Annotated in this window: 58 protein-coding genes, 1 tRNA gene and 1 pseudogene (2 of these 60 cut by a window edge); 35 read left to right on the forward strand and 25 right to left on the reverse strand. The window is 68.9% G+C overall.

Features of this window, described 5'->3' with window-relative positions; translation table 11 throughout:
• The 18 genes and pseudogenes from atpB to AQJ67_RS46665 all read right to left on the reverse strand — a co-directional run.
• A protein-coding gene (atpB, locus tag AQJ67_RS09680; protein ID WP_062717686.1) for a F0F1 ATP synthase subunit A crosses the window boundary here: on the reverse strand, positions 1-466 show its 5' portion. It extends 362 nt beyond the left edge of the window; 466 of the gene's 828 nt are visible here — the first part of the coding sequence; it begins with the start codon at positions 464-466; the stop codon falls past the left edge of the window.
• 225 nt (positions 467-691) lie between these two features.
• The gene (locus AQJ67_RS09685) at positions 692-1,138 is read right to left on the reverse strand and encodes a Cg1360 family ATP-synthase-associated protein (protein WP_062717687.1); all 447 of its coding nucleotides are present in this window, start codon (positions 1,136-1,138) and stop codon (positions 692-694) included.
• A 326-nt stretch (positions 1,139-1,464) separates the two neighbouring features.
• On the reverse strand, positions 1,465-2,820 hold the full coding sequence (locus AQJ67_RS09690) for an MraY family glycosyltransferase (protein ID WP_062717688.1): 1,356 nt from the start codon (positions 2,818-2,820) through the stop codon (positions 1,465-1,467).
• 140 nt (positions 2,821-2,960) lie between these two features.
• Entirely contained in the window at positions 2,961-4,199 is a 1,239-nt protein-coding gene (locus tag AQJ67_RS09695) for a serine hydroxymethyltransferase (protein ID WP_062717689.1), read from the reverse strand.
• Positions 4,200-4,302: 103 nt separating this feature from the next.
• Positions 4,303-4,983, reverse strand: coding sequence for an arsenate reductase/protein-tyrosine-phosphatase family protein (locus AQJ67_RS09700; RefSeq protein WP_062717690.1), 681 nt, complete (start codon positions 4,981-4,983; stop codon positions 4,303-4,305).
• A complete protein-coding gene (locus AQJ67_RS09705; protein WP_062717691.1) occupies positions 4,980-5,627 on the reverse strand; it encodes an L-threonylcarbamoyladenylate synthase in 648 nt (215 codons plus the stop codon). The genes AQJ67_RS09700 and AQJ67_RS09705 overlap by 4 nt, the downstream gene beginning before the upstream one ends.
• Positions 5,628-5,679: 52 nt before the next feature.
• On the reverse strand, positions 5,680-6,519 hold the full coding sequence (prmC, locus tag AQJ67_RS09710) for a peptide chain release factor N(5)-glutamine methyltransferase (RefSeq protein ID WP_062717692.1): 840 nt from the start codon (positions 6,517-6,519) through the stop codon (positions 5,680-5,682).
• 72 nt (positions 6,520-6,591) lie between these two features.
• Complete coding sequence (gene prfA, locus AQJ67_RS09715; protein WP_062717693.1) at positions 6,592-7,668, reverse strand: peptide chain release factor 1; 1,077 nt, start codon at positions 7,666-7,668, stop codon at positions 6,592-6,594.
• 109 nt (positions 7,669-7,777) lie between these two features.
• On the reverse strand, positions 7,778-8,002 hold the full coding sequence (gene rpmE, locus AQJ67_RS09720) for a 50S ribosomal protein L31 (protein ID WP_062709720.1): 225 nt from the start codon (positions 8,000-8,002) through the stop codon (positions 7,778-7,780).
• Between the two features lie 147 nt (positions 8,003-8,149).
• Positions 8,150-9,286, reverse strand: a complete 1,137-nt coding sequence (locus AQJ67_RS09725; protein WP_062717694.1) for an LCP family protein — start codon at positions 9,284-9,286, stop codon at positions 8,150-8,152.
• 207 nt (positions 9,287-9,493) lie between these two features.
• Complete coding sequence (locus AQJ67_RS09730) at positions 9,494-11,305, reverse strand: trypsin-like serine protease (RefSeq protein ID WP_062717695.1); 1,812 nt, start codon at positions 11,303-11,305, stop codon at positions 9,494-9,496.
• Positions 11,306-11,504: 199 nt separating this feature from the next.
• Entirely contained in the window at positions 11,505-13,532 is a 2,028-nt protein-coding gene (gene rho, locus AQJ67_RS09735) for a transcription termination factor Rho (protein WP_062717696.1), read from the reverse strand.
• A gap of 411 nt (positions 13,533-13,943) precedes the next feature.
• Positions 13,944-14,873 carry a homoserine kinase gene (thrB, locus tag AQJ67_RS09740; RefSeq protein WP_062717697.1) on the reverse strand — a complete coding sequence of 310 codons (930 nt, stop codon included), beginning with the start codon at positions 14,871-14,873 and terminating at the stop codon, positions 13,944-13,946.
• A 268-nt stretch (positions 14,874-15,141) separates the two neighbouring features.
• Positions 15,142-16,200 carry a threonine synthase gene (gene thrC, locus AQJ67_RS46655; protein WP_062717698.1) on the reverse strand — a complete coding sequence of 353 codons (1,059 nt, stop codon included), beginning with the start codon at positions 16,198-16,200 and terminating at the stop codon, positions 15,142-15,144.
• Positions 16,201-16,206: 6 nt separating this feature from the next.
• Positions 16,207-17,496, reverse strand: coding sequence for a homoserine dehydrogenase (locus AQJ67_RS46660; RefSeq protein ID WP_062718480.1), 1,290 nt, complete (start codon positions 17,494-17,496; stop codon positions 16,207-16,209).
• A gap of 162 nt (positions 17,497-17,658) precedes the next feature.
• Positions 17,659-19,050 (reverse strand): diaminopimelate decarboxylase, encoded by a 1,392-nt coding sequence (gene lysA, locus AQJ67_RS09755; protein WP_062717699.1) that lies wholly within the window; start codon positions 19,048-19,050, stop codon positions 17,659-17,661.
• 17 nt (positions 19,051-19,067) lie between these two features.
• A complete protein-coding gene (nrtL, locus tag AQJ67_RS09760) occupies positions 19,068-20,171 on the reverse strand; it encodes an ArgS-related anticodon-binding protein NrtL (protein ID WP_062717700.1) in 1,104 nt (367 codons plus the stop codon).
• A gap of 295 nt (positions 20,172-20,466) precedes the next feature.
• Positions 20,467-20,895: pseudogene (locus AQJ67_RS46665) on the reverse strand (response regulator); the annotation flags it as partial.
• A 126-nt stretch (positions 20,896-21,021) separates the two neighbouring features.
• Here AQJ67_RS46665 and AQJ67_RS09770 point away from each other — a divergent pair.
• Positions 21,022-21,093, forward strand: a tRNA-Arg gene (locus AQJ67_RS09770).
• 211 nt (positions 21,094-21,304) lie between these two features.
• Here the strand turns inward: AQJ67_RS09770 and AQJ67_RS09775 are convergent.
• From AQJ67_RS09775 to AQJ67_RS09790, 6 genes are all read right to left on the reverse strand, one after another.
• Positions 21,305-22,681, reverse strand: a complete 1,377-nt coding sequence (locus AQJ67_RS09775) for a tyrosine-type recombinase/integrase (RefSeq protein ID WP_062717702.1) — start codon at positions 22,679-22,681, stop codon at positions 21,305-21,307.
• Complete coding sequence (locus AQJ67_RS49120) at positions 22,678-22,851, reverse strand: helix-turn-helix transcriptional regulator (protein ID WP_079055910.1); 174 nt, start codon at positions 22,849-22,851, stop codon at positions 22,678-22,680. The genes AQJ67_RS09775 and AQJ67_RS49120 overlap by 4 nt, the downstream gene beginning before the upstream one ends.
• Positions 22,852-23,314: 463 nt before the next feature.
• Positions 23,315-23,671, reverse strand: a complete 357-nt coding sequence (locus AQJ67_RS50405) for a MarR family transcriptional regulator (RefSeq protein WP_079055858.1) — start codon at positions 23,669-23,671, stop codon at positions 23,315-23,317.
• A gap of 543 nt (positions 23,672-24,214) precedes the next feature.
• Positions 24,215-24,799, reverse strand: a complete 585-nt coding sequence (locus AQJ67_RS09780) for a hypothetical protein (protein WP_062717703.1) — start codon at positions 24,797-24,799, stop codon at positions 24,215-24,217.
• 155 nt (positions 24,800-24,954) lie between these two features.
• Positions 24,955-25,860, reverse strand: coding sequence for a phosphotransferase (locus AQJ67_RS09785; protein ID WP_062717704.1), 906 nt, complete (start codon positions 25,858-25,860; stop codon positions 24,955-24,957).
• Between the two features lie 33 nt (positions 25,861-25,893).
• Positions 25,894-27,288, reverse strand: coding sequence for an NsdA family TPR-like regulatory protein (locus AQJ67_RS09790; RefSeq protein WP_107122832.1), 1,395 nt, complete (start codon positions 27,286-27,288; stop codon positions 25,894-25,896).
• 308 nt (positions 27,289-27,596) lie between these two features.
• On the opposite strand from AQJ67_RS09790, the gene AQJ67_RS09795 reads away from it, so the two are divergent.
• From AQJ67_RS09795 to AQJ67_RS09860, 15 genes are all read left to right on the forward strand, one after another.
• Entirely contained in the window at positions 27,597-28,103 is a 507-nt protein-coding gene (locus AQJ67_RS09795; protein ID WP_063807317.1) for an ATP-binding protein, read from the forward strand.
• 40 nt (positions 28,104-28,143) lie between these two features.
• Positions 28,144-28,755, forward strand: coding sequence for a P-loop nucleotide/nucleoside kinase family protein (locus AQJ67_RS09800; RefSeq protein ID WP_062717706.1), 612 nt, complete (start codon positions 28,144-28,146; stop codon positions 28,753-28,755).
• Positions 28,752-29,201: a DUF6302 family protein gene (locus tag AQJ67_RS09805; RefSeq protein ID WP_062717707.1), complete on the forward strand. Its 450-nt coding sequence runs from the start codon at positions 28,752-28,754 to the stop codon at positions 29,199-29,201. Before AQJ67_RS09800 ends, AQJ67_RS09805 begins: the two co-directional genes overlap by 4 nt.
• Positions 29,202-29,254: 53 nt before the next feature.
• Positions 29,255-29,458: a DUF5999 family protein gene (locus AQJ67_RS49125; RefSeq protein ID WP_079055859.1), complete on the forward strand. Its 204-nt coding sequence runs from the start codon at positions 29,255-29,257 to the stop codon at positions 29,456-29,458.
• A gap of 296 nt (positions 29,459-29,754) precedes the next feature.
• A complete protein-coding gene (locus tag AQJ67_RS47525; RefSeq protein ID WP_159058737.1) occupies positions 29,755-30,075 on the forward strand; it encodes an ATP-binding protein in 321 nt (106 codons plus the stop codon).
• An 8-nt stretch (positions 30,076-30,083) separates the two neighbouring features.
• Positions 30,084-31,583, forward strand: a complete 1,500-nt coding sequence (locus AQJ67_RS09815; RefSeq protein ID WP_063807305.1) for a sensor histidine kinase — start codon at positions 30,084-30,086, stop codon at positions 31,581-31,583.
• A gap of 30 nt (positions 31,584-31,613) precedes the next feature.
• Positions 31,614-32,123 carry a roadblock/LC7 domain-containing protein gene (locus AQJ67_RS09820; RefSeq protein WP_062717710.1) on the forward strand — a complete coding sequence of 170 codons (510 nt, stop codon included), beginning with the start codon at positions 31,614-31,616 and terminating at the stop codon, positions 32,121-32,123.
• Positions 32,120-32,530, forward strand: coding sequence for a DUF742 domain-containing protein (locus AQJ67_RS09825; protein ID WP_062717711.1), 411 nt, complete (start codon positions 32,120-32,122; stop codon positions 32,528-32,530). The genes AQJ67_RS09820 and AQJ67_RS09825 overlap by 4 nt, the downstream gene beginning before the upstream one ends.
• A 5-nt stretch (positions 32,531-32,535) precedes the next feature.
• Positions 32,536-33,132: a GTP-binding protein gene (locus tag AQJ67_RS09830; protein WP_062717712.1), complete on the forward strand. Its 597-nt coding sequence runs from the start codon at positions 32,536-32,538 to the stop codon at positions 33,130-33,132.
• Entirely contained in the window at positions 33,129-33,731 is a 603-nt protein-coding gene (locus AQJ67_RS09835) for a GAF domain-containing protein (RefSeq protein WP_079055860.1), read from the forward strand. The genes AQJ67_RS09830 and AQJ67_RS09835 overlap by 4 nt, the downstream gene beginning before the upstream one ends.
• 81 nt (positions 33,732-33,812) lie before the next feature.
• The gene (locus AQJ67_RS09840; protein ID WP_062717714.1) at positions 33,813-35,069 is read left to right on the forward strand and encodes an acyl-CoA dehydrogenase family protein; all 1,257 of its coding nucleotides are present in this window, start codon (positions 33,813-33,815) and stop codon (positions 35,067-35,069) included.
• A 67-nt stretch (positions 35,070-35,136) separates the two neighbouring features.
• On the forward strand, positions 35,137-35,694 hold the full coding sequence (locus AQJ67_RS09845; protein WP_062717715.1) for a LexA family protein: 558 nt from the start codon (positions 35,137-35,139) through the stop codon (positions 35,692-35,694).
• Positions 35,695-35,714: 20 nt separating this feature from the next.
• Complete coding sequence (locus AQJ67_RS09850) at positions 35,715-36,428, forward strand: hypothetical protein (protein WP_062717716.1); 714 nt, start codon at positions 35,715-35,717, stop codon at positions 36,426-36,428.
• A 177-nt stretch (positions 36,429-36,605) separates the two neighbouring features.
• A complete protein-coding gene (locus AQJ67_RS09855; protein WP_063807307.1) occupies positions 36,606-37,550 on the forward strand; it encodes an SAM-dependent methyltransferase in 945 nt (314 codons plus the stop codon).
• 186 nt (positions 37,551-37,736) lie between these two features.
• A complete protein-coding gene (locus AQJ67_RS09860) occupies positions 37,737-38,642 on the forward strand; it encodes an endonuclease/exonuclease/phosphatase family protein (protein WP_062717717.1) in 906 nt (301 codons plus the stop codon).
• 260 nt (positions 38,643-38,902) lie between these two features.
• Here AQJ67_RS09860 and AQJ67_RS09865 read toward each other — a convergent pair whose 3' ends face one another.
• The gene (locus AQJ67_RS09865) at positions 38,903-40,372 is read right to left on the reverse strand and encodes a peptide deformylase (protein WP_079055861.1); all 1,470 of its coding nucleotides are present in this window, start codon (positions 40,370-40,372) and stop codon (positions 38,903-38,905) included.
• 245 nt (positions 40,373-40,617) lie between these two features.
• Here AQJ67_RS09865 and queC point away from each other — a divergent pair, with 245 nt between their 5' ends.
• From queC to fxlM, 19 genes are all read left to right on the forward strand, one after another.
• A complete protein-coding gene (gene queC, locus AQJ67_RS09870) occupies positions 40,618-41,325 on the forward strand; it encodes a 7-cyano-7-deazaguanine synthase QueC (RefSeq protein WP_062718484.1) in 708 nt (235 codons plus the stop codon).
• A complete protein-coding gene (locus AQJ67_RS09875) occupies positions 41,322-42,014 on the forward strand; it encodes a 6-carboxytetrahydropterin synthase (protein WP_062717719.1) in 693 nt (230 codons plus the stop codon). The genes queC and AQJ67_RS09875 overlap by 4 nt, the downstream gene beginning before the upstream one ends.
• Positions 42,011-42,733: a 7-carboxy-7-deazaguanine synthase QueE gene (locus AQJ67_RS09880; protein ID WP_062717720.1), complete on the forward strand. Its 723-nt coding sequence runs from the start codon at positions 42,011-42,013 to the stop codon at positions 42,731-42,733. The genes AQJ67_RS09875 and AQJ67_RS09880 overlap by 4 nt, the downstream gene beginning before the upstream one ends.
• Positions 42,717-43,391, forward strand: coding sequence for a GTP cyclohydrolase I (gene folE / locus AQJ67_RS09885; RefSeq protein WP_079055862.1), 675 nt, complete (start codon positions 42,717-42,719; stop codon positions 43,389-43,391). Before AQJ67_RS09880 ends, folE begins: the two co-directional genes overlap by 17 nt.
• Positions 43,392-43,682: 291 nt before the next feature.
• Positions 43,683-44,483 carry a reverse transcriptase domain-containing protein gene (locus AQJ67_RS09890; RefSeq protein WP_208614933.1) on the forward strand — a complete coding sequence of 267 codons (801 nt, stop codon included), beginning with the start codon at positions 43,683-43,685 and terminating at the stop codon, positions 44,481-44,483.
• 5 nt (positions 44,484-44,488) lie between these two features.
• Entirely contained in the window at positions 44,489-45,073 is a 585-nt protein-coding gene (locus AQJ67_RS09895) for a formylglycine-generating enzyme family protein (protein WP_062718488.1), read from the forward strand.
• Positions 45,070-45,525, forward strand: a complete 456-nt coding sequence (locus AQJ67_RS09900) for a DUF6884 domain-containing protein (RefSeq protein WP_062717722.1) — start codon at positions 45,070-45,072, stop codon at positions 45,523-45,525. Before AQJ67_RS09895 ends, AQJ67_RS09900 begins: the two co-directional genes overlap by 4 nt.
• A complete protein-coding gene (locus AQJ67_RS09905) occupies positions 45,522-46,556 on the forward strand; it encodes a glycosyltransferase family 2 protein (protein ID WP_208614934.1) in 1,035 nt (344 codons plus the stop codon). Before AQJ67_RS09900 ends, AQJ67_RS09905 begins: the two co-directional genes overlap by 4 nt.
• Positions 46,553-47,503, forward strand: a complete 951-nt coding sequence (locus AQJ67_RS09910; RefSeq protein ID WP_062717723.1) for a radical SAM protein — start codon at positions 46,553-46,555, stop codon at positions 47,501-47,503. The genes AQJ67_RS09905 and AQJ67_RS09910 overlap by 4 nt, the downstream gene beginning before the upstream one ends.
• The gene (locus AQJ67_RS09915) at positions 47,500-48,051 is read left to right on the forward strand and encodes a phosphoribosyltransferase (RefSeq protein WP_062717724.1); all 552 of its coding nucleotides are present in this window, start codon (positions 47,500-47,502) and stop codon (positions 48,049-48,051) included. Before AQJ67_RS09910 ends, AQJ67_RS09915 begins: the two co-directional genes overlap by 4 nt.
• Positions 48,048-49,184: a glycosyltransferase family 4 protein gene (locus AQJ67_RS09920; protein ID WP_208614935.1), complete on the forward strand. Its 1,137-nt coding sequence runs from the start codon at positions 48,048-48,050 to the stop codon at positions 49,182-49,184. The genes AQJ67_RS09915 and AQJ67_RS09920 overlap by 4 nt, the downstream gene beginning before the upstream one ends.
• Positions 49,184-50,056 (forward strand): 5'-3' exonuclease, encoded by an 873-nt coding sequence (locus tag AQJ67_RS09925; RefSeq protein WP_208614936.1) that lies wholly within the window; start codon positions 49,184-49,186, stop codon positions 50,054-50,056. Before AQJ67_RS09920 ends, AQJ67_RS09925 begins: the two co-directional genes overlap by 1 nt.
• Positions 50,057-50,082: 26 nt before the next feature.
• The gene (locus AQJ67_RS09930; protein ID WP_062717725.1) at positions 50,083-50,664 is read left to right on the forward strand and encodes a PIG-L deacetylase family protein; all 582 of its coding nucleotides are present in this window, start codon (positions 50,083-50,085) and stop codon (positions 50,662-50,664) included.
• A gap of 87 nt (positions 50,665-50,751) precedes the next feature.
• Positions 50,752-51,381, forward strand: coding sequence for an HAD family hydrolase (locus AQJ67_RS09935; RefSeq protein WP_062717726.1), 630 nt, complete (start codon positions 50,752-50,754; stop codon positions 51,379-51,381).
• Between the two features lie 424 nt (positions 51,382-51,805).
• Entirely contained in the window at positions 51,806-53,695 is a 1,890-nt protein-coding gene (locus AQJ67_RS09940) for an ATP-binding cassette domain-containing protein (RefSeq protein WP_062717727.1), read from the forward strand.
• A gap of 140 nt (positions 53,696-53,835) precedes the next feature.
• Positions 53,836-55,128 carry an MFS transporter gene (locus AQJ67_RS09945; protein ID WP_062717728.1) on the forward strand — a complete coding sequence of 431 codons (1,293 nt, stop codon included), beginning with the start codon at positions 53,836-53,838 and terminating at the stop codon, positions 55,126-55,128.
• Positions 55,125-55,709: a class I SAM-dependent methyltransferase gene (locus tag AQJ67_RS09950; protein ID WP_062717729.1), complete on the forward strand. Its 585-nt coding sequence runs from the start codon at positions 55,125-55,127 to the stop codon at positions 55,707-55,709. The genes AQJ67_RS09945 and AQJ67_RS09950 overlap by 4 nt, the downstream gene beginning before the upstream one ends.
• 25 nt (positions 55,710-55,734) lie before the next feature.
• Positions 55,735-56,433 carry a class I SAM-dependent methyltransferase gene (locus AQJ67_RS09955; protein ID WP_062717730.1) on the forward strand — a complete coding sequence of 233 codons (699 nt, stop codon included), beginning with the start codon at positions 55,735-55,737 and terminating at the stop codon, positions 56,431-56,433.
• 56 nt (positions 56,434-56,489) lie between these two features.
• A protein-coding gene (fxlM, locus tag AQJ67_RS09960; RefSeq protein ID WP_062717731.1) for a methyltransferase, FxLD system crosses the window boundary here: on the forward strand, positions 56,490-56,717 show its 5' portion. The gene runs 1,002 nt beyond the window's last position; the window shows 228 of its 1,230 coding nt (coding positions 1-228); the start codon lies at positions 56,490-56,492; its stop codon lies beyond the right edge, outside the window.

A 56,717-nucleotide genomic window follows, 5' to 3' on the forward strand; every position in this document is an offset into this window, starting at 1 on the left:
GGGACACCCACAGGATGTAGACGATCAGCGCCAGGACCAGCGGGTACGAGATGATCGAGGTGACCGGGAACTGGGCGATCGGAATGATCGACCACAGGTTCAGCATCCAGACGAAGAAGAACAGCGAGACGACGAGCGGTACGTACTTCTCGCCTTCCTTCTTGCCGATGGTCTCGTAGACGACACCGCGGCGGATGAAGTCGTAGCCGGCCTCGGCGACCATCTGGAGCTTGCCCGGCACGACCTGCGGCCTGCGGAAGGCGGCCCAGAAGAAGCCCACGATGATGATCGAGCCGAGCAGCGCCAGCAGCATCGTCTTGTTGAAGTACACGTTGCTGTCGCCGTCACCCCACAGGGGCTGGAACATGAACGAGTGCAGGCCCGGGGACACATCGGCGAAGCCACACCCGTCGAAGAGGTGGCAGTTGGTGTCGAAGGCGAGCACCTGCGTCGGGTCAGCACTCACCGCGGGCTCCTTCAGCGTGGCGCATAGGTACGGCAACCTCGTTGTGTCGGCGCGGCGCGCAGCCGCGGTTCGGCACGGGACTGGTGTTACGGATGTGGGGGCGGCTGGGGGGCATCTCGCCTCGCGATTGAGCAGGCGTCAGCTCAGATGCCCGCGCCCGCGATGCCGCAGTTGGCACCGGACGATAGCAGGACTTCTCGAGCGCCCTTATCCCGCCCCTACCTCTCACGACGAGTGCCCCGTCTTTTCGGGCTTGTCACCCTTCGAGGGAGTGCCCGAATCGGGTTCAACGTAGAGGATCTTGGCCTTCATGTGGGCGCGCGTCTGCATGGCGATCCACACGAGTGTGCCGACGAGCAACGTGACCGCGAAGGCTCGCGGGTTGAACAGCGTCGTGTTCTTGAACGCGGCCATGAAGATGAACAGCAGCAGGATCTGCGCCGCGTACAACATCAGGCCCATCGCCTGGAACAGGTGCGGAAGCGATTTGGCAGTGCGCTGCAGAACGTAGAGGCCGATTCCCATGAAGAGGATCACGACCACCGTCGCGACGACAGCCCCGATCGCTCCCTTGCCACCGGCGACCACACCACTGACGACGGCTGCGACAGCGCCGACGGCGGCTGTGGGCACAGCGGCCTGGAGCAGGATCCGGGCGTCATTGGACGGCATGGCGGCAACTCCGCTTTCACGGTGGGGGCAGGGTGTCGTCATGGACGAGCGTAGTCCCGGGTTGAGAGAGAACCTCACGCCGGTGGACCGTCGCACTGCGGTCCTTCGGCTCTATCCGGGGGTTCTCGTGAACCGTATCACAAACTATTTGATGAGGTCTTTACCTGGGGCGTGTGCTCGGTGTCACACATGAGAGTGACTCTGCGCGTCTGTGCAGAAACGGCGCCCACTTGTCTGGTATTGGGGCGCTTCGTTCCCCCATGGTTTGGCAATGCTCTAGTCAGATTCTTACCTTGACCGCGCTCTTACCCGGACCCCCTTGACCGTCAGCGGGAGGTCCCGGCCTTCCGTCGGTCCAGGAAGCGCGAACGGGCGCCGATGGCGGTCGCGCCGTTGACCCCGGCCACACCCGCGGCGACCGGAGTGCGCGGCTCGTCCTCGGCCAGGGGTTCGTCGGCCGGGGCCTCGGCGGCAGCGGTCTGCGGTGTGGCGGCCGCGGGCTCGGCGACCGCCCCGCGCCGGCGATAGCGCGGCGGTACGAACGCCTCCGCCCAGCGCGGGGCGCGCGGTGTGAAGCGCGGGAGCAGGAGCAGGGCCAGGCCGATGGCGCTGAGGAAGACCACGCCGAGCACGATCCACATGGACGCCGAGTTCACGGAGTAGGCCAGGGCGCCGAAGGCGATCAGCGCGGACCAGAAGTACATGATCAGCACCGCGCGGCTGTGGGAGTGACCGATCTCCAGGAGGCGGTGGTGCAGGTGGCCCCGGTCGGCGGCGAACGGCGACTGGCCGCGCCAGGTGCGGCGGACGATCGCCAGCACCAGGTCGGCGGCCGGGATCGCGATGATCGTCAGGGGGAGCAGGAGCGGGATGTAGACCGGGACCGTCTGGTGCACGGCCTCCTTCTCGGAGCCGGCGAACAGCTTCAGCGCGTCCGGGTCGACCTGTCCCGTGATCGAGATCGCGCCCGCGGCCAGCACCAGGCCGATCAGCATCGAGCCGGAGTCGCCCATGAAGATCCGCGCCGGGTGCATGTTGTGCGGCAGGAAGCCCAGGCACATGCCCATCAGGATCGCCGAGAAGAGCGTGGCGGGGGCGGCGGCCTCGATGCCGTACGACACCCAGACGCGGTAGGCGTAGAGGAAGAACGCGGCCGACGCGATGCACACCATGCCCGCCGCGAGGCCGTCCAGGCCGTCGACGAAGTTGACCGCGTTGATGGTGATGACGACCAGGGCGACCGTGAGCAGGGTGCCCTGCCACTGGGTCAGGGCGACCGAGCCGAAGCCGGGGATGGGCAGCCACAGGATCGTCAGACCCTGCATGACCATGACGCCGGCGGCGATCATCTGGCCGCCCAGCTTGATCAGGGCGTCGATCTCGAACTTGTCGTCCAGGACGCCGATCAGCCAGATGAGCGCCGCTCCGGAGAGCAGGGCGCGCGGTTCGTTGGACTTCTCGAAGACCGCGCTGAGGTTCGTGAGGTGGTCGGCGACCAGCAGGCCCGCGCACAGGCCGAAGAACATCGCGATCCCGCCGAGCCGCGGAGTGGGTTCCCGGTGCACGTCACGTGCCCGGATCTCCGGCATCGCTCCGGCCACGATCGCGAACTTACGTACCGGCCCTGTCAGCAGATACGTCACCGCGGCCGTGATGCAGAGCGTCAGCAGGTATTCACGCACGGGCTTCCCCACAGGTCTCGCTGGCCATCTCAGCCCCACACCCTAGCGACGTACTCATGGGCGACGCATATGTGTAGGGACTTCCGGGTAGCGACGATGGTTGCACGTGTGGCTGTGCACGCAGGTGCGTCTACCCCCGCTCAGCCGGGATACGGCGGAAATCTACCGGTCAGCTCCCGCACTTCTTCACGTGCCTTCAGGCTCTCGGTCTCCCCGCGCAGCACACCCGCCAGCAGCGCCGCGAGCCACGCCATCTCCTCCTCCCCCATGCCCTGGGTGGTCACGGCCGCCGTGCCGAGGCGCAGGCCGCGGGCGTCGCCGTGCGGCAGCGCGCAGCAGTCCAGCACGATGCCGGCGGCGGCGAGCCGGCCGCGGGCGTCACGGCCGTCGACGCCGAGGGGTGCCGGGTCGGCGGTGATGAGGTGGGTGTCGGTGCCGCCCGTGGTGACGACGAGCCCCTCCGCGGCCAGCCCCGCCGCCAGCGTCCGCGCGTTGGCGACCACCTGATGGGCGTACACGGCGAAGGCCGGGGTTGCCGCCTCGCCGAACGCGACGGCCTTGGCGGCGATGGTGTGCATCTGCGCGCCGCCCTGGGTGAACGGGAAGACGGCCCGGTCGATCCGCTCGGCGAGGTCCGCGCCGCACAGGATCATCCCGCCGCGCGGTCCGCGCAGCACCTTGTGCGTGGTGGCGCACACGGCATCGGCGTACGGCACCGGACTCGGCGCCGCTCCCCCGGCGACCAGCCCCATCGGGTGGGCGGCGTCGGCGATGAGATACGCGCCCACCTCGTCGGCGACGTCACGGAAGAAGGCGTAGTCGATGTGGCGCGGGTAGGCGATGGACCCGCACACGATCGCCTTGGGCCGGTGGGTGCGGGCGAGCGTGCGCACCTGGTCGTAGTCGATGAGCCCGGTCTCGGCGTCCACGCCGTATCCGACGAAGTCGAACCAGCGCCCGGAGAAGTTGGCCGGCGACCCGTGCGTGAGGTGTCCGCCGTACGGCAGCCCGAGGGCGAGGACGGTGTCGCCGGGGCGCAGCAGGGCGGCGTACGCGGCGAGGACGGCCGACGAGCCGGAGTGCGACTGCACATTGGCGTGCTCGGCCCCGAACAGCGCCTTCGCCCGCTCCACGGCGAGCCGCTCGGCGACGTCGACCATCTCGCAACCGCCGTGGTACCGGGCGCCCGGATACCCCTCCGCGTACTTGTTGGCCAGCGGCGACCCGAGCGCCGCCAGTACGGCCGGCGAGGTGAAGTTCTCGGCCGCGACGAGCTGAAGCGTCGTCGACTGCCGATCGAGCTCCCCGAGCAGGATGTCGGCGAGCTGAGGGTCCTGACGGCGCAGGACATCGGCCTCGAGGGTATGGGTGACCGACATGGTGGGCTCCGGGCGTGCGTCGACGGTGACGTACGTCCAATGTAGGCCGGGGACGTCAGGGCCGCCCGGCGTTGTCACGCCTTCGCCGGCACCCGCGCCCGCGTCACGCCCGCGCCGGAACCCCCGTCAACGCCGTCACCACCGGATCCAGCGCCTCATGTATCTCGTCCCCCACCGACCGGAAGAACGTGAGCGGCGCCCCGTACGGGTCATACACCTCGTCCGCCTCCGCCGTCGGCGCCAGCAGCCACCCGCGTAGAGCCGCCGCCGCACGGACCAGGGCGCGTGCGCGGAAGACCACGCCCTCCTCCAGGGGAGGGAGCGTCGCGGGGTCTATCGCCTTCACCAGGCGGGTGAACTCCTTCAGGGTGAAGGTGCGCAGGCCCGCCGAGTGGCCCATGGAGATGACCTGGGCACGGTGGTCGCGGGTGGCGGTCAGGACCAGGTCGGCCCGGATGACGTGTTCGTCGAGGAGCTCGCGGCCGACGAAGCCGGAGGCGTCCGCGCCGAAGTCGCCGAGGACCGTCTCCGCGTTGGACTCCATGGGCGCGCCCTCGTGGCCCCAGGTGCCCGCGCTCTCCACGATCAGCCCGCCGCCGAGCACCCCGAGGCGCTGCGCCACGAAATGACGGGTCAGCCGCTCGGTGATCGGCGAGCGGCACACGTTTCCGGTGCTGACGTGGAGGATGCGGAAGCTGTCGCGCGGGAGTCCCACGAAGGTCGTCGTGATCTCCGCCGCGCTTTCCCCGTTGCCTATGCCACGCCCCACGTCAGGGGCTGTCAATTGGCCACCTCGAGGTCGGGTACGACCTTCCGCAGCTCGTCGGCGGAGATCGCGCCCGCACGCAGCAGGAGGGGCACCTCTCCCGTGACGTCGACGATCGACGACGGGACGTTGCCGGGGGTCGGGCCGCCGTCCAGGTAGACGGAGACCGAGTCGCCGAGCATCTCCTGCGCGGCGTCGCAGTCCTCGGGCGCGGGGTGGCCCGTCAGGTTCGCCGAGGACACGGCCATCGGGCCGACCTCGGTCAGCAGCTCGATGGCGACGGGGTGCAGCGGCATGCGCACGGCGACCGTGCCCCGGGTGTCGCCCAGGTCCCACTGCAGCGACGGCTGGTGCTTGGCGACCAGCGTCAGCGCGCCCGGCCAGAACGCGTCGACCAGCTCCCAGGCCAGCTCGGAGAAGTCGGTGACGAGACCGTGGAGCGTGTTCGGGGAGCCGATCAGCACGGGGGTGGGCATGTTGCGGCCCCGCCCCTTGGCCTCCAGCAGGTCGCCGACGGCCTCCTTGGTGAACGCGTCGGCGCCGATGCCGTACACCGTGTCGGTCGGGAGGACCACGAGCTCGCCACGGCGGACGGCGGACGCGGCCTCACGCAGACCCGTCGTGCGGTCGGTCGCGTCGTTGGTGTCGTATCGCCGTGCCATATCTAGCGGGCCTCCTCGTACACGTACTGCGGAATCGAAGTCGGGGCGGTGGTCACGGCAGTGCCTTGCGGGCCGTCGCGAACCGGGGGCGGTTGTTGAGGTCCGGGTGGTCGGCCGCGTCGGCCCAGCCCCGCTCCTCGGTGAAGATCCACGGCACCTGGCCGCCCTGGGTGTCGGCGTGCTCGATGACGACGACGCCGCCGGGGCGCAGGAGCCGGTGTGCGGTCCGTTCCAGACCGCGGATGAGGTCGAGGCCGTCCTCGCCGGAGAACAGGGCGAGTTCGGGATCGTAGTCCCGTGCCTCGGGAGCGACGTACTCCCACTCGGTGAGCGGGATGTACGGCGGGTTGGAGATGACCAGGTCGACCTGGCCGTCAAGGTCGCGGAAGGCGTCCAGGGCGTTGCCCTGCCGCAGGTCGACCCTGGACCCCTCGACGTTCTTGCGGGTCCACCGCAGGGCGTCCTCGGACAGCTCCACGGCGTGCACGCGGGAGCGCGGGACCTCCTGGGCGAGGGCGAGCGCGATGGCGCCGGAGCCGGTGCACAGGTCGACGATGCAGGGCTCGACGACGTCCATCGCGCGCACGGCGTCTATGGCCCAGCCGACCACCGACTCCGTCTCGGGGCGGGGCACGAACACCCCGGGCCCGACTTGGAGTTCGAGATAGCGGAAGTACGCCCGCCCGGTGATGTGCTGCAGCGGCTCGCGCTGCTCGCGCCGGGCGATGACCTCCCAGTAGCGGGCGTCGAAGTCCGAGTCCTTCACGGAGTGCAGCTCGCCCCGCTTCACGCCGTGCACGAACGCGGCGAGCTCCTCCGCGTCGTTGCGCGGCGAGGGCACGCCGGCGTCGGCCAGCCGCTGGGTGGCCTGGGCCACCTCCGCGAGCAGCACGCTGCGGGGGCTCGGGGTTCGCCCCCCGATGAATTGCTGCACGCAAGTCCTCCGTGTCGTACTCGTACGTCCTTACGCGGCCGCGAGCTTGGCGGCCGAGTCCGCGTCGACGCAGGCCTGGATCACCGAGTCGAGGTCGCCGTCCAACACCTGGTCCAGGTTGTACGCCTTGAAGCCGACGCGGTGGTCCGAGATGCGATTCTCCGGGAAGTTGTAGGTACGGATCTTCTCGGAGCGGTCGACGGTGCGGACCTGGCTGCGGCGGGCGTCGGCGGCCTCCTTCTCGGCCTCCTCCTGCGCCGCCGCGAGCAGCCTGGAGCGCAGGATACGCATCGCCTGCTCCTTGTTCTGCAGCTGGCTCTTCTCGTTCTGGCAGGAGGCGACGACTCCGGTGGGAATGTGCGTGATGCGCACCGCGGAGTCGGTCGTGTTGACGGACTGGCCACCCGGGCCGGACGACCGGTACACGTCGATACGGAGGTCGTTCGGGTTGATCTCGACATCGATCTCCTCGGCCTCGGGCGTGACGAGCACACCGGCCGCGGAGGTGTGGATACGGCCCTGGGACTCGGTCGCCGGCACGCGCTGCACGCGGTGCACACCGCCCTCGTACTTCAGTCGGGCCCAGACGCCCTGCCCGGGCTCGGTGGCGCCCTGGCCGCCCTTGGTCTTCACCGCGACCTGGACGTCCTTGTAACCGCCGAGCTCGGACTCGGTGGAGTCGATGATCTCGGTCTTCCAGCCGACCCGCTCGGCGTACCGCAGGTACATGCGCAGCAGGTCGCCGGCGAACAGCGCCGACTCGTCGCCGCCCGCGCCCGCCTTGATCTCGAGGATGACGTCCTTGTCGTCGCTGGGGTCGCGCGGGACGAGCAGCAGCCGCAGCTTCTCGGTCAGCTCCTCGCGCTGCTTCTCCAGCTCCTTGACCTCGGCCGCGAAGTCCGGGTCGTCGGCGGCGAACTCCTTCGCCGTCTCGATGTCGTCGCCGGTCTGCTTCCAGGAGCGGTACGTACCGACGATCGGGGTGAGCTCGGCGTAGCGCTTGTTGAGCTTGCGCGCGTTGGCCTGGTCGGCGTGGACCGACGGGTCGGCGAGCTTCGTCTCCAGGTCGGCGTGCTCAACGACCAGGTCCTCGACGGCCTCGAACATCTTGGGCTCCTGAACTGCGTAAGAAAGAAGGGGGAAGGCGGGCGACCAAAAACGCCGGTCCCGGCGCGCCTGTGAGGGGCGCGACCGTGGACCGGCGAATTGGAGCTCGCTACTTCTTGGAGCCGGCAGTCGCCTTGCCGAAGCGGGCCTCGAAGCGGGCCACACGGCCACCGGTGTCGAGGATCTTCTGCTTGCCCGTGTAGAACGGGTGGCACTCGGAGCAGACCTCGGCGCGGATGGTGCCGCTCTCGATCGTGCTACGGGTGGTGAACGACGCGCCACAGGTGCAGCTGACCTGCGTCTCGACGTACTCGGGGTGGATGTCGCGCTTCAAGGTGTCTCCTAGTTTCGGGAGGGCACCGGGTCGCTCCCGCGGGGTGCGGTCGCGTGAACCGGGGCCGACGTACCAGTCTGCCAGGACTGGGGCCATCCCCCAAAACCGGGGGTTCGCGTCATGTATTCCCTGCCGGCCCCGCGCCCCTCAAGGGGCGCTCACCACGCCCTTGGCAGCTCCCGCAGCCGTGCCTTCGGTGGCCGACTTCGGGATCGGCCTGTCGTGCTTCAGGGCGTCCCACACCAGCTGGGCCTTGGCCTTCGCCACGAGTACGCGGTTCGGGTCCGCCGGGTCGTACCGGACCGGCATCGTGACCATGTGCATGTTCTTGGAGCTGATGCTTTTAAGTCCGCCTGCGAACGACATCAGCTTGTTGACCGAGCCGAGGTCGGAGTCGGTGGTCACGGCCTTGGTGGCGGTGTTGGCGAGGTCGAGGAGCTTCTTCGGGTTGTCGAAGAGGTCGATGTTCTTGATCTGGTTGAGGAGTGCCTTGATGAAGGCCTGCTGGAGCTGGATGCGGCCGAGGTCCGAGCCGTCGCCGACGCCGTGCCGGGTGCGGACCAGGCCCAGGGCCTGCTTACCGGTGAGCTGGTGGGTTCCGGCCTTGAGGTGGAGGTGGCTGTCGGGGTCGTTGATGTCCTTGGTGGTGGTGACCTCTACGCCGCCGAGCTCGTCGATGAGCTTCTGGAAGCCGGAGAAGTCGACCTCCAGGTAGTGGTCCATGCGGATGCCGGTGATGGACTCGACCGTCTTCACGGTGCAGGCGGCGCCGCCCGTGGAGTACGCCTCGTTGAACATCACGCCGGACGCGGCGTCGTGCGTGTCGCCGTCGGTGTCGGTGCACCGGGGGCGGTCGACGAGGGTGTCGCGCGGGATGGAGACCACGCTGGCCTTCTTGTGGCCCTCGTAGACGTGCACGATCATCGCCGTGTCCGAGCGGGCGCTGCCGTCGTCGGTGCCGCCGCCGAGCTGCTTGTTGCTGCCGGAGCGGGTGTCCGAGCCGAGGACGAGGATGTTCTCCGAGCCGTTGTCGACCTTCTCCGGCCGTTCGGTGCCGAGGGCCTGGTCGATGTCGACGCTCTTGAGGTTGCCGTTGAGCTTGAAGTACAGGTACCCGGCGCCGGTGCCGCCCAGGATCACGATCCCGGCGGCCGTCCAGGCCATGATCAGCAGGCCCTTGCGTTTGTCCCGGGGTTTGCGGCGGCGGCCCTTGGCCCGGTGGCGCGGACCTGCGGTGCCGGTCTCGCCCGGTATGCCGGGCTCCGGCGTGCTCTCGGCGGACACTGTGCTCCTCGGTTCTCGTTCCGGTCGGTTACCCCCTGCTTTCAGGGACAGGCGTGGCCATTTGGCCCGTACCACACCATCGTCGCCCCGTCCGGTCAGACGGGGAAACTCGGAGAAGGGTTGCACAACGGACCGTGCCCACCGCCGGGGAGCGATGGGCACGGTCCGTAGTCGGCGATCCCGGGCAGGCCGGTCTCACCTGCGCTTTCAGCCGAGAATGTCGTACTGCTTGTAATCGGTGCCGACGGACTTCGGTGTGCTGAAGATCTCGCTCGTGGCCTTTCCGGTGCCCGGGTACAGGTAGAGCGTGCCGGCGGTGTTACGGGCCAGGAAGTCGGCCTTGCCGTCGCCGGTGACGTCGCCGACGGCGTCGAAGCCGTTGTACGTCGCCCAGGTGCGCACCTTGATGCGGGGGGCGAACGCGCCGGTGCCGGACTTGCCGGTGCCCTTGAACAGGTAGATGTAGCCGCCCGTCCTGCTGCGTGCGATCAGGTCCGTCCTGCCGTCGCCGGTGAAGTCGCCGTGGCCGCGCAGGGAGTTGTACTGGTTCCAGCCGGAGCCGACCTTCACGCGGGTGCCGAAGGTGCCGTTGCCCTTGCCCGGGTAGATCCACAGGTACCCGCCGGAGTCGACGGAGAGCAGGTCGGGCAGGTAGTCGCCGGTGACGTCGCCCGGGACGACGATGCGGGTGCGGGTCTTCCAGTTGTCGGCGAGCTGCTTGGTGGCCCAGCTGCCGCTCGACGGCACGTAGTGCGACCAGAACAGGTCGCCGTCGGAGCCGCGCCGGTAGATGAGGTCCTGGTAGCCGTCCCGGTCGAGGTCGGTCTGGAGGACGAGGTCGGCGCCGCTCCAGTTGCCCCAGGACTCGCGCGCGGCGAAGGAGGTGCCGCCCGAGTCCTTCGAGTAGCCGGTCTTCGTGGAGGCGTTGCGCAGCCACAGGTCGGCCCGGTGGTCCCCGCTGATGTTGGTGTCGTCGACCCGGGGGTAGGCGGCACCGACGTAGGAGGTGACCTTGGCGAAGACGCTGTAGGCGCCCTGGGCGACGCAGTCCTGCACACCCCAGGAGACGACGCCGACGATCCGCCCGTTCACGACGAGCGGCCCGCCGGAGTCGCCGTTGCAGGCGGAGGTCGTACCGGTGTCGCTGCCGCTGGCCGGCGTGCCCGCGCAGACCATGTGGCCCTTGATGAACTCACTGCCGTAGTAGCCCGCGCAGGTGCTGTCGGACTGGATCGGCAGCGTGGCCGTCTTCAGCGTGCCGGAGATGTCCTGGCCGGTGGAGCTGGTCCGGCCCCAGCCGTAGACCTTGGCGCTGGTCCCGGCGGCGTACGAGGCGGTGTCACCGGACGCCGTCATGCGGATCGGCGTCGCCTTGACCGGGCCCGCCAGGGTGATGACGGCGATGTCGTTGTCGATCGTCGTCGCGTTGTACGACGGGTGGTACCACTGCCGGTGCGGCAGGCTGACGGTGCCGCCGTGCAGATCGCTGTCGCCGGCGTCGTCGGTGGTCGGGAGCTGGGCGGTGCCGGTGATGACGGCGCCGTAGGTGTACCAGTCGTAGCCCTTGACGCAGTGCGCGGCGGTGAGGATCTTCGTCGGCGCGACGACGGCGCCCCCGCAGAAGAACCCGAGGTCGTCCGCCTCGTCGGCGGTGCCCTGGTCGTCGTAGTACCAGAGCTGCGCCATCCAGGGCGCCGAGGTGATGCCGGTGGTCGTGCCGCCGATCACCATGGGGCTCACGGTGGAGTCGCCCGCGGCGTCGGTCGTGCTCGCGCCGTACGACGACTTCTTCGCCGTCTCTCCTGCGGCGTCGTCCCCGGCAACGGCCCCCGCGACCCGCCGCTCCAGCTCGGCGAGCGAGGCCGAACCGGTCGCCGGCTTCACGGTGGGCGTGGGCAGCGCGGTCGCGGCCCCCGCGGACGCGGTCAGCAGCGCCGCCGCGACGGCAGCGGCGACACCGACAGCGGCAACGGGCAGCCCGAGACGTATCCGGCGTTTGTGCCGACCGCTGCCGGACATGGTGGTGCTCAAGTAGGTCCCCCCAGGGATGCATGTGCAGGAAGGGGCGCATGGATACGCCCGTTCCTCTCAGCGCCAAAAGGCCGCCCCCCGTCACTGTCTGACGGGGGGCGGCCTCAACGCCCTCTAGGGGCGCGGGGAACTGCGCGATCAACCACGAACCACCCGCACTCGACGAGCAACCCGCATACCCGAGCTCTTAGTCGCCATTGCCCGGCGTCGGCGTCGTCTTCTGAATCTGCATCAGGAACTCGACGTTCGACTTCGTCTGCTTCATCTTGTCGAGCAGCAGCTCGATCGCCTGCTGCTGGTCCAGCGCGTGCAGCACCCGCCGCAGCTTCCAGACAACCGCCAGCTCCTCGTTGCCGAGCAGGATCTCTTCCTTACGGGTACCGGACGCGTCCACGTCCACCGCCGGGAAGATGCGCTTGTCCGCGAGCTTGCGGTCGAGCTTGAGCTCCATGTTGCCGGTGCCCTTGAACTCCTCGAAGATCACCTCGTCCATGCGGGACCCGGTGTCGACCAGAGCGGTGGCCAGGATGGTGAGCGAGCCACCGTCCTCGATGTTCCGCGCGGCACCGAAGAAGCGCTTCGGCGGGTACAGCGCGGTCGAGTCGACACCACCGGAGAGGATGCGGCCGGAGGCGGGCGCGGCGAGGTTGTACGCACGGCCCAGACGCGTGATGGAGTCGAGCAGCACGACGACGTCGTGCCCCAGCTCCACCAGCCGCTTGGCGCGCTCGATGGCGAGCTCGGCGACCGTCGTGTGGTCCTCGGCCGGGCGGTCGAAGGTCGAGGAGATGACCTCGCCCTTCACCGACCGCTGCATGTCGGTGACCTCTTCCGGACGCTCGTCGACGAGGACGACCATCAGGTGGCACTCGGGGTTGTTGTGCGTGATCGCGTTGGCGATGGCCTGCATGATCATGGTCTTGCCGGTCTTCGGCGGGGCCACGATCAGACCACGCTGGCCCTTACCGATCGGCGACACGAGGTCGATGATGCGGGTGGTCAGCACGCCCGGGTCCGTCTCCAGGCGGAGGCGGTCCTGCGGGTACAGCGGGGTGAGCTTGTTGAACTCCGGGCGGCCACGGCCGTGTTCGGGCGCCATGCCGTTGACGGAGTCGAGACGCACCAGCGCGTTGAACTTCTCGCGCCGCTCGCCTTCCTTCGGCTGACGGACCGCACCGGTGACGTGGTCGCCCTTGCGCAGGCCGTTCTTGCGAACCTGAGCCAGGGAGACGTACACGTCGTTGGGACCGGGCAGGTAGCCGGAGGTCCGGATGAAGGCGTAGTTGTCGAGGATGTCCAGGATGCCCGCGACGGGGATCAGGACGTCGTCCTCGTTGATCTGCGGCTCCGCGCCGCCCATCTCGTCGCGACCACGACGGCCCCGGCGGTCGCGGTAACGGCCGCGACGGCCACGGCGGCCACCCTCGAAGTCGTCGTCGTCCTGCGGGCCGTTGTCGCGCTGACGGTCCTGGCGGTCCTGACGACCGCCGCCCTGCTGCTGGCCCTGCTGGCGGTCCTGACGGCCGCCGCCCTGCTGGTCGTCGCCCTTGCGACGGTCGCCGCGGTCCCCGCGCTCTCCGCGGTCCCGGTCCCGGCCGCGCTCACGGCGGTCGCGACGGCGGCCCTCGCCACCGTCACCGGCGTCGCCCTTGGCGTCACCCTGCTGGCCCTGCGACTGCGCGGGCGTCTCGGCCTTCGGCTCGCTCTTCGCCTCGGCGGCGACCGTCTCGGGGGCGGCCGCGGGGGCACCGGCGTCGGCGGTGGCACGGCGACGACGGCGCTCGACCGGCGCGTCCTCGCTGGCCGGCTGGCCGGGAATCTCGATCTGCTGCTGGGCCACGGCCTTCTCGGCGGGGGCCTCGGTGGCCTTCTCCGCCTTCTTCGCGGCGGCGGCCTCGTCGCCCGTACGGGCCCGGGAGGTGGCGCGGCGCTTCGGCTTGGTCTCGGTGGCGGCCTCGGCCTTCGCCGGGGCGGATCCCCCTCCGGCCTGCGCCTCCTTGATGACCTCGATCAGCTGGCTCTTGCGCATACGCGCCGTGCCCCTGATGCCGAGGCCGGATGCGACCTGCTGCAGCTCGGCCAGCACCATGCCCTCGAGGCCGGTACCGCGGCGCCGCCGGGAGCCGGCACCGGTGGCAGGCGCGGAGGCGTCCGTGGCGGGCGCGGCAGCGGTCTCCTCGACACGTGCGCCCATCAGATCGGTGGTGTCGCTCACGAAGGGTCCTTCCCTGGAGCGGACGTCGGCCTGTCTGGCTCGGCGACCGTTTGTGCTGTCCGGCTTCGGTCCTTGGTGTGTGGACCGTGCCGGGGCGGTGGTCCGCCAAAGCGGCGGAGGAAATATCTGGTGATGGCGCTTCCCAGAGCCGTGGCACTCAGTGTCTGTGTCACGCGGCTCGGTCGCGCCGGTTCCGGAGCGTGCCCGGCAAGTCGCTCAGCGCCCGCGTACGAGGTACTGCCCGCATACGTCGTACGGAACACAGTGCGGCTTGGGAGGCTCCCGGAAGAATGTCTGTCCCGGACGGGGACACGAAGCACCTCGCCATGGTGGGGTCGGGTGCAGACTTGAGGTTAACACTACCGGATCCAACAAACATTCCCCCTCTCGAAATCCGGCAACCGCGCGCTTTTAAATGTCACCGGAGGGAGCAAGCGGCAACACGCTCGCTCCCAGCGCGTCGAGGTCGAGCCGGTTGGCGGCCCAGCCCTCGCCTGCCAGATGGGCCACCTTGTCGGCACTGTCCGCGTCGGCCAGCGCGAGCACGGTGGGTCCTGCTCCTGAGATGACTGCCGGGACTCCGTCGGCCCGCAGTCGCTCCACCAGCGCGGCGCTCTCCGGCATCGCCGGTGCGCGGTACTCCTGGTGGAGACGGTCCTCGGTGGCGGGCAGCAGCAGCTCGGGGCGCCTGGTCAGGGCCTCGACGAGCAGGGCGGCACGGCCCGCGTTGGTGGCGGCGTCGACGTGCGGGACGGTGCGCGGGAGCAGGCCGCGCGCGGTCTCGGTGAGGACCGGCTTTCCGGGCACGAAAACCACCGGAACGATGGAATCGGCGGGATCCATCCTGATGGCCCGGGCGGCGCCGGCCTCCATCCAGGAGAGGGTGAAACCGCCGAGCAGACAGGCCGCGACGTTGTCGGGGTGGCCCTCGATCTCGGTGGCCAGCTCCAGCAGGGCCGCGTCGTCGAGCTTGGCCTCGCCGCCTATGGTCACGGCGCGGGCGGCGACGATGCCGGCGCAGATGGCGGCCGAGGAGGAGCCGAGGCCGCGGCCGTGCGGGATGCGGTTGGCGCAGACGATCTCCAGGCCGCGCGGCTGGCCGCCCAGCAGATCGAAGGCGGTGCGCAGGGAGCGTACGAGAAGGTGCTTTTCGTCACGTGGCAGCGTCTCGCTGCCCTCACCCGCGATGTCGATGTGCAGCCCGGAGTCGGCCACCCGGACGACCACGTCGTCGTAGAGCCCCAGCGACAGGCCGAGGGCGTCGAAGCCCGGGCCGAGGTTGGCGCTGGTGGCGGGGACGCGCACCCGGACGGCGGCGGCGCGGAACGCTGGACCGGCCATCGCTTGATGACTCTCCTTGAGCTGCGTGATGGTCGAAGACATTCGATGACGAAGACATTCGATGTGTACGAGAACCCCTGGGGCCGCTTCCGGGCCGCGGAGACGGCGCGGCACCGCGCCCCCTGCGGAGGCATATGCGGCGGGCGGGTTCGGTACAGCCTATCGAAGGTAGGTTCTGTGGCGACATAGGGCGCACAGGAGGCGCACGATGCGTGTCGTATGCCCCCTGTGCACCCCATCCAGGGATTTCCCCGGGTCAAGCGGTACGTCAGGCCAGGCCGAGGCGCTCGGCGGCAGTGGCGGCGTCCACCGGAACGGTGACCGGCTGCGGGGCGCCGGCGACGGCCCAGTCGGGGTCCTTCAGGCCGTTGCCGGTGACGGTGCAGACGATGGTCTGGCCCGGGTCGACCTTGCCCTGCTCGGCGGCCTTCAGCAGACCGGCGACGGACGCGGCGGAGGCGGGCTCGACGAAGACGCCCTCCTGCGCGGCCAACAGCCGGTAGGCGCGCAGGATTTCACGATCCGTCACCTCGTCGATGAACCCGCCGGACTCGTCCCGCGCGGCGAGCGCGTACTGCCAGGAAGCCGGGTTGCCGATGCGGATGGCGGTGGCGATGGTCGACGGGTCCTTGACGACCTCGCCGCGCACGATGGGCGCGGAGCCGGAGGCCTGGAAGCCCCACATGCGCGGGGTCCGCTGGGCGATGCCGTCGGCGGCGTACTCCGTGTAGCCCTTCCAGTACGCGGTGATGTTGCCCGCGTTGCCGACCGGCAGGACGTGGATGTCGGGGGCGTCGCCCAGCATGTCCACGATCTCGAAGGCGGCCGTCTTCTGCCCCTCGATACGCACCGGGTTGACCGAATTGACCAGGGCCACAGGGTAGTTGTCGCTCAGGTCGCGGGCGAGCGTGAGGCAGTCGTCGAAGTTGCCGTCGACCTGGAGGATCTTCGCTCCGTGGATGAGCGCCTGGCCCATCTTGCCGAGCGCGATCTTGCCCTGCGGGACTAGAACGGCCGAGACCATGCCCGCGCGCACGGCGTAGGCGGCGGCGGAGGCGGAGGTGTTGCCGGTGGAGGCGCAGATGACGGCCTTGGCCCCCTCCTCCTTCGCCCTGGTGATGGCCATGGTCATACCGCGGTCCTTGAAGGACCCGGTCGGGTTCGCGCCCTCCACCTTGAGGTGGACCTCGCAGCCCGTGCGCTCGGAGAGCACCTGCGCGGGCACGAGGGGCGTGCCGCCCTCGCGGAGCGTCACGACCGGCGTGGTGTCGGAGACGGGCAGCCGGTCCCGGTACTCCTCGATGATTCCGCGCCACTGGTGGGTCATTGCTGGTTACTCTCCTTCAACCCGCATGATGCTGGCGACACCCCGCACGGTGTCGAGCTTGCGCAGCGCCTCGACGGTCCCCACGAGGGCCGCGTCGGACGCACGGTGGGTGACGACGACGAGGGAGGCCTCGCCGTCCTTGCCCTGCTGGCGAACCGTATCGATCGAGACACCGTGTTCCGCGAACACGGTCGCCACCTGGGCGAGAACACCCGGTTTGTCCGCCACGTCGAGGCTGATGTGATAGCGCGTGACGACATCGCCCATCGGCGACACGGTCAGGGCGGCGTACGCCGACTCGCCGGGCCCCGTTGCCCCGCTGAGTCGGTTGCGACAGACGGCGACGAGGTCGCCGAGTACGGCCGAGGCGGTCGGGGAACCGCCCGCGCCCGGACCGTAGAACATGAGCTGACCGGAGGCGTCGGACTCCACGAACACGGCGTTGTACGCGCCGCGCACGGAGGCGAGCGGGTGGGTCAGCGGGATCATGGCGGGGTGCACGCGCGCGGTGACCGACTGGCCGTCCGCGGCCCGCTCGCAGATGGCGAGCAGCTTGATGGTGCAGCCCATGTTCTTCGCGGAGGCGAAGTCGGCAGCGGTGACCTCGGTCATGCCCTCGCGGTAGACGTCGTCGAGACGCACGCGCGTGTGGAAGGCGATGCCGGCGAGGATGGCGGCCTTGGCCGCGGCGTCGAATCCCTCGACGTCGGCGGTCGGGTCGGCTTCGGCGTACCCGAGGGCGGTGGCCTCGTCGAGGGCCTCCTGGTAACCGGCCCCCGTCGAGTCCATCTTGTCGAGGATGAAGTTGGTGGTCCCGTTGACGATGCCGAGCACCCGGTTGACCTTGTCGCCGGCGAGGGACTCGCGCAGCGGCCGGATCAGCGGGATGGCGCCGGCGACGGCGGCCTCGTAGTAGAGGTCCTTGTTGTTCGCCTCCGCCACGGCGTGCAGGGCGGCGCCGTCCTGGGCGAGAAGGGCCTTGTTCGCGGACACGACCGAGGCGCCGTGCTCGAAGGCCGTGGTGATGAGGGTGCGGGCGGGCTCGATGCCCCCGATGACCTCGACGACCACGTCGATGTCGCCGCGTTTGACGAGGGCGGTCGCGTCGGTGGTGACGAGCGCGGGGTCGATGCCCTCACGGACCTTGGAGGGCCGCCGTACGGCCACGCCCGCGAGCTCCACGGGAGCCCCGATCCGGGCGGCGAGGTCGTCGGCGTGCGTCGTCATGATGCGCGCCACCTCTGAGCCAACAACCCCACAGCCCAGCAGCGCCACCTTCAGCGGACGCGTACGCATCATCCGACCTCGTTTCCTCATACCGTCTACGGTTGCACCAGTCTCACTCACCGGACGGGAGTTTCTGCCCTTCGTCCGGATCGTGAGACATCGATTTCATTTGTACGGGGGTGGATGACAGGAGATCTTCCGCCCCCGGGTCTTCGTCCCCGGCCCCTGGGGTCACCCGACGTCGAGACGCAGGAGGTCGTCCTCCGTCTCACGCCGGACGATCACCCGGGACTCACCGTCGTTCACGGCGACGACGGGCGGCCGGAGCACATGGTTGTAGTTGCTGGCCATGGACCGGCAGTACGCCCCGGTCGCCGGTACGGCGATCAGGTCACCCGGTGCCAGGTCGGAGGGCAGGAACGCGTCCTTCACGACGATGTCCCCGCTCTCGCAGTGCTTGCCGACGACCCGGGCGAGCATGGGCTCGGCGTCGCTCGTCCGGGACACCAGGGCGACGCTGTACTCGGCGTCGTACAGCGCCGTACGGATGTTGTCCGACATGCCGCCGTCGACGGAGACGTACGTCCGCAGCCCGTCGAGGGGCTTGATGGTGCCGACCTCGTAGAGCGTGAAGGCGGTGGGCCCGACGATGGCCCGGCCCGGCTCGACGGAGATACGCGGTGTCCGAAGCCTGGCCGCCTCGCACTCACGCGTGACGATCTCGGTGAGCGCCTTGGCGATCTCGTGCGGTTCGCGGGGGTCGTCGTCACTCGTGTACGCGATCCCGAGGCCGCCCCCGAGGTCGATCTCGGGAAGCTCGACGCCGTGCTCGTCCCGGATGTCCTTGAGCAGACCCACCACCCGGTGCGCGGCGACCTCGAAGCCCGACATGTCGAAGATCTGCGACCCGATGTGGGAGTGGATCCCGATGACCTCGAGCCAGTCGAGCCGCAGCGCCCGCCGTACGGCCTCGGCGGCCTGTCCCCCGGCGAGCGGGATGCCGAACTTCTGGTCCTCGTGGGCGGTGGCGATGAACTCGTGCGTGTGCGCCTCGACACCCACGGTGATACGGATCTGCACCCGCTGCCGCTTGCCCAGCTCCTGCGCGATGTGCGCGACCCGGACGATCTCCTGGAAGGAGTCGAGGACGATACGTCCGACGCCCGCCTCGATGGCGCGACGGATCTCATCCTTCGACTTGTTGTTGCCGTGGAACGCGATGCGGTCGGCGGGCATACCGGCCGACAGGGCGGTGGCGAGCTCGCCCCCGGAGCAGACGTCCAGGTTGAGCCCTTCCTCGTGCAGCCACCGCACCACTGCGCGGGAGAGGAACGCCTTGCCGGCGTAGAAGACGTCGGCGTCGGCCCCGAAGGCACCGCGCCAGGCCCGGGCCCGGGCGCGGAAGTCGGCCTCGTCGAGGATGTAGGCGGGGGTGCCGTGCTGTTCGGCGAGGGTCTTCACGTCGACACCGCCGACGGTGACGGTTCCTTCGGCGTCCCGGGCGACCGTCTGGGCCCACACCTTGGCATCGAGGGTGTTGAGGTCGGCCGGCGGGCCGGAGTAGTGGCCCTCGGGGAGGACGTCTGCGTGGCGGGGCCCGGCGGGGTGTGCGGAACGGCTCATGACTTTCGTGGGCTCTCTCAGAGGTGTTCGGGTGCGTCGATGCCGAGCAGGGACAGGCCACCGGCCAGCACCGTCCCGGCGGCTTCGGCGAGCGCGAGCCGGGCGCGGTGGGCGGCCGAGGGTTTCTCCGCACCGCGGGGCAGGACGGCGGGCAGCAGCGGCAGCACGGCATCGGCGACGCTGACGAGGTGCCGGGCGAGCCGGTCGGGCGCGCGGTGCGCCGCGGCTTGGGCGAGGACGCGGGGGTGGTCGGCGAGCAGGACGGCGACGTCGTGTCGTACGTCCCCGGGTTCGGCGCCGAACCCCAGGTCGGCGGCGTTACGGCCGAGGGCCCGGGTGCGGGCGTGGGCGTAACGGACGCGGAAGAGAGGGTTGCTCTCACGCTGGGCGAGGTGCTCGTCGGTGATACGGGGCCGGTCGTGTCCGGCGGGGTGCAGCAGCGCCCAGCGGGCGGCGTCACGGCCGAGCGGGAGCGGGTCGGCGGGCGCCGGCACGGGCCGTACGCCGACGCCGAGCGGCGCCGGCGACTCGACACTGCCATGAGCGTCGACCCGCGCCCCGAGAACGGCCTCCCACTCCAGCTCGGGCCGGCCCTCGCAGCTGGTGCGGACGAGGGCCCCCTGGGAGCGCAGGAGACGGGCGAGGACATCCGTGACGACGACGGCACGGACGTCGTGGGCGCAGTGCAGTTGCAGAACCTGCCCGAAGAAATCGCCGTGGCCGCTGCGGGCGCGGGCCCCGGCGTGCCCGTCGGACCGACCGGGCACGCCAGGCCCCTCGACGAACCCGTACCGCGTACCGCGCCTCAGGATCTCCTCGACGAGGGCGGCGGGCGCGGTCTCACGCAGGCTGATGTTGATGAATCCGGGCCCGGTGACGACGACGTCGGCGACGCCGTCCGCGTCGGCGAGGCGCGGTCGCAGGATCTCGGCGACCCGCAGGGGCGGCTCCCCCGCCGGGCGGGCGAGCTGCAGGGCGATGTTGGTCGCGTAGTCACCACAGCCACCGGGTCCCGGAACGCTGACCAGGGCCCGCTCCGGCACGGCGACGCGCAGCTCCCCCTCGTCGACAGCACGACGCACCGCGCGCAGCACGGTACGGGAGAGCTCGACGGGGGTCACGGGACAAGCGTAGGGGAGGAGGGGGGCGGGTATGCGAATGGGTTTGGGCTGGGTCCCGGGATGTGGACGTCCAGCGCCGGTATCAGCCGCCGGTACGCCCTGCGGCTTCTCCGGCGCCCCCCAGGACCCCGCCGACCACGGCCGCGTCGACGCTCCTACCTGACGTGCCTGACCTGCCCGACCTGCCCGACCCGTTCGCCCCGTCCGACCGATCTGCCCTGTCCGACGGGTCCGGCCTGTCCGCGCTTCTGCCCTCGCCCCCGCCTTCCCCTTCCGCTTCCCCCGTCCACTCCCGGCTCGGGCTCCGCTCGATCAACCGCCGTACGACGCTGACGAGTTCGGCGGGCTCGAAGGGCTTGGCGAGGAAGGCGTCGACACCGACGTCGAGGCCGGTGTCGACCTCGTACTGGGTGCAGGCGCTGATGATGGCGAGGGGGAGATCACGGGTACGGGGGTCGGAACGCAGCCGCGCGGCGGTACTCAGCCCGTCGAGGCGGGGCATGACCACGTCGAGGGTGATCACGTCGGGGCACACCTGATGAACGACTTCCAGACACTCGGCACCATCGGCCGCGGTCACCACCTCGAGCCCCTCCAGCTCGAGATTGACCCTGATCAGCTGCCGGATGACCTTGTTGTCGTCCACAACAAGCACCCGGCCCGACGCGCCTGGCACAACTCGAGAGTAGGTCGGGACCGGCCACCGCGTCCGGGTTTTCCCCACTTCCACCCCGCGCGAGCGAGCCACCCCAGGTCACGCACGGTGCCGCCGCCCCTGAAACCCGTTCATGAACACCCCCCAAGAGCTGGTAGGGTTCTACCCGTCGCCGCCAAGCAAGGCGCCCGACACGCCCCCGTAGCTCAGGGGATAGAGCAACGGCCTCCGGAGCCGTGTGCGCAGGTTCGAATCCTGCCGGGGGCACTGCAGGTCAGAGGGCTAAAACGCCACCTGACCAGCGCAGATGCCAAAATGAAGTAACTGCAGCCATATGCAGCCGAGGGCCAGCGAAAGCAGCCGTAGGACGCACGCTGCGGGACATACGCGGGATCGGACATTGGGTCACCAAACATCCAATCCACCACACAGCAAACGCCCCGAGGGTTTACCCCCGGGGCGTTCGGTGTGATCATCGTCACTCGTATTCGAGCAACAGATCCTCGATTCGTTTGTTGGCCACCACATGCCGCCCGTGGAGGCACTTCGCATACCGAGCCAACAGCACCTCCACGGTGTTTCCGGCTCGCTCTGCGACCTCCGTCGGATCAACTCCGGCGTTCAGCCACGTGGACAGCGCCGAGTGACGCAAGTCGTACGGGCGGTCAGCGAGTGGGCTCGCAACAAGCTCCGGTGGCAGACCGAGCTCGCGGGCCTCGGCCCACGCTCGCGAGTAGGTCGATGAGCCGACCAGTCCACCACGCTCGTTGAAGAAGAGTCTGCCGTCATCTGCCGTGCCAAACGTGTCGATGCTGTCGCGCCAGATAGCGACGAGGACCGGCGGCAGTGGGGTCGGGCGCACCTCCTTGGGATCCCGATTCTTCAGCCCCCGGTCATCGTGCACCTCGCCCGTCTTGGTCCACTTCTTCCCTGCCGTCGGTCTGGTCCGATGGAGATTCGCCAACCCCCAGCCCTCCTCAGGGAGGTGGCAGTCCTGGACCGCGACGCCGACAGTCTCGGCCGGACGCATCCCGGCGTAGTACATGCCGGCGAACATACCCACCAGTCGCCTGCCCCTGGCTCGGTGGTAACCGCCCACGTACGAGACAGCGCCGATCAGGTTGCCGGCCTGCTTCGGGTTGGCCACGACGCGAGGGTCAACGGGGACGATTCTTGACGGTTCCTCTACGGAAACCGAGTGGACAGGATTGTCGTCGAACTCGCCCAGCTCCGTGGCGTAGTTGAGCGCATTGACGAGGACCTTGCGCTTGCGCTTGAAGGTTTCACTCGATGCCGCTTCTCCATCGAGTTTCAACATGAGCGCTTCCAGCACTCCCCGCATAACCGCGGGCTTGGCCAGATCAGCAAGCGGAGGCGAGTTCCTTGCCGCCCAGTCGACTACGGCCCTGGCCTCTGGCGGAATTTCTCGATCTTCCGGGCTAGGAAGAACGAATGCCCAATCCCGAAGCGCCCTCTGCATCGCCGCCTCGGTCGGCCGGCCGGGCCGCTTCGGCATGAGCGCCTTTGTGACACCCGTGAGCGCCTCATTGATCTCGTCCCGATAGTTCGGCGCGGCATGCGGCCACTTCACCTTCAGGTATTTCAAGGCGAAGGCGTACCAGGTGAGGGCGGGCGCCTTCTCCTCCATAGATGGAGGAAAACCCGTCTCTGTGTCGAACTGCTCCCCACTCTCCTGGGCCATGAGGAGCCGCGACCGCAGCTTGTCGGCAAGCCCCTTAGTGCGACGCGAACGAGATACCTCACGCCCTGCCACGACCCAGCGCACCTCATAGGTGTCCTTGCCCTGGCGCTGCTTTACCCTGACGTCCCATATCCGAACGTCGGTCGTCTTCAAGCTGCGACTTCCTCTCTCTCATGCAGCCATTCCATGAATACACTCCGCCAGACGCGCAACTCGCCGTTCGGAAGCTTCAGTACCTCAGGCCCTGTTCCCATCTCCCGCCACCGGTAGAAGGTTCGGCGGGATGTGCCCTTCAGCTCTGCCAGGACCTCGGGAACGGTCATCAACTCGTCGCCCTTATCGCCCTTCCTCACTCAGCGCCCCCTGTACGGAGTCACCAAAGGCCGAAGCGCCGCTGCCGCTACGTCACATAGCACGAAGAAGCGCTGCAGCGGGAGCGTTCGATTCAGTCTTTGGGCAGGGGGTATTGCGAAAGGACGCATGAGGGATCCTTACGAATTTTGTGCAGAATCCACCGCAGCATGTAGTGGGGTGGATGACAGTCGGGCGAGTGTCGTGCCTTTCTCGGATTTTCGGGCTCTGGTCCTGCGCGCCAACAGGCGCTACCCCGCGCCCGGGCACCAGGAAGGCGCTGTCCGCTCCAGGTCCACCGCCAAGTAGCCGGTGCGAACGACATCAATACTCCGGACGATCGCCGGTTTGGCTAACCGGCGATCGTCGGCTATGTTGCCTGCCGCTTCGCATGAGCCCGGCAGTGTCTTGGGGTGGCCTCAGTCAGGAAGCCAGTCAGTATGAGCGCACCTCCGGAGTCGCGCCGTCTGCGACAGGCACCAGCAGACCGTCATCCGTGAGGCGGTCAAGGCTTCGTGCTACCAGGCGCTCGGGGATTCCTGTGACCCGGGCCACGTGCCGGGCTGTGACTCCAGGGTGTGGCGCGACGTGCGCGAGGACGGCACGGTCGTCGCGGTAGCTCCGTTGCAGCAGATCCTCGCCGAACAGCCCGGCCCCACAGACGCAGACACACAGCCCGGTACTGACCGCGCCGTAGTCGCCCGCCGCCTGTGCGGACCAAGCATTCAGCGCACCGAGGACGAAGAGAACGGGCGAAGTGAGCCGAGCGGATCGAATAGCAGAATCGGACAGGCGGACCTCCCAAGTAGGGGCCGTGCCAGCAAGGCAGCCTCACGCGGTTCGAGATTCCGAGATATTTCGCAACCCTGAGCGCAGCGGAGCATCTGTACTGCTGGCCTGGTGTTTTCCGGGACGTTGTACGTTGACATGATCCCGGCGGAGGTTCCAGTCCCTTGGGGCTCTTTCTCGTCTGCTGTGGACGAAATTCCGGACCAAGGGAGAGGCCATCCGGAAAGCGTCAGCGTGTCAGCGGGCTTGGCGCCCTCCTGTGGCTCGCCCGGCTCCGTCCAATCAGCTTGTGGTTCTGCGGACTCACACGCGGTGGCGACGTCGTCGGCCCGACTATTGCCTACGCCGCCGTCTTCAGTGGCGAAGGACAACCACTGACCGCCGACGCCTCCGTCCCGGAAAACTGTGGCGTTCGGTCCCGGCGTTTCGATGACCGCACAATTCCCACGCCATGCATCTCCGTGGATCACGCACTCCGACCTACCAGTTGGCAGCCTCTCCCACTCTCCGCGTAGATCCGCAAGCCCTCCAAGGAGCCATTGCCGATCAGGCCGCACTCGATGGCCGTCCGAGCCAGAAGGCGGCGACGGAGGCCAAGTCGATTCCGTCGGTGGAGCCGTCGTGGGGCACGAATTCCGTCGGGGCGATGTATCCGTGACCCGGTTCGAGGCGGATACGCACGCAGCGAAGACAGTCTCCTGCGGCTACGTACCGGCGTATGCCCTCGGTGTGGGGGTAGTACTGCTCCAAGTCGACGTGCAGCGTCAGGCAGATCTGTTGGATGTTGTGGTCGCCGATGAGCAGGTAGCGGGGGCCGGGGCCTAGATTGAGGCACAGCCGTCGGCGGCCCTGGTGGCGCGTGGCGTAAGGCAGCCGGTCGAAGTTGTCGACGTGCAGGCCGATGCGGCGGCCGGTGGCGGAGTCCTCAGTGGTGGTGGTCCAGTTGCCGGGGCTGACTGTGCAGCCCAGGAGCTTGGCGGGCCAGCCGCCGTCGAGCGGGTCGAGGCGGGCAGAGGTTTCGAGGCGCCCCGCCAGGTCGCCCGGCTCGTATTCGGGTAGCGGCCGGTGGACGAGTTCGATCAGGACGCTGTAGTCGAACTGGAAAGCGACATCGACATCGTGCGGTTCCAAGGCACCCCGCGCGAAGCTCCCGAAGGGCCAGGCTTGCTGCACCAAGCCAGCGGCCCACCGCCGCCGCAGTCAAGCCGGTGAAACATTTGTTCGACCAGTTGAACTGCTCGGGCCCCGGTTCCACGTCTATCTCCTCATTCAGCCGACTCCTACGGCTACAGGATGCTCCACTGAAGTAGACCGTCCCGCTTCCGCAGTCCCTCCACTCGCTTCTGCACCTCGGCCAGGCTTGCCGGTGCGTGGTGCACCTTCCGGGCATTCGTCGTGATCATGCGTAGCTCGCGGATGGCAGCCACGGTCCGGTAGCCCGGCCAGCATGTGACGTCCCAACCGTAGGTGTCGGCGAATGCCTGATAGTGAGCTCGGCCGAAGCCGAATCGCCGGCAATGGACCTCTACAGTGACCAAGTCCCACTCGGGCTGCCCCCGCGCAATGGTGTCCCAGTCGCACAGAACAGCACCGCCGTCGGCCGTGTGCAGCGCATTTCGATGCTGGGGATCACCTTGGATCAGCCCCTCCGCCAGAGCGAACTCCACGTCCTCCAGTTCCCCTTCGAGGCGGTCCGCCTCCTTCGACAGGAACTGGACAGTGTCCGCCGTCAGGGAGGTGATGGCTGATAGCGAGCGACGGATCGCCCTGATGTTGTCATGCCCAGGGAAGGCGAGCCGGGGGGAGTGCAAGGTGTGCAGGGCGTAGAGAGGCTTCGCGAGCTGCGCCGCCTCCACCGGCCGTTCGGGCTGGGGCAGATACAACCAGAAAGTCACCGCGTGTCCATCGACGACGACGGGCTGGTCAACCGGGTGCAGGGGGACCGTTGGGAACCCGGCGTCCATCAGCCAGCGGACAAAGGCAACAGTGCGCGCGACATCGTCGATGCGGCTTCCTCGTCGAGCAATCTTTACAACGACCTGCTCCCGCTTGAGAAGGACGACCGCGTTGGTGTGTCCTCGGAGGAGGCGTGCGTCGCGACTGTCGAGGCCCACGGCCGCGCATCCTCGTTCCAGGACCTGATACATCTCGGACTCGTCGTACCCGCCGGGGGCCGGCGCCGCTTCTGTCATGTTCTCCAGGCTCGCCGATCACCCGCGCTGCTGTCACTTCTGCCCGGGAGGAAGCGCAAGGATCTCGCGCAGCTCCCGCGCTGCACGAGTGCCCTGTATCGCGGGCGGAAGGGCTTCGATGACGTCGCGGGCACGTTCCTCCACGATCGGTGTGCGGTGGGCGGGATCGATTCGCAGGAACGTCGCTCCGGCCAGCTGGCATGCCTCTGCCAGGCTGCGGTCCTTCACAAGGCAGAGAGCTGCCTCAAAGTGGAGGAGGGCTGGGTCGATGCCGGTCCTCTTCGGATAGAGGCTCAGCGCCTCCTCCTGTACGCGCCGTGCCTGGCTGGTCCGGCCGAGAGCGGTCAACGTCCCACTCTCGTAGAGCAACAGGCGCCGTTGCGGGAAGGCGAAGGCATCGTTGTCGGCACCGCCTCCGGCACCGCTCTGCTCGAACGCTGCCATCGCACGCCGGAGGGCGGCCTCCGCCCCCTCAGCGTCACCTAGTTTCGCGAGGGCTCGCGCCTCTGCCGCTGACGCGAAGGCTGCGGTGGCACCGGGCCGACCCCGGCTGAGGATGCGAGCCTCCCTGGACAGAGAGACGGCCGACTCCAGCGGACCGTAGTAGAAGGGGAGCATCGCGGCCTGCGCCCTCACTCGTGCCCGAAGCTCCACGTTGCCGCTGTCGTCCGCAGCGTTGCGGGCTGTCGCGAACCATGACCGTGACCTCGTCAGGTCACCGAGCTTCATGAGCGCATCGGCCACCAACGTGGCTAGCATCGCAGCGAGTTCGGAGAGTCGTACCTGCACTGAGGCCGGCTGCCGGTCCATCGCCAGATGCTCGACCTCTGCCAGGTGCCCAAGGAGCGTCTTCAGCATCGGTGTGGGTGGCGTGAAGAGGTACTCCTCCCGCGCCCAAAGCACCTGTTCTTCCAGAAGATCCAGCTGTGTCGCGTTAACAGTGCCAGCAGCAAGGGTGCGGTCCACCGAACGTCGTGCAGCATCGACTCGCTGCTCAAGCGACTCACTCGTGCTTGCGCCTAGGAAGACCCGCGGTAGGGGCGGCGAATGCTCCGCCAGGACCAGTTCACTGGATGATGACGGGCGAACAGTAACCGCTGCGACATCAAGCCCCAGGTCATGAGGAAGGCATCCGTAGAACTCGGACAGCAGCCCAATCGTGTGCGAGCGTGGTTGTCGGCCGGTCTCCCAGTGCCCCAGTTGATCCTTGTCCGCTCGCGGAACCTGCGTTCGTGCCGCCGCCACTGCATTGAGGCCGTCCGCCGCTTGCTTAAGGGTTAGTCCTCGTGCCAGACGATGCGCGCGCAGCAGTGAGACCGAACAGTGGTTGTGGATAACTTGAGCGATCTCGTGGATGGGTTGGCCACGGCCGACGCCCTCCTGCCGTAACCGGCGCGCGCAGGACGGGCGGTGCGAACTACGGTCCATCAACCCTCCCTCACCAGGCTCACCTCCCAACAGCGTAGTGACGGCCCATCGACTCTGCGTCAAAACAGTCACTTCTCCAACGCATAGTCATGAAAACAGTGACTGCAGGAGTGGGGAGTCACTGATCAGCGGTCGCTGACTGTTGCCCGGCAACGTCTCCAGGGCGAATCTTGCTCACTCGAAAGCCCACAGACGCTCGCTGGCCAGAGGAACTAGTGCCCCGGTCATTGAGCCAGCGGGCGCCGTCAATCCCGGCCAATGGACCAGGAGACGGCGGCGCGCGCCATCAAAACTGGGAGGTGGACGCGATGACGACCGTGATGAACCGGCAGTATCTGGAGGGTCTGTTGGCCTTCGGAGACGGAACCGAGCGTGCCACGATTCAGATCGAGTGCGAGGCCGGCGTTGTCGGCATCGCCCGACGCTTCGCCCGAGAGCAGCTTGCAGTGTGGGGATTCGCTGAGGGCAGCGGTCTCAATGATCGGGTCGTCTTTACAGTCAGCGAGTTGGTGACCAACGCGGTTCTGCACGCCCGAACCCGGCCGCCGAGTGAGAGCGAGCTCATCGACCTCACGCTCGCCTTCGACCTGGACCAAGCCATCGCAGTGCTGGTGGCTGACAACTCCCACAAGATGCCGCTGATCGGCGTCCAGCCGTCGGCCGAGGCCACCGACGGGCGCGGGCTGCTACTCGTCGACGCGCTGGCGGACGGTTGGACTGTGGCGCCCCGTCAGAACCCGGGTCCAGGCCAAGGAAAGAAGGTGTGTGCCTTCTTCCGATGCCTCACGACCGCTGGCCTGCCTCAATCGGCGTGACGGGGATGTCAACGTGAATTGTGCACGGACAGGAGAGTCGATGATCGTCGCCGTGGGCGGCCGACCGTGGACCGGAAAGACGACGCTCGCCAAAGCACTGGCAAAGGCCATGTCGGGCGTCCTGCTCGACAAAGCCGCGCTACAGAAGGTGCTATTCCCTAGGCCAGCACCGGCTTCGCCGGAGCAGAACGATCGCCTGTACGAGTTCCTCCTTCAGGCCGCGGTCTGGCATCTGGAAACAACGCCCGGAGACGTTGTAGTGCTCGACGGCCGCCCCCTCACACGGATCCGCGAGGTCCTTGCCCTGCGCCGCTTCGCATCCGGCGTAGACCAGCCTCTCCGCATCATCGAGTGCGTCTGCCCCGACGAGGTAGCCGTCGACCGTGCCCGAGCCAGCCCGACATCCACGGAGCCGCTCGCCGTTGCGAACGAAGCGCCTGCTGAGCCGATTCCGGACCCGAAGATCGTCATCGATACAAGCCTGCCTGCAGACCAGTGCCTCGCCTCTGCCCTTCAGCACCTCAGCCGCGCCCCCACCGGTTGTGGGACTCCGCAGACGGTCAGTCCCGTCCAAGCAAGTAGAAGCGGCACGCGGGGCACCAGCGAGCCGTTGGAGCAACTCGCTGCGAAGCGTTCCAGGGAGGTGGCGTGATCACCGGGACTCGCTCAGCGCTCAATGTGCGTCTGCTGCCCGCGGGACACGCCTACGACTACGAGTACTTCCGTGCTCGTCTTGCTGACACGACGATGCTCAACAAGTCTGTTGCTGTCTGCCTCTTTCGAGCGCCGCTGCTCGCCGTACCGGTTGGCGGTGCCCGCCGTGGTGGATACATGTCCTTGGAGCTTGTGACACTCGCGTTGGAGGTCCGTTCTCTCCTCGACGCTCGGTCGGGATTCCCCAACCTTCGAGTCCGCTGGTCGCCGTACCGCGACACCTGCCACGTGGTCGAGTGGGGCGCGGAATCTCCGATGTGGGACGACGCCGCTCGGGGCCGGTTCTACGGCTACAGCGAGACCGCGATCGATGCCTACCTCCGGGAGCACGCGCCCCCGTCCCTCGCTTCGGCGTACGCGTTCCCTTCCACTGCGGCCTCGTAACCGTCGAAGAAGCACCTTCCCACACCCAAGACATCCGAGAGGACGAGCACACCATGTGTCGGCACAGCCCACCGTGTCCCAGCCCCGATGCTCCCGACCGAGAGGCCGCAAAGGTCATCGCGCGCGGTGACACACAGGGCTGGTGCCTGCTCTGCAACGGCACCATCATCTTCGACGACACAGGGGAACTGTTGCCGAACGGTGAGATCATCGCTCCCCATCGCCCCGCAGCCGGGCTGGTAGGGGGCGTTGCATGAGCCCCATCGTCAGCGGAGCTATCACGCACGTCACCGTTCGTGTCGGCGAAGAGGCAGACAGTCTCGCCCTCTCCGTGGCGGCGCCTGACTGTCCGTCATCGGCTCCGAGCGGACGGACAGCCTCCGTCCCTGCCCTCAAATCCCCGCTCACCGACAATGACGGGCCAGTCCGCCCTCAGAGGTGGGAGCGGAAGTGGCCGATTGCGTCAGGCACCGCGCGGTTGGCCCGGTTGCATGCTCAGACCCGGCTGGCGATGGCGGCTTGGGCTGGGGATCGCACTGTTGCGCTTCGTGTCGTGACGGAGCTGGTGCAGAACGCCGTGGAGCATGTCGGCGCGGGTGAGGTCCTGCTGGTGCTGTTCCTGGATGAGACGGAGGACTTGGTCGTCGAGGTGGCGGATCAGGGACCCGAGTTCGCCACGTTCGAACGCGCTATTGCCGCTCAGAAGCCTACGGGCCTCGGGCTGGTGCGCGCGCTGGGAGGCGACGTCTCCCTTCAGGTTCCGCCGGAGGGATTCGGTAAGAGCGTCCGCGTCGTGCTGCACGCCTCGCCTTTCGATGCGCGCCGCGCACCGTCCCTTCCTGTTCTTCGTCCCTGTTCAGCCCTCGACTCTTGAGGATCCCCATGTCTGACCGTGTGTCCCCCACTCGCCCGGTCACCCACCGCCGCCGGCGAGACCGCCGGCCCCGGGTGGACCGTTACCTCTTCGACGAGGTCGCCGGCGTGCTGGCCGCGCCGCTTGTGTGCATCATCGCGCTGTGGGGCGTGGTCCTCGGTGCCGCGTGGCTGTACGAGTTCAGCATCACGCAGCTCGCGCTGGCGCTCGGCGGCAGCCTCCTCATCGCCGGCCTGGTTGGCGTCTTGCGGATACGGGCCGTGGCCATGTCTCTTCATGACCACCGTGCTGCCGACTTCGAGCGGATCGCGGAATCAGCGAGTGCTGCCGAACAGACCATGATCTGGACAGCAGAGCAGCTCTGCCAGGGCGCCCGCCCACCGCTCCCGCAGGAGCCTCAACTGGCTGGTGACGGCCCGCTTGAGAAGGTCATCGAGTTGATCGGCCACCTCCAGGTGCAGGGCGCCGGCGCCTTGCTGCGGACGCACGACGAGTCGCAGGCGGCGGTACTCGTAGCGATGCACCGGACCCTCACGCGGCGCCAGCACGGGCTGATCGATGAGTTGCTGGATCACCTGACCCGTCTGCAGACGGCCACCGAGGACGCGGAACTCCTGGACCGGAGTTTCAAGATCGACCACCTGGCGACGCGGCTGCGTCGCATGGTGGAGAGCGTTTCCGTCGTCCTCGGCGGCCAGTCCCTGCGCGAGACGCGGGCACCTGTCCAGGTCGCCACAGTGTTGCGCGGGGCGAAGTCCGAGGTGGTCAAGTACACGCGAGTGCAGACGGTGTCCGGCGACGTCGGCAGCAAGTTCGCGCTGCCCGCGCATGTGCACCCCGACATCGCGCACTTGCTCGCCGAACTCATCGACAACGGCCTGGAGCACTCTGATCCGGCAACCAAGGTCACCGTACGTGCGCAGAAGGTGGCCCGCGGGTTGCTGATCGAGGTTGAGGACCGGGCCACGCTGCTGATGGACCCGCACAAGCGGGACATGCTCAATCAGCTCCTCGCCGACCCGGCTCAAGCCGATGTGGCAGGCCAGGTCCGATCGGGGAACCTGGGCCTGGTCACTACCTCGAAGATCGCTGCCAAGTACGGCCTGAAGGTCTGGCTGGCGATGAACCCGATGGGCGGGACGACCGCCCACGTGATCGTCCCCAATCAGTACCTCGTTCCGACCGTCCCCACGATCGGCACCGTCACGGTCTCCGCCCCCGTGTCCGCCGCTCCGCAACTGGCGTTTGCGGGGGCCGCGCAGCAGCCCGTGCGCCCCGCGCCAGGTTCCGGACGTCCTGTCGAGCAGGCCGACCGTGCCAGCGCATCTCCGCTGCCCCGGCGTAGGCGGGTGTCCAGGCCGATGCCTGACCACGCGGCCGACGGGCCTGGGGCGCCGGCCCCGGCCGCGAACCCCCAGGCCCTGGCTGACTGGCGTACGGGACTGCGCGCCGGGCTGGACACGGATCCAACCCCTGTCCCCGGCACGCCCGCCTCCCCCCAGTCCTGACCCCCACTACCTCGCATGGAGCGATCCGCCATGACCCACGATGTGAACGCCGCGGCCCCCGTGATCTCCCCCGAGGAGGTCAAAGGGGAGATGACGCGCCTGATCGACGAGTTCGTAGAGGACACCCCCGGTGTCACGCACGCCCTGCTGGCCTCCCGCGACGGCCTGACGCAGGTCGTCCCCTCAAACATGCTCTCCACCAAATCCGACGCGGACTGGGCCGACGAACTGGCCGCGGCGGCCTCGGGACTGGCAGCCCTGGCCAAGGGTGTCAAAGGCCGCCCCGAAGGCGAGCAGCGGCCGGTGCAGCAGGTCCTCATCGAGCGGGACGACGCCCTGTTCCTCCTCACCGAGGCCGGGGTGGGTAGCGCGTTCACCGAGAACGGCAAGAGCGTCGCGACGGTGCTGCTGGTGCTGACCCGCACGGACGCGAACGTCGGTACCGTCGCCTACGCCGTCGGGCGTCTGGTACAGCGGTTCTCCCCGTTCATGACGACCCCGGTCCGCGCCCACGACGGCCAGGGCGACGGTGTCGCATGAACTCCCCGACAGGCCAGGACTCCTTAGAGGCCGAGGCCCTGGACGACACGGCTACCATCGTCCGGCTGTATGCGGTGACCGACGGCCGCACTCGCGCCCGGCACCACCTCGCTCTCCACACCGTTCTGGGGCCCGGACGCCGCTCGCCGCGCCCCGGGCTGGCCGAGGAGAGCGTCAGGATCGTCGAGCTGTGCGGTCAGCGGCACCGGCCGCTCGCCGAGCTGGCCGGCACCCTCGCTCTCCCCGTGACCGCAGTGTCCGTTCTCGTCTCCGATTTGATCGACGCGGGGGCACTGGCCTTTCCCATTCCGGACCGGCGCAGCGAGGACAGCGACCTGCAACTTCTGCACGCGATCACGGCCGGTCTCAAGCGCCGGCACCCCAACGCGACCGCGAAGGCCGGGTGAATTCCATGACCCAGTTCCCGCAGCCTGCCACCCGGGCCACCGCCAAGCTGGTCATCGCGGGAGGCTTCGGCGTCGGCAAGACCACCGCCATCGGAGCCGTCAGCGACATCACGCCCTTGCGCACGGAGGAAGTCCTCACCACCCAGAGCACGGCAACCGACAGCCTCCGCGGCATCGAGGACAAGACGACCACCACGGTCGCCTTCGACTTCGGCCGCGTCGGCTGGGATGTCCCCGACCCCGTGGAGCTGTATCTCTTCGGCACGCCAGGACAGCCCCGCTTCTGGAGCTTCTGGCACGACCTGTCCGAAGGGGCGCTCGGCGCCGTGGTGCTGGCCGACACCCGACGCCTGGAGTCGAGCTTCCCCGCGGCCGACTTCTTCGAACAGCTCGGCCTGCCCTTCGTCATCGCCATCAACCGGTTTCCCGGAACCACGCCCCGCACCGCGGTCGAGATCCGCGAGGCATTCGACGTGGACGAGCAGGTACCGCTGATGTTCTGCGACGCCCGCAACGCCGATTCCGTGGCCGGGGTCCTGATCACCCTGGTCCAGCACATCGCGAACACCAAATCCGCCAACTCCGCCCTCCTGGACGCATGATGACCTACCCCCCGGACCACCAGGCCCCCACCGTGCCCATCCCGGCACCCCGCACCGCCCAGATCGAGACCTTCACCGATGACCCGGCCACCGAACTCGCCCACATGCAACAGCGCCTGAACAGGTTCAACGAGCTGGGCATCCGCCTGGAAGGCCACGAGGTACTCGACGACATCGCCGCCGACATGGCCCAGCGCAGCGGGTTCGTCTACGCGATGGCGAACGCGTTCGGCGAAGAACAGACCTTCCTCGGCCTCTACCAGCCGCCGCCCGACGCCGGCTACCCCGTCGTAGGCCGCACGATGAGCCGCGGCCACGGATACTGCCCCGAGGTCGTACAGCGCCGACGGGGCCTGCCGCTACCCGACGTGGCCGCTTCCCCCCGGTTCGACAGCAACCACGTCGCCGACTCCATCGGCATCCAGAGCTACTTCGGCAGCCCCGTCATCGACGACGCCACCGGCCTCGTCCTGCTCACCTTCTGCATCATCGACCCCGAGCCGCGCACCTTGAACGATGCGGCCAGGCTCCAGGCCATCGTCAAAGACGCCGCCCAGACCACGGCGGACGTCCTCAAGATCAAAACCTCTGGCCCCTGACACACAACCCCCTCCAGGCCCCCACCCGCGGATCCGGCCGCACCCCGCCTTGCGACCCCACACAGGGAGAGGGAGACGCCCATGCCCACCACCGACACCCCACCCCCGGCGCTCCGCCCGTATCTCACCGCCGCCCACGAGCAACTGTGGGCTGAAGCAGAGGAGTTCGCCGCTGACCACGTCGCGCGCCGTGTTTCGCGTATGGAGGCGGCTCCGCGCAAGCTGGAGCGGGAGCTGCCCCGGCTCATGTCGGCGCGGGGCTGGTTCGGCGTGACCATCCCCGAGCAGTACGGGGGGATGGCGGCCGGGCATGTCGCCAAGACGGTGCTGATCCACCGCGTCGGTGTGGTCTCCGCTGCTGTGGCGGCGATCCTTCAGGCCACTCTGATCCCCGTCGGCGCTCTGTGCCACTGGGGCACGGTCGAGCAGAAGCAGCGGTGGCTGCCGAAGGTGGCCGGCGGCACGGTGCTGATGTCCATCGCGGTCACCGAACCGGACGCCGGCGGCCACATCGGCGGCATCCAGACCGTCGCCGAACTGGCCGGGGACGAGTGGGTCATCACCGGCGAGAAGATCCACATCGGCAACGTCCACCTCGCGGGTCTCCACGTCGTCGTTGCACGCACCGCACCACCTGGCGTTTCCGCCTCCCAGGCGCTGACCGCGTTCCTGGTCGAGAACCAACGCGAAGGACTCGGCAAAGGCATGCACCGGGCGCGGCTGGGGCTGCACGGCTTCTCGGCCGGGCGGTTGATTCTGGACCGGGTCCGCATACCGGCGGCCAACGTTCTCGGCGAGGTCGGCCAGGGCATGGATGTGGCGCAGAGCGCCAGCGTCCTCTACGGCCGGCCCAATTTGACCGCCGTCAGCCTCGGTATCCACGAAGCACTCGTCGAGACCACGGCGCAGTTCCTGAGCAGCCGGCCGCGCTACGGCGGCTACCTGTCTGAGCATCCCGTCATCCAGGACCGTCTCGGCGAGATGCAGGGGCGTTTCCAGACTGCCCTGACCACCGCCTACGGCGCCGTCCACCTCCTGGACAACCGTGTGGCCTGCGACCACCTGCTCGTCGGTGCCAAGCTCACCGGCCACCAGCTCGCCGCCCAGTCCGCACGAGACGCGATGGAGCTGCACGGTGCCCGCGCCCTGGACGGCGACTGCGAACTCCAGCGCTTCTTCCGCGACATCCAGCACACCTACTCGCCTGCGGGCACCGGTGAGTTCCAGCGCATCCACTTGGCCAGGACCGCTCTGGGAACCGGTCCCCGGCAGTGGTCCGAGCACTTCGCGTCCGAGGCCGCCTGGAGCCAGCCCACACCAGACCCGGCCCCCGCATGACCCTGCGCGGCAGGCCCGCTCCTCCCGTCCCATGCTTCATCCACCCACTGACCTGTCCAGGTAATCCATGACGAATGACGTTCTACTGGTAGCGGACGGCAGTGCGCCCGAGGCAACTGACGACACCGCCACTCGGCACACGACGGCACCGCCCGAACTGACAGAGCGGCAGCGGCGGATCATCGCCTTCATCGGCGACGCCACCAAAGAGCAGGGATACCCGCCCTCACTACGCGAGATAGGCGACGCTGCCGGGCTGACAAGCACGTCCTCCGTGACCCGCCAGCTCAGCCTTTTGCAAAAGATGGGGCTGATCGCCTATGACGCGGGCCGCTCACGCTCGTACCGCATAGTCGCCGACCCGCCCGCGGCGCCCGCGCCATCCATTCCAGCCCCGGGGCATGCCGAATGCTGCCCCCAGCAGATCGGCGTCAGTGACGGAGAGGAGCCCATCGTCCTCAGGGTCGTGCTCGATCCTCCTCACCGCCAGGCCCTGCTCGACGGAGCACTGGTGACCGTGCAACGGCTGCCCGTAGTTGACGCCCACACCAGCACATTCCCCGGCCGGGCTGTCTTCGGCCAGGTCACCGCCGTCGCCTACCCGGTGGACAGCCCTCATCCGTAAGACAGGGAGCTGATGTTCTGATGCCCGACACCCCGCTCTTGGACTGTCCGTCCGACACCGGCACGCCGTCGGCGGCTGAGCTGCACAAGCATCTGGACGACGCATTCGTGGCCGCCCGGATCGCTGCCCGGGTCGAGGCAGCGCCCGGCGCAGCCCTGGACCTGACCTTGCTCACGGCCGGAAGGATGCCTTTCGACCGTGACCCTGACCAGGCCAACGCCTGGCTCGCCGAACACAGCATCGACGCCAGCGCACGGTTCAACGATGCCATGGACATCGTGATCAGGCTCCCCACGGCCGAGGCCGTTCACCGACTGACCGCGCTGGCTCTCGACGCGCGCATCGCCACGCATGCCGCCGCAGCAGCCCTGGACGGCGCACTCGCCGCCCACCGCCTGGCCTACGAGGTCGAGGTGACGGGACCCGGCCAGCTGAGCCTCGTCCTCCACGGTTCCGAAGACGCGGGCACCGGCCCCGCGTTCGCCGCACTGCTTGGCGCCCCAGGCATCGACGCCGGACTCGACCTCGCCCGTGGCCGCGGCATCCGCCGCCTGACCGACCGGCTCGCCTGGCTGCTCACCGGGGTCACCGAATCCCTCGTACAGGCACAGGGGAGCACGGGATGCCGGCATGAACCCGACCGAGTGGAGCTCTATTTCGACCCCGGCCAGGCCGATCTGCTGACCCGGCGGCTCGAACAGGCCAGCTCCACTGATCAGAGCAACACCTGCTGACTCCCGTGCGCGGCAGCCCCGTCGTCATCCAATGCCGCGCACGGGTTCCACTCCCTGTCGCCGAGCAACCCCCTAACTCCCCGCTCGGCGGCAGGGACCTGCCCTCCCGTTCCGGCGCTTCGGGGACCGAGGGGCGTTCCAGGCGTCACACACCTGCCAGCGAGGAAACACCCACCGATGAACACGACGACGCAAACGACCCACACTGGCCTGCCAGAAGGCTGGTTCCTGCGTCCCGCGGTCGCGCGGATCAACACCTTCCTCACGGGCGGGACCGACCATTACAAAGCCGACCGGCAGCTGGCCGGCCACCTCCTGCGCTCGGCCCCGTGGCTGACGGACATGGTGACGATCAACCAGAGGCACGGGCCCCAAGCCGTGACCGTCCTCGCACGCGAACTCGGCATCACTCAGTTCCTGGACCTGGGATGCGGGCTGCCCTCCAGCTGGAGCCGCGCACACGAGCGCCACGAACCCGCCCTGACCTATGAGGCCGCGGTCGGCGTCCACGCGGCCTCCCGCGTCATATACGTGGACAACGACCCGATGGTGTTCGCCCTCACCCGCTTCCTCCTGGAGGAGACCGCGACCGCCGCCCTCCGGGCCGACATCCGCCAGATCGACGAACTCCTCAACCACCACGAGATCCACGACACCCTCGACCCCAGTCAGCCCATCGCCGTCCTGGCCCACGACCTTCTTCCATGGGTGGACGACGAGGCGGCTACCACGGCAATGGCCGCCCTGCGGGACTGGCTGCCGGCTGGCAGCGCCATCTCCATCACCCACGCGAGCACCGACACGGACCCGCAAGCGATGAACAGCCTCATCGACCACTACGCCAAGGCCGGCATCACCTACCGGCCCCGCCCGCTCAAGCAGATCCAGTCGCTGCTGGGCACGTGGCCCCCGCTCCCACCGGGCCTCGTCCCGACCGCGCAGTGGCGTACCGGGAGCATCCGCTGTCTGCCGTCCGCCGCGCACTCGCACGCCTACGCCGCCGTCATCACCTGCCCACGGACCAATCGTCCGTCCGCTGGACAACAGCCGACGGGCCCGGCCGACCCGCCCAGCGGTCCAGCACGAGGAGATCTGTTGAACCCGCCTGACGACGACGCCTAGGACGGGGGTCTCCTCCCGGTCGCGAGGACCGCTGCGCCCGCTCCCACCGGACTCACGACCCCGCCCTCCGCGGGAGGAGGCAGCGCGGAGACCCCGCGCCTCGGCCGCGCTCTGTGAGTAGCCAGCGGCCGGCCCAACCCCACCCACATCCCACGTGACCTACTCGATCTGGAATGAAGGGACTCCATGGACGCCAGCACCGTCGACGTCGCCGTCTGGAACATCGAGGCCGACGGCGGCCGGAACGGCGAACGCCGCGACTTAGCACTCGACATCCTCGCCGAGTACAACCCCGACGTCGTACTCCAGCAGGAGGCGAAACACAGCCGGGAACGCGGTGGGCGACTCATGCATGCCGCGGAGAAGCGGCTGAGGCTACGCGGGTTCCTAGCCGCGCCCAACCCGTACGTCGACGCCGACATCGCGACCGCCGTGTACCTGCGGGCCGAGATGTTCCACGTCGCCGAGCAGAAGCCACACGCCAAGCCATGGTGGCTGCACCCCTGCCGGGTGCAGGCGCAGCTCGGCGCCTGCACCGTGCCGCTCAACTTCGTGTCGTTCCACATGTGCTACTACGACGCCGACCAGCGACTCACGGAAGCCGGATGGCTGACCACACAGGCCGAGACCGGCATGGCCACCATTGCGGCCGGAGACACGAACAGCTATCCACGGCGGGCCGAGCCCGTCGCGCTGCCAAACTGGGATACGGTCACCGACCGCGCGCACATGGTGCAGCGCACCCACCTGGACGCAGACGGCACCCGCCGCAGCGACACCCGTCCCGACGGCGTTCTCATCGATGCCGGGTACGTGGACCTCGCCCGTCACGCTGCCGACCACATCAGCGGCGTCGGCAACGGCGCACTCGCGGCCACGGCTGGATTCAGCAAGCCGGACCAGGGCGGGCCACAGCGCGTCGATCGCGGATACGCCGTCGGCGGCGTGGCCTCCGCTCTTGAGTACGTCGAGGTCGTCGACACCAAGGACACCCGCGAGGCTTCCGACCACGCACTGCTGCTCTACCGCTTCCACCGCACCCGCCTGGAACGCGTGCTCACCCAAGGCCGGTACGCGCTGTGCGCAGGCTGACGAGACGCCCCGTCTGGAAACAGGCGAGTCCCCCCGGCGACCGGACCTGCAAGAAGGCTCGGCACCGGACGGAGCACGTGAGGGAGAACCCCCTCCCGCGGGCTCTCCCCCACGCACGACCGCCTGAACGAGAGCAGGATGAACATGCAGGTCCAGTGCCCTCACAGGGGCATCAGCACCGCCCATCGCCCCGGATCGCATGCTGCCGCCAGACAGGCGGCGGTCCGGTGATCAGTCACATCCGCGCCCCGAGAAAGGCGTCAGCCGTAGGTCCATTGCTGGCCGGTGCCGCGGTACTCCTCGACGGGAATCGGTTGCACGCCTGGGCGCATGCGCTCGCGGTACAGCACCCCGCCAAGGTGGTCGACCTCGTGGTGGACGAGGCGAGCCAGACCCTGGGAGAGGCGGGACAGGTGTGGGGTGCCGTCGAGGTCGCTGTGGGCGACAACGATACTCAGGGGACGAGACACGAGGCCGCGTACGTCGAAGAAGCTGAGGCAGCCCTCGTACTGTTCGTCTTCTTCTTCAGCGGACTCGGCGACAGTGGCGTTCAGCAGCACGATCGGCTCCGCTCCGGCCTCAGGCGGGAAGATCACGGCGGCGGATCGGTCGATGCCGATCTGCGGGGCGGCGATGCCCATGCCTTTGCCGAAGGTGTGCAGCTGGCGGACACGGCCGACAGCGTCCAGAAGCTCACGGATGACCTGCTTGGCCTCGTCGGCTTCAGCTGGCAGGTCGAAGGGGCGAGCGGGGCGAACGAGGACCGGGGCGCCCTCCTGGACAATGCCGGCGTTCGCCATCGCCTGGCTGGCGGAGAGGGTGTTCACAGGGTCGTTCTCTTTCGTGTCATCAGCCCTCTTCAGGCGCCATTCGAGGCGGAAGCGGGCGTGCAGAGTCGGATCGACCGTCGCCCAGGAGAAGACGGACTGGTCGCCTCTTTCGGTGCGCTGGGGCGGGGTGCGCAATGGAGCGAAGTCCGCGCTCATGGAAGTCTCCGTGCCCCACACGGACGGTTCGCTATCGCGGGGGAAGGCGAGTTCCACGGCGAGCCGGCGAGTGGGAAGCCGGACGGCACGCTGGAACCAGGGACCCCACAGCTCCGCGCCGACGGAGTACGAATACGTGATCTCCGCCTCCTGCCCCGGGTAGAGCGGGAAGCGGCTGGTGGAGTTCCGGAACCGGAGCCATACCTCCTTGAACGCGTCTCGGTCGTGCTTGACGGTCCAGTCCATCGGTTCGTTACCGCAGTGTGCCGTCAAGCCCAGTTCGTCCCACGTGAGCGGGCTGCGCCGGTACAGGGCGTTGGAGCGCTCGGGCTCGGAGGGGTAGCGGTCTACTGCGATGCGTACGAGGTAGCGGGTGACGGGGTCGATGCCGACATTACGCAGGAGCCGACGCATGCTCAGGTGGTAGACGCTGCCGTCGAAGCTCAGGGCCGCCTCGTCTTCCAGGACCAACAGCCCAGTGCTGGATGGAGGTTCGGACTGCTCGGCCGCCTGCGGCGATGCATCGGTGCGCTGCCACGCCTGCCACAGGGCGCCACCCGCGTCGAGTTCCGCATCAGCACGGCGTGCCAGCTGGGAACTCCCCTGCTCGCGGCCGGCCTCCATGTGGCTGACGTACGAGGGATCGATGTTGAGCCGTCCCGCGAGGGCCGCCTTCGACAGACCCCGCACGTTGCGCCAGTGCGTGAGTTCCGCAGCGAAAGTGCTCCGCTCCTCGCTCTCCAAGATGACGGTCCTTTCCGGGAGTTGAGGAAGATCGTGAGTGAGCGCTCCTCATGGTCGCCTCATCCTGCCCGCCTGGAGCCCAATAGTGCCAGGCGGTGGCCTCGGCTACGTCCCTGGGTGCCGCGTCCGCCGCATTCCACCCGTCGCTGCGGCGACCTCGTCCGACTGCCGCCCCTACTTGAGGGCGGACTCACTCCACTTCCCCGCGCTGGATGGCCCGGGGGATCTCGAAGGGTTCTCTGGAGATGACTGGACATGTGCCGCGTCATGCGGTCGTAATCGCTTCCGGCGGGTTGGACAGCTCCGCCGTGGCATACCTGCTGGCCGCGCAAGGCGCCAGCCTGAGCTTGCTGTCCTTCGACTACGGGCAGCGCCACCGCAAGGAGCTGCAGTCCGCCGCCCTCATCGCCGAGGAACTCGGGGCGTCGCATGACGTGGTCGACCTAAGGAGCCTGGGCCACATTCTGGGCGGGTCGGCACTGACTGATACGACGATCCCTGTGCCGGACGGGCACTACAGCGACGACAGCATGCGGATCACAGTGGTGCCCAACCGCAACGCGATCATGCTGTCGGTGGCAGCAGGGGTCGCGGTGGCGTCGAAGGCGGACACCGTGGCCTTTGGCGCTCATGCCGGGGACCATGCGATCTACCCAGACTGCCGGCCGCAGTTCCTGGAACACATCGCCCGAACGATCCACGTCGGCAACGAGGGCTTTCTCGCCGAGGACTTTCAGGTCCTGGCGCCGTTCCTGAACGCCACGAAGGCAGACATCGTGACCGCGGCGGAGGAACTGGGAGTGCCGTTCAAACAGACCTGGTCGTGCTACAAGGGCGGTGACCTGCACTGCGGAACGTGCGGCACCTGCTGGGAGCGCCGGGAGGCATTCCAGGTGGCGGGAGTTTCGGACCCCACCCCCTACGCGGACAAAGCGGCGGGAGAGCGCCGATGAGTGGCAAGTGGCGCATCGGGAAGCTGTTCCGCTTCGAGGCGACCCGCGAGCTCAGCGGTCGGCGGGACGGTCATTCCTTCACCGCCGAAATCGTGTTGGCCTCCGAGGCGCTAACCGGCCCGGGATTCGTCGCCGACTTCGGTGAGCTTGCCCCGGTGAAGAAGCACATCGACGCCGTTCTCGACCACCGCATGCTCAACGACGTCGTACCTGACCCGAGTGACGAGGGAATCGCGGAGCACCTGAGGGGATGGGCCCGGGACCATCTGCCGGCCGCAGTCTCCTCGGTGCTCCAGGACGTCCGCATCCGCACTGGCAGGACCATGTCGCCTCCGGCCGGCACGGCGGTGGACTTCGGCGCCACGCACTGGCTTGAGGGGTTACCCCCCGGCCACCAGTGCGGTCACCACCACGGACACACCTACCGGGTCTTCCTTCCGGCCAGCGGTCCGGAGTGGCCCGCCCCGGTCAACCTGCCGCCGTCCTTCGCGGACTACCTCACCAGCGGACTCGACGGCCAGGTGCTCAACGACGTCTTCGCGTTCAACCCCACCTGCGAGCACCTGGCCGAGCACTTCGCGAAGTGGCTGGCCGAGCGGGACATCGCCGGCATCGACGAAGAGGTCCTCACCGTACGGGTGTCCGAGACGGAGAGCACCTGGGGCGAACACGAGGGGAGGCCGGCATGAGGGCCGCACTGCTGGAAGCGCCCCAGCGTCGTTCGCTGAGGATCGCCGAGACGTTCGCCGACACGGTCCAGGGCGAGGGACCCAGCACCGGCACTCCCGCGCTCTTCATCCGCTTCATGCTCTGCAACCTCATCTGTCGAGGATGCGACACCCCCTACACGTGGGACAGTTCCAGGTTCGATCTGCGGGCCGAATCGAAGTGGCGGAGCATCGACGACCTTCTCGGCTGGGTGCTGGGCCGCCCGGAGAAGCTGGTGGTGATCACCGGCGGCGAGCCGCTCCTGCAGCCGGAGCTGCTGACGCTGGTCCAGGAGCTGCGGGCGGCCGGCCGGGACGTGGAGATCGAGACCAACGGCACCATTCCCCCGGCGAAGGAGCTCGTGGACGCCGGTCCGTGGTTCAACGCCTCGCCCAAGTTGTCCGGGTTCGGATCCGGCATGCCACAGAGCCGACGCATCGTTCCCGACGCGCTCCGTGCCCTCGCAGCCAGCGGCCGAACGCGGTGGAAGTTCGTGGTCACGGACCCATGCGAGCTGGACGAGATCGCCGGGCTCGAGGCGACGTATGGCCTCGCCCCCATATCCGTCATGCCCGAAGGCACGACCCCCGAGGCGGTCCTGGACGGGATGCGGACCCTGGTCGAGCCGGTCGCCGGGCGGGGCTGGCGGCTCGGGACCCGTCTGCACGTCCTTCTGTGGGGTGATGAGCGTGGCCGCTGAGTCCCGAACCGCGCCCCGCCAAGCGGCCGACAACAGTGAGAGCACCTTGACCACCAGCCACGTCGCGTCCTCGCCGCGCCAACCGGTCATCGACCAAGAGCAGGTCGCCGGCCTGTACCGACAACTGCTCTTCGCGCTCGGGGAGGACCCCGACCGGGATGGCCTGAAAGACACCCCCCGGCGTGTAGCCCGCTGGTGGTCGGAGTTCCTTGAGTACGAACCGGGGCGCACGGACACGCTGTTCACTCATGAGCAGGCCAACGTGGACGGCGAGGAAGTCGTGATCGTTTCCGGCATCGTGGTGGCTTCACTCTGCGAACACCATCTCCTGCCGATGACGCTCACCCTCACTGTCGCCTACTGCCCCGTCGGCCAGGTCCTGGGCCTTTCGAAGATCGCCCGGATCGCCCAGGCCCACGGCCACCGCCTGCAGCTTCAGGAGCGCATCGTAGGCGGCATCGCCGAGGAGATGGCGAAGGTCACCGGAGCTTCGGACATCGCGGTGTCGGCGGCAGGTGAGCACGCGTGTATGAGCATGCGGGGCGTCCGAGCGATGGGAGCGCTCACCACCAACGCCGTCACACGCGGCCGCTTCAGCTCAAACGAGCCCCTCGGACAGCTGTTCCGTGGGCTCGCGCTGAAGGGAGCCGACCAGTGAACAGAGTCGAACCCGCACCCAGTCCCGTGAGCTGGAAGGCGTTCCATGTCCGCCCCGAGAGCCACAGGCCGGCCGACCTGCCAGCGGTCACCCGTAGGGCGGACCTGCCGGTGCCGGGAACTCAGGACTCGCGGCCGGGAGGCGGATATGGAGGCTGACATGACGACGCCTGGGTGGGGCCGTCGTTCCGGCTCTCCAGGACCGCGCGTGTTGGGAAGCGGCTCTCAAAAGGAGGGCGGGATCGTTCCAGCCACCCAGGCTGCCTTCACTGTAGCGCCCAACTCCCCTCGCGTGGCACCCCATTCGCTGATGCCGTATCTGATCGAGCCGGTACACCTGAAACGAGCCGCCCGGGAATGCATGCGCCGGGCGTCCGCGCCGGGGGCGGACGGCCTCAGCTGGGCAGGGTTCCGCACGAGATTGAAGGCGCAGCTCGACGAGTTGGGCGAGCAGCTACACCAGGGCACATGGCAGCCCGGACCTCTGCGGGCGTCGCACGTGGTCGCGTACACGGGCAAACACATCGACACCGTGATCCCCACGGTCCGCGACCGCGTCGTCCACCGGGCGATGCGCCGCGCTGTCGAACCCGTTCTGGACCAAACCGCGTTCGCAACGTGGGTGTCGGGGTTTCGCCGAGGCCGCAACCGGCTCACTTCGCTGCGCCAGGCCGCCGAGCACCTCGCCCAGGGACGGACCTGGGTGGTCGACGTCGATGTTCAGCGGGCGTCGGCCGGAGCGGGCACTGGCGAAGTACTCGACTGGCTGGCCGGCCACGTCCACGACGGCACCTTCCTGGCCAGGGTGCGTACGGCCCTGGACGCCCTGCCCGACCCGATCATGCCGGGGTGCGGGCTGAGCCCACTGCTCATCAACCTCCGCCTGTCGCAGGTGGACGCACAGTTGCGGGACCTGGCAGTGGTCCGCTTCGCGGACAACTACTGCCTCTTCGCCACCAGCCGCACCGAGGCGGAGTACGCCCACACCGCGCTGGTAGCCGCGCTCGCAGCGGCCGGCCTGCGCCCGCACCCGGACAAGAGCCGTATCCGCTCCTCGGCCCACGCCGAGGACCTGTTCCTGATCAGCGGGTGATCCTCATGACCGCGTCTTCGGCGACCGCCGTCACCGCCACAGTGGGCAGCACAATCCGCTGGGTCCGTATCGAGGGTGGGATATGCCGCTTCGGCGATCAACAGCGCCGCATCAAAGTGCGCACCCTGGAGTGGACACGGACGGTCCTGAGCTGGGCCCAGCTCGCCTGCGGCACCGACCCGAGGCCCGTCACGGGCCTCGCACAACCCGATGCAGCCGCCCTCGCACGCGCGCTGGGAGGACGGCTGCCCCGCTCCGTCGAGTGGGAGTGGGCAGCATCCGGGCCCACCAGTCGCACGTATCCCTGGGGCGAGGAGGAACCCACGCCTCGGCGAGCCAACCTGCGGGGCGGGCCTGGCCGATCCACCCCCGTGGGCGCCTACCCGGACGGGGCGACGCCGGACGGGCTGCTCGACATGGCCGGGAACGTCTGGGAGTGGACCAGCAGCACCACCCTCGGCAGCGGGTTCATCCTGCGCGGCGCTTCCCACAATTCCCCTGCTCTGTACGCCAAGTCGACTTTCCTCAACGCCGCACCGGCCGAACTTGAGTCGGACGGCATCGGCTTCAGGGTGGTGCGTGAACCATGACCACCCCACTGCCCGGCACCCTGGTGCTGGCCGCATGCTCGCGTCGCAAGACGGACACCATCGTCCCCGTCCCCGTACTTGAGCTGTACGCCGGCGGCATCGCGCCGCAGCTCCGCGAACGCGTGGGCGATCAACCCGATCTGCGTCAGCGTGTCTTCTTTCTGTCCGCCAGGCACGGCCTGGTCGGTGCCGATACCCCGCTGCTGCCCTACGACCAGGCGCTCACCGCCGAGCACGCCTCCGTGCTGCGCCCCACGGTGCACCGCCAACTGCGCTGGCGTCTCGACGCCCTCGATGTCCGGGCACGACTTCTGGTCGTGGCCGAGCCGCTCTACCTGGTCCTGATCGCGGACCTGCTCGCCGACGAGGACCGCCCGTTCATGCACTGGATCCCCGACCCCCGCGGCTGGTCCCAGGCCGCCGCCGTACTCGACGATTGGAACTGGCCGTGACGCTCACCCTCGCCGAGGCCCTCACCACCCGGCCCAACGACCACAGCAGGCTGCGGGAGGAATTCGAAGCACGCACCGGTATCGCCTGGCACGCCCCCACGCCCGCCACCCTGGCGGCCGGCCATGCCCTGTCGATCGTGATTCCGGCGCGGAACACGGCTCATTCACTGGGGCCCGTACTCGACGCCCTCGCCGCCCAGGACACCAACGGCTCCGTCGAGACCATCGTGGTGGACGACGCGTCAGAGGATGCGACCGCCGAGATAGCCGCAGCCCACCCGGCGGTCGACACCCTGATTCGGCTCCGCACACAGAGCGGTGCCGCAGCGGCTCGCAACGCCGGGACCGCCCTGGCGAGCGCCGACACGGTCGTCTACCTGGACGGGGACATGGTCCTCGCGCCCCACGTCCTCGCGGACATCGCCACCCGCTCCCGCCCGGATGCCGTCTTGCTGGGCTTCCGCCACAACGCCCCCTACCAGCCGGGCCGTGACGGCGTCGCCAAGGTTCCCGGAGGCATGCCCGACCTGGCCGCCGACCACCGTGTCACCTGGCGCAGCCAGGGAGGCAAGCAGATGTACACCGGCATCACCTTGGACCGTCCCACCACCGGCAGCCCCCTCAACGACACCGACGACTTCCAAAAGCTCGGCCACGGCACCACGTATCTGGACTGGGACCTCCCGCGCGTGGTCGTCACCGCCCTGATGGCTGCCCCGCGCGAGAAGGTCGTCGACGTCGGGGGCTTCGACCCGGTGTTCGGGCTCGTCGGCTGGGGCATGGAGGACACCCACCTCGGCGCCGCTCTCATCTCCGCCGGATGCCTAGTGGTCCCCCTGCGGCAGTGCGTCGGCTTCCACCTCGATCCTCCGGACGCCGAAGCCCAGTGGCAGACCAAGCTCGCCGGCTGGCCGAGCACGCTCGCCTACTACCGCCGCCTGCTCGACGGTCCGGTCCCGCACAGCCGGACCACTGCCTTCCGCGACGCCGCCAAACAGCTGCTCGCCGAGTCCGAGGTGATCAACCGATGACAGTCCGGATCTTCGCGGCGGCCACCCTCGGGAAGACGCCACTGGTGTACGACCCGGCCACCGAACTCACCCACACCCCCAGTCGGCAGGTGACCGCCGGGCGGGTCCTGCTGGACGACGAGGAGGTGGCCGAGTGGCCCACCGTCACCCAGCAACAGGTGAACACCCACCTCCCCTTCAACGTCTGCTGGTCGCCTCTGGTGCGCTGCAACCTGCAGTGTCCGCAGTGTCTGGACGACAAGACGCTCCCCGAGAGCGGCGCCACCGAGCGCGAGCGCATCGCCGGCCTCCTCGCCGACAGCGACGTCCTCGGCCACGACATCTCCGGTGGCGAGCCGCTGTTGCTGCGGTCCCTGCCGCAGCTGCTGAAGGCGCTCGCCAGCCAGAGGGCCGCGGTCAGCTGCACGACCAATGGCTGGCACCTTCGGCGCCGAGCGGAGGAACTCGCCCCGGTTCTCGATGCGGTGCGCGTCAGCTTCGACGGCCCCGACGCCGCCTCGCACGACCACTGGCGGGGCAAGGGCAGCTTCGAACGGGCCGTGGCCGGCGTCCGCGCCGCCGTCGCCCAGAGTGTGCCGGTGCAACTGCACGTAGTCCTGATGCAGTCCACCGCCCACCGGGCCCAGTCGGTCGCCGACCTGGCCGCCGACCTCGGCGCCGTCGGCGTCACCTTCCTGCAGATGCTGCCCATCGGGGACGGCGCCGGCCTCGCCGCCTCCGAGCTTGTCCCGGACGCCGAAGCGCGGCGCATCGTGGAGTCCGTCCGGCCGCCTCACGGGCTCCGTATCCGGCTACGGACCCGCGAACTAGCCGAAGGGTTCACGGTGATCCGTGCCGACGGGCAGGTGTACCACAACGTGCGCGGAGCCACCGATATCCAGGCCACACGCCCGCTGGTGACCGTCGCCGATCTGCACCTCCCTCTCGCCGAGGGGGCCCGGCGATGACCCGGACAGAACCGGTGCAGCGGATCTTCCGTCACCGCACCGCCTACCTGCTGACTCCGCAGGCGTACCAGACGGCGCTCGCACTCCTTGCCGATGCCGCCGCCGCAGCCGGCCCGATCGCCACGGTAATCGGCATCGCAGGCGGCGGACGGCGGCCCGCCGAAGAGATCGCCACCCGGCTCGGCGTGCCCGTGTGCCACGTCGAGGCACAGCACAACACCTCCGACGCGCTGTACACCCAGGCCACCGGCACGGTGACGGTCAACATCCCGGACGGCTTTCCCGCCGCGCCGGGCGGGCGCACCCTCCTCGTCGATGACATCTGCGGCACCGGAGCCACCTTCACCGCGGTCGCCGAGGCGCTCGCTCCGCGCCTGGCACCGGATGTCCGCATGGACACCGTCGCCCTGTGCCGGAACGTGGGCAGCCCTCTGCGCCCCAACTGGTGGGCCTGGGACGTAGACGACTGGGTGGTCTTCCCCTGGGAGCCCCGCCCGGACACCGCCATGCAGCCACTGCCCATGCCCGAGAGGATCCACACGCCGTGACCAACATCCGCGTGACCGCCCGCGGCATCGTCTTCGTTCTCGCCTCCTGGCAGATGGACGCACCCGCCGGCATCGAACGCGCCACGGCCGCGCTCGCCCGCGGCCTGGCCGCAGCTGGCCACCGCGTCGCCATCGCCACCGCCGTACCGCACGAGGCGGGGAGCGGGCTCGACGGTGTCGCCATCGAGCACCTCGACCTTCCGGTCGCCTTCCCGTGCCCGGACGAGACGCTGCGCAGAGCTGTCCTGCAGCACGAGGACAAGCTCCAGGCCCGCCTCTGGGAGATCATCGCCCGCCACCGGGCCGACGCGGTCGTCTTCGCAGACGCCCTGTGGGGTCTGGGGCGGCTGGCCGCCGATCTACCCGACGGCGTATGCCGGGTGCTCGCGGCGCACGTGCTGCCGAACGCGGAGGACGCCCCCGCGGCTCTCGCCCGCGCGGACAGAGTGATCATTCCCTCGCCGGTCGTGCGGGCCGAGGCCGAGGCTGCCGGCTTGTCGACCGGCGAGTGGCGCGTTGTGCCCAATGCGCTCCTTCACGCGCCTTCCGCACCGCCCGACGACGATCACGTCGAACGGCGCCGGTCCGGGCCCGTGCGGGTGCTGGCCCGCCTCGGGCACGAGAAGGGTCTCGTGCCGCTGCTGACGGCCGCCGCCGGCTGGGGCAGGGATCTGGAGGTCATGGTCGCGGCGGCGGGCTTCGAGTCGGCCACGGGCTCCCAAGCCCGGCTCCGGGCGGAATGCCGGGCCGTCGCGGACGCCTCGACGCGCATCACCCTGTTCGAAGGGGGCCTGGCCTGGCGAGAGGTTCCCACCTGGCTGGCCGGGGCCGCCGCCGTGATCGTTCCGTCCCTGCGTGAGACGTTCGGGCTCGTGGCCTTGGAAGCCATGAGCGTGGGCGTGCCCGTGGTCAGCTACCCGGTCGGCAACCTCCCTGCCCTCCTTGAACACCCGTACGCCGCCGAGCGGTTGATGGGCGATCCCCGGTCAGGGCCCAACACGCTCCTCGGCCTTGCCGATGCACTCCTCGCCGATCCGGTAGCCTACGGGCGAACTTCAAAGGCCATGTACCACCTGGCTCAGGACTACAGGCCCGACCGAATCGCCCTGCAATTTATTAAGGCGGTGTCGTGATGGGTGCTGTAGCCCCGTCTCCTTCCTCGGCAACCCCGCTGTTCCTCGTCGACGGCTTCAACGTGCTGTGGCGCGGGCACTTCGGATTCCCAGCCCCGATCTTCTCCCGCGACAAGCAGCGGAACCTGACGGGCCTGTTCGCGTTCTTCGCCCTGCTGCGAGTGACCCTCCGCGACGACCTGGACACGGCACCGGCCGAGGTGTGCGTCGTCCTGGACGGGGAGCACGGCAGCGCCGGACGCAAGGACGCCGACGCCGACTACAAGGCCAACCGGGAGTCCACGCCGGAGGCCCTGGCGCCGCTGCAGTTCCTGGCGCCGATGAAGGAGGCCCTCGACGCCTACGGGATCGCCTGGGTGGAGATCGACGACGCCGAGGCCGATGACGTCGTCGCCACCCTCGTCCACCGGCACCTGGACCAGCCGATCCGCATCATGAGCGCCGATCAGGACTACTACCAGCTCCTGGACGGGGAACGCGTACGGATCATCAACCGCTCCCGTAAAGCGTCCAAGCGGATCATCACCGACACCGAGGTCCACGAGCGCTACGGCGTCACCCCCGCCCAGTGGCCCGACTACCGCGCCCTGACCGGGGACAAGTCGGACAACCTGCCCGGCGTCAAAGGCATCGGCGCCAAAACCGCCGCTGGGCTGCTCGACGGCGGCCTGACCCTTGATGATCTTCCTGCCTCCGGTCGGCTCGCCGGCACCAAGGGGGCCGCGATCACCAGTGCGTGGGACGACGTGCTGCGCTGGCGCGAGCTGAGCCGGATGCGCCGCGATGTGCCCATCCCCTGGCAGGCCACCGGACACGCCAGCCCGTCGCTGCCCCGGCCGGCGGACGTCATCGAGAAGCTGGGGATGTGGTGAGAGTGCCGGGATCCGTCTTAGCCGTCATGGCCCACCCCGATGATCTGGAGCTGTGGGCCGGGGGCACGCTCGCCCTGCACGCCCGCCACGCTCCTGTGATCGGCGCGGTCAAGACGCACGATGAGGTGCGCAATGCCGAAGCAGCCGCCAGCGCCCAGGCCCTCGGCATCGAACTCGAACTCCGGGACATTCTGGACGCCACCGCGGTTGACGAGCTGATACGTCGGTACCGGCCGGAGGTCCTGATCACCCACCCCGTCGACGACGTCCACCCCGACCACCGGGCGGTGGCAGCCGCTGTTCTTGCGGGCCTGCCCAAGGCGCACATCCACACCGGCTGCCCGCGACGTCTATACACCTGCGACAGCTACAACTCGCTGACACTGAGCGGCCCGGTCAACGCCCCGGTGATCATCGACATCACGACGACTTTCGACCAGAAGATGCGCGCCCTCGCCGAGCACCGGTCGCAGCCGATCGACGATCACTTCGGCCCGATGGCCCAGAACCTGGCCGCACTGTGGGGCGGCCGGATCGGTGCGTCCCACGCCGAAGCCTTTACTCCCGTACCAATCCTGGGCCGCTTGCCCGGCGCCGCGCACCTCTGACCGACTCGTCCCCGCACCCTCCTGAAGCCTGCCTGCCCAGGCACCGCACCCCACCGCGCAGATCAGCCGATGACCCCAGGAACTGCCATGCCATACAGAGCTGTCATATTCGATTTTGGCGGAGTCCTCACCACGAGCCTGGACGACTGCGCCCGCGCCTTCTCCAAGGAATGCGGACTGCCCGACGACGCCTACCTCCACGCCGTCTCCGTCAATCCCACCGGCCGCCGCCTATACGCGGAGTTGGAACGCGGTAACATCACCCAGGAATACTGGAACTCGGGAATTGCCAGCCTGCTCGACATCGACGGCACCGACTTGATGCGCCGGGCCCTGGCGACCCTCCGTCCCGAACACCTCATCGTTGACGCCGCCCGTTCCATCCGCAGCGCCGGCCTGAAGACCGCCGTGCTGTCCAACAGCATGGGCATGAGCCCGTTCAACCCATACGAGCCATGGCAACTTGAGAACGCCCACGACGCGGTCGTACTGTCCGAACAAGTCCGCCTACGCAAACCCGACCGGCAGATCTACCAGCTCACGCTGGACCAGCTCGGCTGCCGAGGGCAGGACTGCATCTTCGTCGACGACATCGAAGCGAATCTTCCACCAGCACACGCCCTCGGCATCACGACGATCCATGCCACAAGCCCGACACTCACTGCGGAACGTCTTCAAGACCTTCTAGGGCTTCCACTCTCCCTCCCCCGAAGGTGAGGCGGAGCACCCGTATTGACCACCGCACTCCGTTAGCTCACGGCGCCGCGCGCACGCCCGCTGATTCGCCCCGCACAGTGGAGGCCCGCATGCACCAGCCCGCGCTCCGGCCACTCCACTTTGCCCGCAGCGCGGGCTGTCCCTCCCCAGCCAAGTTGGGCCAGAGCCGGTGTGCGCCAACGCGCCCATCGCTCGGATCAGGCGGCCTCAGAACTGGTTTTCAGCATCACGGGCGCCGTCATCGGCGTTTCGGCCAATCACCGTGCTTCGTACTCCTGTTGCAGGGGGCGGGTCGATGCATCTTCCACGCTCCGCCGCGCGCTCTATCTCGGGATTCCGAGACCGACCGAAACACATATGTTCGATATCCCGGCCGGGTCGTTGAGCCCCACGACCACGCCGGATGACCGTCTAGGGGGAACAGTTGACCTCGGCCGATACACAAGAGCAGCAGGCCACCGCGCCGCCTCCGCCACCGCCAGCGGAGATCACTTACAGCGGGCAGTACTCCGTCAACCCGCTCGCCGAGGTCTCCTTCCGGCGGATGTGCGCGCAGATCCCGGCCGTCCTGGGACGGATCGCCCGGTTGTCGTTGCGGACCGACCGGCGGGCGGTGCAGCTCCTGCTCGGCTGCCAGGTGGTCACGGGCGTCTCGGCCGCTGTCCTTCTGGCCGCCACCGCCCGGGCCATGGAGCCCGTCCTCGGGAACGGCTCCGCCGGCGACCGGCTGCGTGGGGCCCTGCCGGCGCTGTTGGTGGTGGGGCTCGCCGCTGCGCTGGGCCGCGCTGCGGGGGCGGTGGCCACATACGCCGCGCGGCGGATCACCCCCCGGCTGACGACGGAGACGGACAGCGCCCTGGTGGAGGCCGTGTGCCGGGTCGAGGCTGCGGCGTACTCGGAGGACGGATTCTCGGACCGACACGAGGCGGCCGAGATGGGCGTGATCCGCACCCACGTGATGGTCACCGACGCACAGCGGTTCCTGTCCGCGCTGATCCGCATGGTCACCGCCGGCGGCGTGCTGTCGGTGCTGAACCCGCTGATGCTGCCGCTGCTCCTGCTCGCCGTGCTGCCCGCCGGTGTCGGCGCCGTCCTGACCGCCAGGGTTGACTACGAGATCCACTATGCCAACGTCGCCGACCGCAACGTGCGCGGCATGATGCGCTGGTGGGCGACCACGTCGAAGTACGGCGACGAGGTCCGCGCCAACTCGATGACCGACTATCTCGTCTACTGGTATCGGGCCCTGTCCGACCGGTGTGACCGGCGCACCCTCGCTGCCGCGCCGCGTACCCTGCGGATCGCTCTGCTCTCCGCGCTGGCCGGGGGTGTCTTCCTCGTCGCGACCTGGGGTGCCCTCGCGTGGCTGGCGGTGTCCGGACGGATCGAACTCGCGGTCGCAGCCACGGCCGTCATCGCCGTCCAGACCACACTCGCCGCTCTCTCCCAGGTCGTCATCAACGGAGCCGCCGTCTTCCACACCAGCCTGTACCTGAGCGACATGCAGTCCTTCCTCGACGACGCCGCGGTCCGCGCCCCCAAGCGCGGCCCCCGCGAGCACTGCGCGCCGACCGAGGAGATCCGGGTCGAGGAGGCCGTCTACCAATACCCGGGCAAGGACAAGCCTGCCGTGGACGGCGTCTCCCTCGCCCTGCATCGCGGCCAGATCCTCGCGATCGTCGGAGCGAACGGCTCAGGGAAGTCCACGCTGACCCGGCTGCTGACCGGGATCTACCTGCCGGACAAAGGCCGGGTCACCTGGAACGGCACCGATCTCGCCGAGGTGGACCCCGCCACCGTGTGGGCGAACACCGGTCTGGTCCCACAGATCTTCGCCCAGTGGCCGCTGCGTATCCGCGAGAACGTCACCCTCGGCCAGCCCCGCACCCACGACGACGCCCCGGTGTGGGAAGCCATCGACGCGGTCGGCCTGCGCGAAGCCGTCGACGATCTCCCCGGGGGCCTGGACACCCTCCTGTCCCGCGACGTCTTCGGCGGATCAGAACTCTCCGGCGGCCAGTGGCAGCGCATCGCGTGCTCCAGGGCCCTGTACCGCCGCCCGGGACTGCTGATCCTCGACGAGCCCACGTCGCAGATGGATCCGCGCGGCGAGCACCAGATCTTCGAGCAGATCAAGGCCATCGCCGCCGACCGCATCACCATCGTGGTCACCCACCGCCTGGAGAACACCAAGATCGCCGACCACATCGTCGTTATGGAGCACGGCCGGATCACCGAACAGGGACGGTACGACGACCTCGTCCACGCCGGCGGAACCTTCGCCGAGCTCCTCGAACTCTCCCAGGACCGCTGACCGCTATCGCCCCCCGCCCGTCCCGCCGCCACGGGACCGGCACCTCCAGGAGGAACCGTGCGCCCCGCCCTCACCGCAGCCCACGGCCGCGTCCCCCACCGCACGTCCGCCCCGAACCTGGCTCGCGGGGGTGAGGCGGGATGACGGTCGTTGCACGTCCCCGGCGGACCTCGGCTTGGGCGATCCCGGCCTTCCGGAACCTGCTCGGCAGTGAGGCCGCGAGCCTGTCCGGGTCGGCGGTGAGCGCCATCGCCCTGCCCGCGCTGGCCGTCCTGGAACTCCGCGCCACCACTGGGGAAGTCGCGATGCTCGCCTTCCTGGGTCAGCTCCCGAGCACGCTCGCGCTGTGGGCCGGCGCCCTGTCGGACCGGTACGCCAAGCGCCCCCAGCTCATCGTCGGGGACCTGGTGGCCGCCTCGGCGCTCGCCACGATCCCGGCCGCGGCCATGGCCGGGGCACTCACCATCGTCCAGCTGTACGGGGTGACGCTCGTGCTCGGCACGGCCAAGGTGGTGCACGACGCCGCGGCCATCAGCCTCCTGCCCCACATCGTCGCCCCGCACCTGCTACAGGGCGCCAACTCGCGGCTGGGCGCGGCATCCTCAGTGGCCGACAGCGCCGGCAGCAACGCGGGCGCCGCGCTCGTCGGCGCCGTCGGCCCGGCGCGGTCGGTCCTCGCCGACGTCGTCTCCTTCCTGGTCTCGGCCGTGCTCGTCTGGCGCATCCGCACGCCCGGGCAGCACGCTCACCCCGCTGAGACGCGCCGCAGTCTCGGGAAGGACGTCACGGCGGGCGTGCGCTACGTGATCGGGCAGCCCACGATCCGCACCGTGATCGCCGCTCTCGCCGTGCTCTCTTTCGGCCTGGCGATCATGAACACCTTCTGGGCGTACTACCTGCTGACGACGCTCGGCGCCTCCCCGACCGCGTTCGGGGTGATCATGGGTGTCGGCGGCGCGGGGAGCCTGGCCGGCGCACTGCTCGCACCGACGATCACGTCCCGGATCGGCGTCGGCCCGACGATCATCACCGGGTTCGCGGTCAGCCCGCTCGCCCAGGTGCCGCTCCTCCTCGCCGGACCCGGCTTCGGCTGGCAGATCGCGCTGGCCGCGACGCTGGCCGCACAGCTGTTCTGGGCGACGGCCGCCGGGACCAGCCAGAGATCACTGCGCCAGATCCTGTGCGACCCGCGCTTCCAGGGGCGGATGCAGGCTGCCAGTACCACTGTGACCGCCGGAAGCCGGCCCCTGGCCGCGGCGGCGGCCGGCGCCCTGGCACTACTCCTCGATGTAAGGGCCGTCCTTGCCGTCGGCGCGCTCCTCCAAGTCGTACCAGTGGTCCTGCTGTTCGCCTCCCCCGTCCGCACCCTGCGGAGCATGCCCACGCCGCACGACACCGCTGCACTGCCGCCCGCCCGAGAAGGAGCATCGTGACCACCACCAAGTCCACCGCGAGCGCCGCCTACTGGGAGCCGCTCTGGGCCGACGGCCGCCAGTACCGGCAGTTCGACGAAGCTGAGCAGCGGCTGATCGACGAGAACCTCGGCCCCGGCCGCGCCCGCCCAGCCCTCGACATCGGCAGCGGCGCCGGCGCCCTGGCCCGCCACCTCCATCACGTGCTTGGGTACCGCGCCACCGGCGTCGACTGTTCCCCCAGCGCCCTCGCCCTCGCTGCCGCCCAGGACCCCGGCCCCGGCCCGGACTGGCGGTGCCTGGACATCACCACCGATAGCCTCACTGCCCTGCCAGACCCGGCCTACGCCGTGATCACCTGCCGTCTGGTCTACCGGTGGATGGACGACAAGGCCGCATTCATCAACCGCGTCCGCCACCTCCTGGCGCCCGGCGGAACCTTCTGGGTCGTCACCGAGATCGCCGGCCGCCGTACGACCACCGACCTGGCCGTCCAAGGGCTCGGGATCACCCCCGCGGACGCGGAGTTGCTCACGACGGGCTGGTCCGTCGTGCGAACGGCCGACCTGGACGTCCTTCGCTGCTACGCCCTGCGCCCCTGACCGCCCCCTGCTGCTGGAGCACCCCATGCCGGACAACGAGACGGTGAACACGCAGACCTGGGTCCGCTACGGCCAGGTGCAGCTCGACCGCGGGTACATGCCGCCGGTTCCCGAGCAGATGAAGTGGGGATTCTGGGACGGCGTCGGACCGGGGACAGAAGCGCTCAGCTCCCTCCGTGGAAGGCTGGTGCTGGCCCTCGGATCAGGACCTGGGCACCATGCTGTGCACCTGGCACGCGACCATGGCGCCCTCGTCGACGCAGTCGAGCTGTCGCCCACCCAGCATCAGCGGGCCGTCCAGCACTTCGGCGCAGTACCCGGTGTCCAGTTCGTGAACGCCGACGTTGTTGAGCACCTCCGCACAGCGGAGCCGTACGAGACGGTCTACGCGATCGGAACTCTCGCGTGCAACGACCCTCACTACCTCCTGCCGGCCCTCCGGGACGGGCTCATCGAGGGCGGAAGGCTGGTCTTCTCCGCGCTGCACACCAACCTCCACGGCCACGGTCCTTCCTCCATGGTCGCGCCCCGGGAGGAGATGATCCGGATTCGCGGCCAGAAGCCGATCCCCGTACAGATGTGGGTCCTGACGCCCCAGCTCTGGGAAGACCTGCTGGTCGACTACGCATTTCGCGTGGAGGCGATCGACCTGCTGCGCGCCCCCGAGGCCGACAACCCCGTCGTCGTACAACTCATCCGAGCCCGCCGGGCCGCGCACACGTAGGCAACGCGGCTCACCCTCGGCCCCGTCCACTCACGCTCGAACGGAGAACGCCTCCCTTGACTCTTCCTGCCACCGGCCCGGCCGAACTACGCGAAGCCCTTGTGACCCGTCTGATCGACGACGGCCATGTGCGCTCCCCCGAAGTCATCACCGTTTTCCGGGACGTTGAACGCCACCAGTTCCTTCCCGGCGTGGACCAGCACACCGCGTATGCAGAGGACGCCGTGCCTATCAAGCACGCGGCAACAGGCGAGATGATCTCCTGCATCTCCGCACCCTCGATC

Origin of the sequence: Streptomyces caeruleatus (genome assembly GCF_001514235.1) — a bacterium.
Taxonomy (GTDB): Bacteria; Actinomycetota; Actinomycetes; order Streptomycetales; family Streptomycetaceae; genus Streptomyces; species Streptomyces caeruleatus.

Coding starts and splice junctions, on each gene's coding strand:
- AQJ67_RS09685 (WP_062717687.1), bottom strand. CDS start 1,138: ATGCCGTCCAATGACGCCCGGATCCTGCTCCAGGCCGCTGTGCCCACA.
- AQJ67_RS09695 (WP_062717689.1), bottom strand. CDS start 4,199: ATGTCGGTCACCCATACCCTCGAGGCCGATGTCCTGCGCCGTCAGGAC.
- AQJ67_RS09705 (WP_062717691.1), bottom strand. CDS start 5,627: ATGGCACGGCGATACGACACCAACGACGCGACCGACCGCACGACGGGT.
- prfA (WP_062717693.1), bottom strand. CDS start 7,668: ATGTTCGAGGCCGTCGAGGACCTGGTCGTTGAGCACGCCGACCTGGAG.
- AQJ67_RS09730 (WP_062717695.1), bottom strand. CDS start 11,305: ATGTCCGGCAGCGGTCGGCACAAACGCCGGATACGTCTCGGGCTGCCC.
- thrB (WP_062717697.1), bottom strand. CDS start 14,873: ATGGCCGGTCCAGCGTTCCGCGCCGCCGCCGTCCGGGTGCGCGTCCCC.
- thrC (WP_062717698.1), bottom strand. CDS start 16,200: ATGACCCACCAGTGGCGCGGAATCATCGAGGAGTACCGGGACCGGCTG.
- AQJ67_RS46660 (WP_062718480.1), bottom strand. CDS start 17,496: ATGCGTACGCGTCCGCTGAAGGTGGCGCTGCTGGGCTGTGGGGTTGTT.
- lysA (WP_062717699.1), bottom strand. CDS start 19,050: ATGAGCCGTTCCGCACACCCCGCCGGGCCCCGCCACGCAGACGTCCTC.
- AQJ67_RS49120 (WP_079055910.1), bottom strand. CDS start 22,851: ATGACCGTTCCCGAGGTCCTGGCAGAGCTGAAGGGCACATCCCGCCGA.
- AQJ67_RS09785 (WP_062717704.1), bottom strand. CDS start 25,860: ATGACAGAAGCGGCGCCGGCCCCCGGCGGGTACGACGAGTCCGAGATG.
- AQJ67_RS09790 (WP_107122832.1), bottom strand. CDS start 27,288: ATGGACCGTAGTTCGCACCGCCCGTCCTGCGCGCGCCGGTTACGGCAG.
- AQJ67_RS09795 (WP_063807317.1), top strand. CDS start 27,597: ATGACGACCGTGATGAACCGGCAGTATCTGGAGGGTCTGTTGGCCTTC.
- AQJ67_RS09800 (WP_062717706.1), top strand. CDS start 28,144: ATGATCGTCGCCGTGGGCGGCCGACCGTGGACCGGAAAGACGACGCTC.
- AQJ67_RS49125 (WP_079055859.1), top strand. CDS start 29,255: ATGTGTCGGCACAGCCCACCGTGTCCCAGCCCCGATGCTCCCGACCGA.
- AQJ67_RS09815 (WP_063807305.1), top strand. CDS start 30,084: ATGTCTGACCGTGTGTCCCCCACTCGCCCGGTCACCCACCGCCGCCGG.
- AQJ67_RS09820 (WP_062717710.1), top strand. CDS start 31,614: ATGACCCACGATGTGAACGCCGCGGCCCCCGTGATCTCCCCCGAGGAG.
- AQJ67_RS09825 (WP_062717711.1), top strand. CDS start 32,120: ATGAACTCCCCGACAGGCCAGGACTCCTTAGAGGCCGAGGCCCTGGAC.
- AQJ67_RS09830 (WP_062717712.1), top strand. CDS start 32,536: ATGACCCAGTTCCCGCAGCCTGCCACCCGGGCCACCGCCAAGCTGGTC.
- AQJ67_RS09835 (WP_079055860.1), top strand. CDS start 33,129: ATGATGACCTACCCCCCGGACCACCAGGCCCCCACCGTGCCCATCCCG.
- AQJ67_RS09840 (WP_062717714.1), top strand. CDS start 33,813: ATGCCCACCACCGACACCCCACCCCCGGCGCTCCGCCCGTATCTCACC.
- AQJ67_RS09845 (WP_062717715.1), top strand. CDS start 35,137: ATGACGAATGACGTTCTACTGGTAGCGGACGGCAGTGCGCCCGAGGCA.
- AQJ67_RS09850 (WP_062717716.1), top strand. CDS start 35,715: ATGCCCGACACCCCGCTCTTGGACTGTCCGTCCGACACCGGCACGCCG.
- AQJ67_RS09855 (WP_063807307.1), top strand. CDS start 36,606: ATGAACACGACGACGCAAACGACCCACACTGGCCTGCCAGAAGGCTGG.
- AQJ67_RS09860 (WP_062717717.1), top strand. CDS start 37,737: ATGGACGCCAGCACCGTCGACGTCGCCGTCTGGAACATCGAGGCCGAC.
- queC (WP_062718484.1), top strand. CDS start 40,618: ATGACTGGACATGTGCCGCGTCATGCGGTCGTAATCGCTTCCGGCGGG.
- AQJ67_RS09875 (WP_062717719.1), top strand. CDS start 41,322: ATGAGTGGCAAGTGGCGCATCGGGAAGCTGTTCCGCTTCGAGGCGACC.
- AQJ67_RS09880 (WP_062717720.1), top strand. CDS start 42,011: ATGAGGGCCGCACTGCTGGAAGCGCCCCAGCGTCGTTCGCTGAGGATC.
- folE (WP_079055862.1), top strand. CDS start 42,717: ATGAGCGTGGCCGCTGAGTCCCGAACCGCGCCCCGCCAAGCGGCCGAC.
- AQJ67_RS09895 (WP_062718488.1), top strand. CDS start 44,489: ATGACCGCGTCTTCGGCGACCGCCGTCACCGCCACAGTGGGCAGCACA.
- AQJ67_RS09900 (WP_062717722.1), top strand. CDS start 45,070: ATGACCACCCCACTGCCCGGCACCCTGGTGCTGGCCGCATGCTCGCGT.
- AQJ67_RS09910 (WP_062717723.1), top strand. CDS start 46,553: ATGACAGTCCGGATCTTCGCGGCGGCCACCCTCGGGAAGACGCCACTG.
- AQJ67_RS09915 (WP_062717724.1), top strand. CDS start 47,500: ATGACCCGGACAGAACCGGTGCAGCGGATCTTCCGTCACCGCACCGCC.
- AQJ67_RS09925 (WP_208614936.1), top strand. CDS start 49,184: ATGGGTGCTGTAGCCCCGTCTCCTTCCTCGGCAACCCCGCTGTTCCTC.
- AQJ67_RS09930 (WP_062717725.1), top strand. CDS start 50,083: ATGGCCCACCCCGATGATCTGGAGCTGTGGGCCGGGGGCACGCTCGCC.
- AQJ67_RS09935 (WP_062717726.1), top strand. CDS start 50,752: ATGCCATACAGAGCTGTCATATTCGATTTTGGCGGAGTCCTCACCACG.
- AQJ67_RS09945 (WP_062717728.1), top strand. CDS start 53,836: ATGACGGTCGTTGCACGTCCCCGGCGGACCTCGGCTTGGGCGATCCCG.
- AQJ67_RS09955 (WP_062717730.1), top strand. CDS start 55,735: ATGCCGGACAACGAGACGGTGAACACGCAGACCTGGGTCCGCTACGGC.